Here is a 56,612-nt window from a genome sequence, read left to right on the forward strand (position 1 = left end):
CGCGCTTTTGGAAAAACGGCTCAGCGTAGATGCCCTTCGGGAAGCGCTTGAGCACCATGGGCCGGCCACCCGCACCGCGCAGCGCACCATCCGCGACGGCGAGGTAATAGCGCACCAGGTCGAGCTTAGTCAGCCCGGGCTCGGGGAAAACCACCTTGTCCGGACTCGAGATGCGCACCTCGGCGCCGCCAATGTCGAGGATCTCGGCCGGGGTCTTCGACGGGCTCATGCCGCCACGCTAGCAACGATTGGAGGCCCCAGCCAGACCTGCTGGAGGGAACAGCTGCACCACGAGGGATGGCCGGAGGGGAGCCCGACACTCCGTGCCTGCAGTTCAGAGCAGCAGGACTACGCCGACCGCCACCAGCCAGAGTGACCACACCACGTAGGTCACTGGCGTCAGCGTCGCGGCCAGCTTCCAGCCATGCGGTTCGAACGATCCCACGAATTCCAGCGAGCACAGTGCCAGCACTGCGCCGACGACGATCCCCATAATCCCGAGCAAGGCCGGAACGGCGGTGCTCTGGATCATGGCCACGCCGGCGAGCACCCTGGGCAGCCTCAGTCTCTGCCGGTCGCTGCTGACCGCTGGCCTCGTGGACAGGTTCCGATTGGTCGTCTTCCCGGTGATTACAGGCAGCACCGGCAAGGAACGGATCTACGACGGCTATCCGGACATCTCGCTCGAGATGGTAAATAGAAGGACCTTCGACGGTCGGCTCCAGCTGCTCGAGTACATCCCCACCGTCCTCAGCGGCCCGCCGGGCAGCGGTCCCACCTGAGCCAATCCGTGGAGTTCCCGCGTCAGTAGCTGGCGGGGGTTTCGCCGTCGGAGGCCTTAGTGAAAGCGGCGGCCAGCGCCTCGGAGCCGCGGGCGAGGATAGCGACGTCGGCGCCCACCAGGACAAAGGCGGCGCCGGCCGCCAGGTAGCTGCGGGCAGTATCGGGGTTGAACGCGTTCACCCCGGCAGGTTTCCCGGCCGCTTTTGCGGCGGCAAGGCAGTGTTCGACGGCGGCGCGCACCTTGGGGTGTTCCTGGTGTCCCAGCACGCCCATCGAAGCCGCGAGGTCGGACGGTCCCAGGAAGATGCCGTCCACGCCGTCCACGGCCAGGATATCCTCGACGGCTTCGACGGCCGCTGTCGATTCGATCTGGACGGTGACGCTGACGGTCTCTGACGCCCGGGTGAGGTAGTCCGGGACACGGTTCCAGCGCGAGGCCCGGGCGAGGGCGGATCCCACGCCGCGGACGCCGTGCGGCGGGTAGCGGGTGGCGGCCACCGCTGCTTCCGCCTCCTGCACCGAGTTCACCATGGGAATCAGCAGGTTCTGCACTCCCAGATCCAGGTACTGCTTGATCAGCACGGTGTCGTTGACCGGGGGCCGGACCAGGACCTGGACCGGGTAGCCGTTGACGGCCTGGAGCTGGGCGAGGATGGATTCGAGGCCGTTGGGGCTGTGTTCGGCGTCGATGAGGAGCCAGTCCAGGCCGGATCCGGCGCAGAGTTCTGCGATCAGCGGGCTGCCGGAGCAGACCCACATTCCTGCCAGGGGGCGGTCCGCCGCGGCGAGGGCGTCGCGGAAGGTGTTCGCGTAGACAGGATTTCCGGGTTCTACTCGAAGCGGCATGTGATGGCTCCCAAGGGTCCGTAGTCGGCGTGGACGGTGTCGCCTTTGTACACCCACAGCGGGCGGGTGAAGGAGCCGGCGAGGATGATGTCCCCGGCTTTCATTCCGTCGCCGTGGGCGGCGATCTTGTTGGCGAGCCAGTGCACGCCGTTGGCGGGGTGGTCCAGGACGCCGGCGGCAACACCGGTTTCCTCCACGGTCTGGTTTTTGTAGAGGATGGCCGAGACCCAGCGGAGGTCCACGGCGTCGGGTTTTACGGGGTTGCCGCCGATCACCATGGCGCCCATCGCGGCGTTGTCTGCGATGGTGTCCACGATGGTCCGGCCCTCCATTTCGATCCGGGAGTCCAGGATTTCCAGTGCCGGAACCACGTAGTCCGTGGCGTCCAGGACGTCGAAGATGGTGCAGCCGGGTCCGGACAGGTCCTTCTTCAGCACAAATGCCAGTTCAACTTCCACCCGGGGATGGGTGTACTGGTCCCACTCCACCGAGCAGCCGGTTCCGAGCACCATGTCATCGAAGATGGCGCCGTAGTCCGGCTCGGTGATGCCGGTGGCGGACTGCATGGCCTTGGAGGTGAGGCCGATCTTGCGGCCCACCAGCTTGCGGCCGGCGTCCTCGTTGCGCCGCCGCCACAGCTGCTGCACGGCATAGGAGTCCTCCACCGTCATCTCCGGGTAGCGGGCGGTGAGGCGGGGGACCGGGGTGCGGGTCCGGGCGGCCGCCAGGAGTTCGTCGGCGATGGCCTCAATCGTCTTCGCGTCCAGCATGGCTACAGCTGCGCCCCCAGCTTGAAGCCTGTCCGGTCCCCTTCGGGGGCCCCGTCTTTGCGGGTGTAGGAGAAGCCGTCGGCACCCACGGTGACCGCCATTTCGCTCTTTTCCTCACGCACGACGACGGGCTGCGGCTTACCGTCGAGGTCCAGGACCAGGGAGGCCTCGGTGTACCAGGACGGGACCACGGGGTTGCCCCACCAGTCGCGGCGCTGGTTGTCGTGGACGTCCCAGGTGACGACGGGGTTGTCGGGGTCGCCGGTGTAGTAGTCCTGGGTGTAGATCTCGATGCGGTGTCCGTCGGGATCCAGGATGTAGAGGTAGAAGGCGTTGGACACGCCGTGCCGGCCGGGGCCGCGTTCGATCCGGTCGCTGATGCGCAGGGCGCCCATCTTGTCGCAGATCTGGATGATGTTGTGCTTTTCGTGGGTGGCGAACGCGATGTGGTGCATGCGCGGGCCGTTGCCGCCGGTCAGGGCGGTGTCGTGCACGGTCTGCTTGCGGTGCATCCAGACCGCGTACGTGACGCCGTCGGAGTCCTGGATGTCCTCGGAGACGCGGAAGCCGAGGTCCTCAAGGTACTTGCGGCCGCGGGGCACGTCGGGGGTGACCTGGTTGAAGTGGTCCAGGCGGACCAGTTCGCCGGCGGAGTAGAGGTCGTAGCGCTGGGTGAGGCGTTCGACGTGTTCCACGTCGTAGAAGAACTCGTAGGGGAATCCCAGCGGGTCCTCCACGCGGACAGAGTCACCCACACCTTTCGTGAAGCCCTCCTTGCGGCGTTCGGTGCGGCAGCCCAGTTCCTGGTAATAGGCCTCTGCGGCGTCCACTTCGTCGGGGGACTTCACCCGGTAGGCAAAAGCGGCGACGGCGGCGATGGGTCCCTTGCGGAGCACGAGGTTGTGGTGGATGAACTCCTCCAGGGAGCGCAGGTAGATGTTGTTCTCATCTTCCTCGGTCACGTGCAGGCCCAGGACGTCCACGTAGAACGCGCGGGACCTGGCAAGGTCGGTGACCACGATCTCCATGTAGGCGCAGCGGACGATGTCCGGAGCCGGGACGGTGGGGGTGCGGACAAAGTCGGTCATGGGATTCTCTCTTCTTTGAAAGGGCTTGGCGGCTCAGGCGCCGAATTTGGGTGTGTGAACGGTGCCGAGGCTGATGTGCACGGCCTGCTGATCGGTGTAGAAATCGATGGAGCGGTAGCCGCCCTCGTGGCCCAGGCCCGAGGCTTTAACGCCGCCGAACGGGGTGCGGAGGTCGCGGACGTTGTGGCTGTTCAGCCAGACCATGCCGGCCTCGACGTTCTGCGAGAAGTTGTGGGCGCGGGTCAGGTTCTGGGTCCAGATGTAGGCCGCGAGACCGTAGCGGGTGTTGTTCGCCAGGGCGAGTGCTTCGTCGTCGTTCTCGAACGGGGTGATCGCGACGACGGGACCGAAGATTTCCTCCTGGAAGATCCGCGCGTCGGGGGCGACGTCGGCGAACACGGTGGGTGCGATGTAGTTGCCTTCGGGGAGGTGGTCGGGGCGGCCGCCTCCGGCGAGGAGCCGGCCTTCGGTCTTGCCGATCTCCACGTAGGAGGCCACCTTCGCATAGTGCTCCGGGTGGACCAGGGCACCCACTTCGGTCTTGGGATCGTGCGGGTCCCCGACCACAATGTTTTTGGCGCGGGCGGCGTACTTTTCGCAGAACTCGTCGTAGATGGCGCGTTCCACGAGGATGCGGGAACCGGCGGTGCAGCGTTCGCCGTTGAGGGAGAAGACCCCGAACAGGGCGGAATCGATCGCGGCATCCAGGTCGGCGTCGGCAAACACCACACAGGGGGATTTGCCGCCGAGTTCCATCGAGAGGCCCTTGAGGTTGGCGGCGGCGTTCCGGAAGATCGTCTGGCCCGTGGTGGTCTCGCCGGTGAACGAGATCAGCGGGACGTCCGGGTGCTTGACGAGGGCGTCGCCGGCTTCCTCGCCGAGGCCGTTGACCAGGTTGAACACACCGTCCGGGAGCCCGGCGTCCTTGAAGATCTGCGCCCAGAGCGACGCGGACAGGGGCGTGAACTCGGCGGGTTTGAGGACCACTGTGTTCCCGGTGGCCAGCGCGGGGGCGAGTTTCCAGGACTCCAGCATGAACGGCGTGTTCCACGGGGTGATGAGGCCGGCGACGCCGATCGGCTTGCGGTTCACGTAGTTGATCTGGGCACCGGGGACCTTCATGGCGTCGTCAAACTGGGCCACGATCAGGTCCGCGAAGAACCGGAAGTTCTCGGCCGCGCGCAGCGCCTGGCCCTTGGCCTGGGTGATCGGCAGGCCGGTGTCGAACGTTTCGAGTTCGGCGAGGCGCTCCTCCTGGGCCTCGACGGCGTCCGCGATTTTGTTCAGGAGCCGGGCGCGTTCGCGCGGCTTCATCTTCGGCCAGGGCCCGGTGGTGAATGCTTCGCGGGCGGCGGCGACGGCGAGGTCGATGTCCTCCTTCTGGCCGGCCGCAGCGGTGGCGTAGTTCTGGTTGGAGACCGGGTCCAGGACGTCGAAGGTCTTCCCGCCCACGGAGTCAACGAACTGGCCATTGATGTAGTGCTGGATGTGTGTGGGGAGGTCCTGCGGCACGTAGTGTTTCGTGGACTGTTCGGTGGTGAACGTCATTGTTGTTTTCCTTTGCTTCTAATGCAACGCGGGGTCACTTCTTGCCCATGCGGGGCCGTTTATCGGGCGTTTAGTGACCCCGCGTTGCTTTGGGCGAGGTACGCGTCCAAGGTGGCGGAGCGGTGCCGGCGGGCGGACTTCTCAATCTCTTCCGCGCCGGCTCCGCCCTCGATGAGCCGGAGCAGCGCCTCGTGCTCGTCCACCGATTCGTGGGCACGGCCCGGAACGAACCGGAACGTCGAAGACCGGAGCGAGGCGAGCCGGTTCCAGCCCCGGTGGACCAGGTCCAGGATGTGCGGGTTGGGGCACTGCTCAAAGAGGATGCTGTGGAAGTCCTGGTTCAGCGCCGTGAAGCGGACGGGGTCGAAATGCTGGAGGCATTCGCGCATGTCCTCGTTCACCGCCCGGGCACGTGCAATATCCGCCGGGCCAATCAGCGGCGCCGACAACGCGGTGGCTGCGCCCTCGACGATGCTCAGGGTCTGCATCGTGTAGAGGTACTCGGTGGGGTCGATCCCGGATACCCTAGCGCCGACGTTCCGCTCAAATGTCACCAGACCTTCGGCCTCGAGGCGGCGGATCGCTTCACGGACCGGGACCACGCTGACTCCCAGATCCTTGGCGATGGCGGCCAGGACCAGCCGGTAGCCGGGGGAGTAGGTACCGTCCACGATCCGTGCCTTGACGGCCGCGTAGGCCTGCTCTGATTTGCTGCCTGTCGCCATCAACGTCTCAGTCATTGGGCTTTGCCTGCTTCCCATGCCTCGTACTTCATCCGCCAGGTGGCGTTCAGCGGGTAGAGGCCGTCCACGCTGTGGCCCTGTGCCACCATTTCCGCGATGAAGGTTTCCTCGCGCTCTTGGATGATGGACTCGTCCGCGAGCTCATCGGCGAGGGCCGGCGGGATCACCAGGATGCCGTCGGCGTCGGCCACGATGATGTCCCCGGGCTGCACGGTGGTGCCGCCGCAGGCGATGGTGATGTCCGTGTCCCACGGGATGTGCCGGCGCCCCAGGACGGCGGGGTGCGGGTTGGCGTAGTAGGTGGGCATGTCCATCGCGGCCACCGCGGCGAAGTCCCGGACCCCGCCGTCGGTGATGATCGCCGCAGCACCCCGGACCTGGGCCCGCAGTGCCAGGATGTCACCGATCGTGCCGGTGCCCTTTTCCCCTCGGGCTTCCATCACCAGAATTTCACCCTCGTTGACGGAGTCGATGGCCTGCTTCTGGGCGTTGAAACCGCCGCCATGTGACTTGAACAGGTCCTCGCGATTGGGCACATACCGCAGGGTCCGGGCCAGGCCCACGATCCGCTTCTCCGGGCGGGTGGAGGTGAGTCCGTCGATGCTGACATTGTTCAGGCCGCGCTTGCGCAGCTGCGAGGACAGGGTGGCGGTGCAGACGCTTTCCAGCTTCGCTTTCAGCTCAGGGGTCAGAACATGCCCGACGGCGGCAGCCTCCACGGGTGCAAGGCCCGCCGCTGCCCGCGAACCGTACGCCTCCTCCCGCTGCCCGTCATCTGCCTTGGGCTGCGCACCAAAGTCAGCGAACGCCGTCGTGCCTTCCTCCACCCGGGTGACCAGACGCCCCGTGGAGAGACTGGTGGATGCGCTGGCTTCAACGGTGCTGACTTCAACCTCGACGACGTCGCCCGGCTTGGCCACCGAGGCGCCGGCGGGGGTGCCGGTCAGGATGATGTCGCCCTCCTCTAGCGTCGACAGCTGGGACAGGTCGGCGACGAGGCGGGCGAATGGAAAAAGCAGGTCCGCGGTCGTGTCGTCCTGGACGAGGTCGCCGTTGTGCCAGGTACGGATGCGGAGACCGGCGGGGTCCACGGCGTCCGCGGGGATCAACTCGGGGCCGATCGGCGTGAAGCCGTCGCCGCCCTTGGACCGGAGGTTGGAGCCCTTGTCCGCGTAGCGGAGATCGTAGACGCCGAGGTCGTTGCTGGCGGTCACCCACTCGACATGGCTCCAGGCGTCCTCCACGCCGACCCGGCGGGCGGGCTTGCCGATGATCAGGGCGACCTCGCCCTCGAAGCCGAGGAGTTCGCAGCCGGACGGACGCTCTACAGCGGAAGGGGCTTCTGCCGAACCGAACGTTAGGGAGGACGGCGGCTTCAGGAAGTAGGAGGGCTGCTCCGGCGTGCGGCCACGCTGGGCTGCCCGGCTGGGGTAATTGATGTGCACCGCGATGACCTTGCGGGCCGCGGCCAGGGTATGGTCGGTGACCTGTTCCAAGAATTACTCCTCATCGAGTATGAAATCGTATACGAAGCAATATTCCATATAACTCGTACTGCGTCAATGCGTGTGTCCGAGCAAAGGCTTTGCCGGTCGGCGTTTACCGTGCGGGCTTGGAGAGTGTCCCCGAGCACGTTTCCGGCGTCAGTCCTTCGTCCGTGGAAACGTGGGGTTGCATCCCAGGGACGATATCGGTGTTTTGCGCGCTCATGGCCAGCCACCGACCTTTCGATTGGCGGGCGCCGTGAAGCTGATGACTCCGCGCCTTGTTCCTGTTCGGTCCCTGTCGGGGTCAATCTGCCCGGTCATGGTCCACCGGGCGTGAACCACGGCCACATCAGTCCCGAGGAAGCGGACCCTGACGCGCTCCAGCACCATCACGGTGTCCGGGAACATGCGCCGGAACCCAATGGCATGGTTCTCACGGATCTGACGCCGGTTCGTCCACCAAAGACCGACAAAGTTAACGAAGTCGGCGTCGTCTACAAAGAGGGCCGCCAAGGCCTCCGGATCCGCCGCGTTCCAGGCAGCACCGAACTCCTCAGCGATCCCACGCGGGTTACTGGGCATTGGATAGGGCACTTTCAGGGCTCTTTGGGGATTCATCCTTTCAGGAGAGCCTTAGCGACCTACCTCGGTGCTGACTGGAAGTCGGCTAGCTGGAGGTCGAAGGCACTGCGGCGCGGCTGTCCTCATCAATATGCCCACAGGCCCGCGCGTACTGCTGGCCGATGACGGGCTGGAAGTCCGACGCCGGCGCCGCGACAAGTGCCACCGGCCAGTCGGGACGGGCTCCCGTGAGTGCCCAGGCGGCCTGTGCTGCGGCGCCGCGGGCCACGTATTCGTCGGGGCTTGGCACCACCACCGGCAGGTCAAACACCTGTGACGCGATCTTCTGTACCGCCGGGTTCTGCACGGCTCCGCCGATCAGCAGCAGCCGCCGCGCCGGGTAGCCCAAAGCCAGCAAGGCTGCCAGGCCGCCGGACAATCCGCACAGCATCCCTTCGATGGCCGCCCGGGCAATGTTGCTTCGGGTGGCGGACGCGATGCTGAGACCATGCAGGCTGGCCTTGGCGTGCGGCAGGTTGGGGGTGCGTTCGCCCTCAAAATACGGCACGAGCACCACACCATCTGCCCCGGGCGCAGCGTCCAATGCCAGCCTGGAGAGTTCATCAAAACCGACGTCCAGCAGCGTGGCCATGGAGCTCAGCACCCTGGCGGCGTTCAGCGTACGGCGATGGGCAGATAGTCGCCGCCCGCGTCTGCAAAGCCGGCAACTGTTCCGCTGGGATCGTAACCAACCTCGGATGCGACGGCGAAGACTGTTCCGCTGGTGCCGACGGAGACCACCACATCCCCGGGCTTGGCGCCCAGACCCAGGGCCGCGGCTGCGTTATCCCCGGCGCCGGCGCCGAGCAGGATTTCAGCCCGCCCGCCGCCACCACTTGGGCCAGCATCCGTACGAGGGCGAGCGCCGGCGTTGCTCCCCGCAAAACAGAGTGGATGAACACGGCCGGCGGCTTCGCCGGCAGCCAGCACGCGCGGCAGGATGACAGCGCCCCCGGCCGCGGGGGCAGCCGAAACAGGTGCAGGTCCAGCCGCTTCCGGCTCTTGACGGGCTTCGCGTGCGTCCCTGCCGAAGGCCAGCCGGAATAGCTCCACGTCATAGCTGCCGGAGGCGGGGCTCCAGTAGCCGGTCCCGCTGGCATCCGAGCGGTCCGTGGTGAGCGCCTCCAGGTCCGGGCCCAGCGGGCTGGCCCCGGCCGGACCGTATCCCCGCAGGCGCCAGCTCAGCCAGTCATGGGGGAGGGCGACGGCTGCCACCCTGGCAGCGGATTCGGGCTCGTTGTCCCTGACCCAGCGGACCTTGGTGACCGTGAAGGATGCCACCGGTACCAGCCCGGTACGCCGCGCGAACTCCCCGGCCCCTACCTCATCGATCAGTGCCGCTGCAGCTGCCGCGGAGCGCGTGTCATTCCACAGGAGCGCGGGCCGCACCACGTTGCCGTCGCGGTCCAGCAGCACCATGCCGTGCTGCTGGCCCGCGACGGACAACGCGTCCACGTCCGCCAGCCCGCCGGCGTCCTCGATGGCTTCGGCCAGGGCCCGCCACCAATGGTCAGGATGGACTTCCGTCCCGTCCGGGTGGCTCGCCCGGCCCTCGCGGACCAGGACACCGCTTTGAGCGTCCAGGACCGCAACCTTGCAACTTTGGGTGGAGGAGTCAACCCCGGCAACGAGGTTCAACGAAGCAGCCGCCACAGTATCAGCGCGCTCCGAGAAGGTGCTCGATGAAGAGCTGCTGCAGCCGCACGAATCCGAAGCCCTTGCCGCCAAAGTAGGCATCGGCGTCGAAATCCTCGTAGGAAGCGCCGTCCGATCGCAGCTGCTCGTAGCCTTCACCGGGGTTGAGGGTGGGCTCATTGATTTGGGCAACGCGGGAAGCCAACAGCGCTTCCTGCACTTCGGGGTCGGCACGGAAGGCCTTCGCGCGTTCCTTCAGCAGCAGGTAGGTCTGCATGTTCGCGGCGGCGGAGTCCCACACGCCGTCGATGTCCTCGGTGCGGCCGGGCTTGTAGTCGAAGTGGCGGGGGCCGCTGTAGGCCGGTCCGCCGTCGGGGCCGCCGTTTTCGAGCAGGTCCACCAGGGAGAACGCGTTCTGCAGGTCGCCGTGGCCGAACACCAGGTCCTGGTCGAACTTGATGCTGCGCTGGCCGTTGAGGTCGATGTGGAACAGCTTGCCCTGGTAAAGGGCCTGGGCAATCCCGTGGGTGAAGTTGAGACCGGCCATCTGCTCGTGGCCGGTCTCGGGGTTAACGCCCACAAGTTCCGGACGTTCCAGGGTCTCGATGAACGCAAGGGCGTGTCCCAGGGTGGGGAGCAGGATGTCGCCGCGGGGTTCGTTCGGCTTCGGTTCGATGGCGAAGCGGATGTTGTAGCCCTTGTCCGTGACGTAGTCGCCGAGCAGATTCACGGCCTCGCGGTAACGCTCCAGGGCGCCGCGGATGTCCTTGGCGGCGTCGTACTCGCTGCCCTCACGGCCGCCCCACATCACGAACGTTTCGGCGCCGAGTTCAGCTGCGAGGTCGATGTTGTCCAGCACTTTGCGCAAGGCGAAGCGGCGCACGCCCCGGTCATTGCTGGTGAAGCCGCCGTCCTTGAAAACCGGGTGGCTGAACAGATTCGTGGTGACCATGGGAACGATCATCCCCGTGGACTTGAGCGCACCGGTCAGCCGGTCGATCTCACGCTGGCGATCAGCTGCCGAGCAGCCAAAGGGAAAGAGATCGTTGTCGTGGAAGGTGATGCCGTAGGCACCCAGATCACTCAGCTTGTTGACGGTTTCGACGGTGTCCAGGGGCGGACGGGTGGCAGAACCGAACTGGTCCTGGGCCTCCCAGCCGACCGTCCAAAGGCCGAAGGAAAACTTGTCTTCGCGGGTGGGCTGAATCGTCATTGAATGCTCCGTTAGTAGGTATGAAGAGGAGTGCGTACCGCGTCCCTTTGATGAGTCGCAGCATTTTGTTCTGCGCACAAACATATTAGGAATTTCCGTGAGTCAACTACTAGGCACTCCGAGCTAGGCTGGGTTCTGAATGCCAACTCCCTCGAAATCTCTGGTTTTCCGCACCCGAAGCGGTTATGTTGTGAAGAACACCAAACCTGAAAACCAGACTCCGTGGAGGACGCAGAGCGTGACTGAACAACGTGTGCAGCAACGGAACTGGGCCGGAAACTTCGGCTACCGGGCGGAACGGATCGCGCACCCGCGCACCGTGGCGGAGCTGCAGGAACTGGTGGCCGGAGCCCGGACCATCCGCGCCCTGGGATCCCGCCATTCATTCAACGACATCGCCGACACTTCAGGCACGCGGGCGGCCCTGAACCTGCTGGATCCGGCCATCACTGTCGATGCTGAGAACCTGAACGTCACGGTGAGCGGAGGCACGCGGTACGGGACGCTCGCCGCGGAGCTGCAGCGGCAAGGTTTCGCCCTGCACAACCTGGCCTCGCTGCCCCATATTTCGGTGGCCGGTGCGGTGGCCACGGCCACGCACGGCTCCGGAGACGGCAACGGGAATCTGGCCACCGCCGTCGCCGGTTTGGAACTCGTGACCGCAGACGGCGGCATCCTCACCGCCCGCCGCGGCGAGACCACGGACTTTGACGGCATGGTGGTGGGACTGGGCGCCCTGGGAATCGTCAGCAGCGTGACCCTGGACATAGAGCCGGCCTTCCATGTTGCCCAGCACGTTTTTGAGGACCTGGATTGGGAGCGGGTTCTGGAGAATTTCGACGACGTCACCTCCTCCGCGTACAGCGTCAGCCTCTTCACTGACTGGAGCGGCAGTACCGTTGGGCAAGCATGGCTGAAGGGCCGGGTGTCGGATCCGGGAGTGGTGGCCGGCAGGCGGGACTTCTTCGGCGGCACCCCGGCCCTGTCGGCCCGGCATCCGCTCCCGGGCGTCTCCGGAAGTAACTGCACGGAACAACTCGGCGTGCCGGGGCCGTGGTCGGACCGGCTTGCCCACTTCAGGATGGAGTTCACGCCCAGCAAGGGCGACGAACTCCAGTCCGAGTACCTGGTGCCCCGGGAACACGCTGTGGATGCCATTCGCACGCTGCGCAAACTCTCCGGGGTCCTGACTCCCTTGCTCCTGGTCTCCGAGATCCGCACGATTGCTGCCGACCGGCTCTGGCTGAGCCCAAATTATGGTCGCGACGGCATCGGCCTGCACTTCACCTGGCGGCAGGACCAGCCAGCGGTGGAGGCGGTACTGCCACTGCTTGAGGCGGAGCTGGCGCCCTTTGCCGCACGGCCTCACTGGGGCAAGCTGTTCGACGGCGGTACTGCCGCCGTCGGGCCCCTGTACCCACGCTTCGATGACTTCAGGGCCCTGGCCGGCCGGCTGGATCCGGCCGGAAAGTTCCGCAACCGGTTCCTGGACTACGCGGTCTTCGGCTCCTGATATTGTCACGGATGATGTCCTCAGCAACCCGCCTCCCCGCAACGGCCAGCGATCCCGATCCGTCGCGGCGGAACAACCTTGCCCTGATCGCAACCCTGGTGCACCACCATGGTGTCCTCAGCCGAGCGGAGCTGACCAGACGGACGGGGCTGAACAGGTCCACGGTGGGGACGCTGGTGGGCCAGCTGGTGGCCCTCGGACTCGTCTATGAAGCGGCGCCGTCCGGCGAAGCCCAGGTTGGCCGTCCGAGCCCGGACGTAAGGCCTGATCCGTCCACGGCGGCATTGGCCGTGAACCCGGAAGTGGACGCCGTCACCATCGGACTGGTGAGCCTGGGCGGAAAAGTCCAGAAGAAGATCCGCTTCGCCACGGAGCGGATCCCCACCGCCAAGGAAGCAGTCAACATCGCTGCCGCAGTCATTGTAGGGATGCGGTCGGAGCTCGATGCGTCCTACCGGATCGTTGGCATCGGCTTGGCAGTGCCCGGCCTGGTCAACCGTGCCGACGGGGTGGTCCGCCACGCCCCCCATTTGGGTTGGCGCGACGAACCCGTGGCCCGGATGTTGGGCGAGGCCACCGGCTACCCGTGCCTGGCGGACAACGATGCCTCCCTGGGTGCGGAAGCCGAGCTCATTTTCGGGGCCGGCGCCGGCCGCGGCAACCTGGTCTACCTCAACGGCGGCGCCAGCGGCATCGGCGGCGGCGTCATTGCCGATGGAGCGTTGCTGCGCGGGTCCGCCGGATATGCGGGCGAGCTGGGACACACCTTCGTGCGCACCGCCGGCCAGATCTGCCACTGCGGCGCCTCCGGCTGCCTCGAAACCGAGGTGTCCCAGTCCCGGCTCTTCGACCTGGCAGGGCTCGGCGGCGGCGACGCCAGCCAGCTCGAAGCGGCCCTCCGCTCGAAAGCCAGTGCGGAGCTGGCCGCGGAAGTGGCCCGCCAACTGGGCTATCTGGGCATCACCCTGCGCAACGCGGTCAACACGTTCAACCCGGACGCGATCGTCCTCGATGGGTTCCTGGGCATTCTGCACGCACTCTCGCCTGACACGCTGGACGGCCTGATCCGGACCCAGGCCCTGGACGAGGCGGCGGGCCGGGCCAGGATCTACCGTGCCGCGCTGGGCTCCGATCTTATGATGATCGGGGCTGCCGAACTGGCGTTTACCCGATTACTCGCGGACCCGGCAGGCATCACTGCCCTGCCCGCACCTCCTGCGAAGGTGCGCTGAGCGGCCTGAGGACGGCACCTCCCCGTGGGCGGGCGTGCCCGGGGCAGTGCTCACGGCGCACGCTGCTTCCAGCAGGGATCGCGGCCATAGAATGTTGGACACCACCTTGTCTTCCACCGAAGGGTCCCTCGCATGGGCAACACGATTGACCGACGCCAGCCACGCCTGGAGGACGTGGCAGCGCGGGCAAAAGTGTCCCACCAGACGGTCTCGCGGGTCATCAACAACCACCCCAATGTCAGCAGCGCCACCAGGGAGAAAGTGGAAGCGGCGATTGCGGAACTCGGCTACCGGCGCAACACCGCCGCCAGGAGCCTGGTCACCCGGCGTTCGCAAACCATAGGTGTGCTCGCGGCCGAAATGGGGCAGTACGGCCCGGCCAACACCCTTCTCGGAGTCCAGCAGGCTGCCCGGGAGGCCGGTTACTTTGTGAGCATCGAGGCCATCAAGGAGGCCGGAGCGGATGCCATCTCGGACGCCGTCCGCCATCTCACGGACCAGGGCGCGGACGGGATCATCGTCATTGTGCCCCACGACGGTACCGTTCAGGCGCTGGAGGGCCTCACCCTGGACGTTCCCGTGATCCTTGTGGGTGCCGCCGGTGGGGGCCTCTTCAGCGGAGCGTTGGTGGACCAGAAGCTCGGGGCGCGCCTGGCGGTCTCGCACTTGATCGACCTGGGGCACCGGCGGATCGGGCATGTTTCCGGGCCCCAGGACTGGGTTGACGGCAGGTCACGTGCCGAGGGGTGGGGTGAGCGGCTCCGCGAGGCCGGCCTGGCTGATGACCTGTTGATCGAAGGGGACTGGAGCGCCGGCAGCGGGTACCGGATCGGCCGGCAGCTTGCCGCTGAGCGCACGGCAACGGCCCTGTTTGTGGGCAACGACCAGATGGCCCTGGGCCTGCTGCGCGCCTTCAGCGAAGCGGGGGTCCGCGTGCCCGACGACGTCTCCGTGGTGGGCTTCGATGACCAGCCTGAGTCGGGCTACTTCACGCCGCCGCTGACCACCGTGCGCCAGGACTTCGAGGAACTTGGCAGGCGCTGCCTGGGCGTTATGCTGAACGCCCTTGAGGGCGGCGCGGGCGCAGGCACCATCATGGTGGAGCCGGAGCTGGTTGTCCGCAGCAGCACGTCCGCTCCCGCCTGATTCCTTCCTGAGCGTCCCAGTCGCGGTCCACACTTGACGTGCCAATTGTTAGCGCTCACAATTGAATCAATCCGCGCTCACCGGACCAGCTATTTGGAGGACTTCATGGACGTCACAGTGGACGGCACAGACAACTACGTCATCGGCGTGGACTACGGAACGCTCTCGGGACGGGCCGTTGTGGTCCGGGTCCGTGACGGCAAGGAACTGGGCAGCGGTGTCTTCGGCTATCCGCACGCCGTGGTCACGGATTCCCTGCCGGCGGATGTAACGGGCGTTGCGGGCGACGGCGCCGCCCGGCTTCCCACGGAATGGGCACTTCAGGTGCCCAATGACTACCGCGACGTCCTCCGCCACGCCGTCCCCGCAGCGATCGTAGACGCCGGGATCAACCCGGCAGCCGTCGTCGGAATTGCCACTGACTTCACGGCCTGCACCATGGTGCCGGTCAAGGCCGACGGCACCCCGCTTAACGAACTGCCCGGCTTTGCCAGCCGCCCGCACGCCTACGTGAAGCTGTGGCGGCACCACGCCGCGCAGCCGCAGGCGGACCGGATCAACGCCCTGGCCGCCGAGCGCGGCGAAGCCTGGCTGCCGCGCTACGGGGGACTGATTTCCTCCGAGTGGGAATTCGCCAAGGGCCTGCAGCTGCTGGAGGAGGACCCGGAAGCCTACGCCGCCATGGACCACTGGGTGGAGGCGGCCGACTGGATCGTCTGGCAGCTTTGCGGCCAATACGTTCGTAACGCCTGCACCGCCGGCTACAAGGGCATCTACCAGGACGGCGGGTATCCCTCCGAGGACTTCCTCGCCGCGCTGAACCCGGAATTCAAGGACTTCGTCAGCACCAAACTTGAGCACACCATCGGCCGGCTCGGCGACGCCGCGGGCTACTTGACCACCGAGGCCGCCGCCTGGACCGGACTGCCGGAAGGCATCGCCGTGGCCGTCGGCAACGTGGACGCCCACGCCACAGCCCCCGCCGCAAAGGCAGTGGAGCCGGGGCAGCTGGTGGCCATCATGGGCACGTCCACCTGCCACGTTATGAACGGTTCAGATCTTCGCGAAGTGCCGGGCATGTGCGGCGTAGTGGACGGCGGGATCGTGGACGGCCTGTGGGGCTACGAAGCCGGACAATCCGGCGTAGGCGACATCTTCGGCTGGTTCACCAAGAACGGTGTCCCGCCGGAATACCACCAGGCGGCGGCCGCGGCAGGCCTGGGCATCCACGAATACCTCACCGAACTCGCCGCACACCAGGCCGTCGGAGAGCACGGTCTCATCGCCCTGGACTGGCACTCGGGGAACCGTTCGGTGCTGGTGGACCACGAGCTCTCCGGCGTGGTGGTGGGCCAGACCCTCGCCACCAAGCCCGAGGACACCTACCGCGCGCTGCTGGAGGCCACGGCCTTCGGCACCCGCACCATCGTGGATGCCTTCCGCGACTCCGGTGTGCCCGTCAAGGAGTTCATCGTGGCCGGCGGCCTGCTGAAGAACAAGCTGCTCATGCAGATCTACGCCGACATCACCGGCCTGCAGCTTTCGACCATTGGCTCAACCCAGGGTCCGGCGCTGGGATCGGCCATCCATGCCGCCGTTGCGGCCGGGAAGTACGCCAATATCCGCGAAGCCGCGGCCGCCATGGGCTCGGAACCCGGCGACGTCTACACACCGATCCCGGAGAACGTGGCGGCCTATGAGGAACTGTTCCAGGAATACCGGACACTGTACGACTACTTCGGCCGGGGAGCCAATGACGTGATGCACCGGCTCAAGGCCATCCAGCGCAACGCCACCAAAGCACTCGTTGCGGCTGGAGCCTCCGCATGAGCGCCGCGCTTTCAGACACCCTGGAAACGATCGCCCGGATCCGTGCCGACGTCTGCGCCCTGCATGCCGAGCTCACCCGCTATGGGCTGGTGGTATGGACGGCAGGCAATGTCTCCGCGCGCGTTCCAGGCCATGACCTGATGGTCATTAAGCCGTCGGGCGTTTCCTACGATGACCTCACACCCGAGCAGATGGTGGTCACCGACCTGTATGGGGTACCCGTGGCGGGTGACGCCGCCGGTGAGTGGGGCAACCCGGGGCTGTCGCCGTCGTCGGACACGGCCGCGCACGCCTATGTCTACCGGCAAATGCCCGACGTCGGCGGCGTGGTGCACACGCACTCCACCTACGCCACGGCCTGGGCAGCGCGGGGCGAAGCGATCCCGTGCGTGCTGACCATGATGGGCGACGAGTTCGGCGGCACCATTCCGGTCGGACCGTTCGCACTGATCGGTGACGACTCGATCGGACAGGGCATCGTGGAGACTCTGAAGGACTCCAACTCGCCCGCGGTGCTGATGCAGAACCACGGCCCGTTCACCATCGGCAAGGATGCCAGGGACGCGGTGAAGGCTGCGGTGATGTGCGAGGAAGTGGCGCGGACAGTGCACATTTCCCGGCAGCTCGGCGAGCCGCTGCCGATCGACCAGGCCAAGATCGAATCCCTCTACGCGCGCTACCAGAACGTCTACGGCCGCTAGCTGGCCCGGACCCCGCACTTCACCGGACTTTCACAGGAGAAAACCATGAACAACGCCAACAGCACGTCCCTCGGCCACTACGAGGTCTGGTTCCTCACCGGCAGCCAGCACCTCTACGGCGACGATGTCCTCAAGCAGGTCGCCGCCCAGTCGCAGGAGATTGCCGCAGCGCTGAACGCCTCCTCCGACGTTCCCGTCAAGGTGGTCTGGAAGCCGGTCCTCACTGATTCGGACGCCATCCGCCGCACCGCGCTGGAAGCGAACTCGGACGATTCAGTGATCGGTGTGACGGCGTGGATGCACACGTTCTCCCCGGCCAAGATGTGGATCCAGGGCCTGGACCTGCTGCGCAAGCCGCTTCTGCACCTGCACACGCAGGCAAATGTTGAGCTGCCCTGGGCGGACATCGACTTCGACTTCATGAACCTGAACCAGGCCGCCCACGGCGACCGCGAGTTCGGCTACATCCAGTCCCGCCTCGGCATTCCCCGCAAGACCGTGGTGGGCCACGTGTCCAACCCGGAAGTCTCGCGCCAGGTGGGCGTGTGGCAGCGGGCGTCGGCCGGCTGGGCCGCGGTCCGGACCCTCAAGCTGACCCGCTTCGGTGACAACATGCGCAACGTCGCCGTCACCGAAGGCGACAAGATCGAAGCGGAGCTGCGCTTCGGCGTCTCCGTGAACACGTGGTCCGTCAACGAGCTCGCCGACGCCGTGCACGGCGCCGCAGAGTCCGACGTCGACGTCCTGGTTGCGGAATACGAGAGCCTCTACGAGGTGGTCCCGGAACTCCGCGCCGGGGGAGCGCGGCACGAGTCGCTGCGATACAGCGCCCGGATCGAACTGGGGCTGCGCAGCTTCCTTGAGGCCAACGGCTCCGCCGCGTTCACCACCTCCTTCGAAGACCTGGGCGAACTTCGCCAGCTGCCCGGCATGGCCGTGCAGCGGCTCATGGCCGACGGCTACGGCTTCGGCGCCGAAGGCGACTGGAAGACGGCCATTCTGGTCCGCGCCGCCAAGGTAATGGGCGCGGGCCTGCCCGGCGGCGCCTCCCTGATGGAGGACTACACGTACCACCTCGAGCCCGGCGCCGAGAAGATCCTGGGCGCGCACATGCTCGAGGTCTGCCCGTCGCTGACGGCCACAAAACCGCGCGTCGAGATCCACCCGCTCGGTATCGGCGGCAAGGAAGACCCGGTCCGGATGGTGTTCGACACCGACGCCGGCCCCGGTGTCGTGTTGGCGCTCTCGGACATGCGCGACCGATTCCGGCTCGTGGCGAACGCCGTCGACGTCGTGGACCTGGACGAGCCGCTGCCCAACCTGCCGGTGGCCCGGGCTCTCTGGTCGCCGAAACCCGACTTCGCCACGTCGGCCGCCGCGTGGCTCACCGCAGGCGCCGCGCACCATACGGTACTGTCCACGCAGGTGGGGCTGGACGTGTTCGAGGACTTCGCCGAAATTGCCAAGACCGAACTCCTCACCATCGATGAAGGCACCACCATCAAGCAGTTCAAGAAGGAACTCAACTGGAACGCCGCCTACTACAAGCTGGCCGGCGGCCTGTGAACGGCGTCGAACTTCAGCTCGTCTCGCGGGACTACACCGCCTCCATTGTGCAGCGCGGCGGTGCCCTCAGGCGGCTGGCCTTCCAGGGCCGGGACCTGGTGGTGCCGTTCGACGCAGATGCGCCCATCCCGGACTACCGGGGGATCATCGCTGCGCCGTGGCCCAACCGGATCGCCGATGGCACCTACCGGTTTGCCGGCGTCGAGCACCAACTGCCCATCAACGAACCGGAGCGGGGCACGGCACTGCACGGGTTCGCCTTCGACCTTTTGTGGACCGTTGAACGCAGCGCTGCCGACGCAATGAGCCTGTCCTGCGAGATCCCCGGGGCCCCAGGGTATCCGTTCCACCTTCGGCTCCACGTGGACTACAAGCTGGACGACGCCGGGCTGCACACCACCGTCACGGCAAGCAACGCCGGCGACGAGGCGGCCCCTTACGGGGTTTGTCCGCACCCGTATCTGTTGGCGGGACCCGCACCGTTGGATGAGTGGACGGTCGGGATCCCCGCGGGGTCTTTCCTCGAGGTCACGCCGGACAGGCTGCTTCCGGTCGCCACCCGGACGGTGGAGGGGCATCAGTTCGACTTCCGGGCGCCGCGGGCAATCGGCGGCACGCAGATCGACCACGCCTTCACCGACCTTGAGTTCGACGACGGCGGCCGCGCCCAGCTGATCGCCAGGGACCCCGGCGGAAGCGGAGTGGGCATGGCCTGGGACCGGGCATGCCCCTGGCTGCAGGTACATACCGCAGACAAGCCCGCCCCCGCAGCGAACAGGCTGGGCCTGGCGGTTGAGCCGATGACGTGTCCACCGGACGCCTTCAACAGCGGCCAGGACCTCGCACAGCTGGAGCCGGGCAGCAGCCACCAGGCCGGCTGGAGCATCTTCGCCGCCTGATGCCGCCTGATGCAGCGTGGTGGTGGCGTTGACACGCACAGAAGCGGCCGGTCCCGGCAGTCTGCCGGGGCCGGCCGCTTCAGTGGACAAGCAGGTCAGTGCACAATCAAGCCAGTGCACAATCAAGCCAGTGCACGCGCACGTCAGTGCGCCAGCAGCGTCTCGAGCGGTTCTCCGGCCGCGATCCGTGCCAGCAGCTCCGGCTCGGCCGCATCGGAGGCGAGCGCCTGCTCCAGGACAGCTGCCGTCTCCCGCGGGGACAACACAATCTCGCCGTTATCGTCGCCCAGCACCCAGTCGCCGGGGGCCACGTCAACGCCCCCGCATGTCACGGGAACGTTGACCGCAGACCGACGTGCGTGCCGGCTTGGCGTCGCCGAAGAACTCCGCATAGACGCGGTTGTACTCCTACAGCTGCCCCGGGTCGGTGAGGTAGGTGTTCACCTTGACTACCTGGGCCGGCCCGGATCCAGCGGCCTCCAGCACCGTGGTGAGGTTTCGGATTGTCTGGCGGACCTGTTCCTCGAACGTTTCGGGCTGGTGGTCCAGTTCCGTGATGGCGGGGATTTGGCCGGCCGTGAATACGAACCCGTTGGCCACCACTGCCTGGGAGAAGGGGCCGACGGCGGCCGCCCCGCCGGGGATCTCAGCGATCCGCCGAATGGTCCCCGCGGGGGAGGCTGCCGTCACTTCGCCGCCGCCTCGACGGGGGACTCGTCGACGGCGTCGATGTTGCCGTAGCGGGTCTCCGTCAGAATCACGAGCGCCCCGAGCGACACCAGGGAGGCTCCCATGATGTACCAGGCGATGGACGAGCTCTGGTGCGTGACGCCCAGGAGCCAGGTGGCGATGAACGGTGTCGCGGCGCTGCCCAGGAGTCCTGAGAGCATGTACGCCACCGACACGGGGAGAGTGCCACGGCAGCCGATTCAGCTTCGAGCGCTTGCAGAATGCTGCCGCCCTCTCCAAGGCTGGTTGCCATTCCCTGCGGCTTGGCAGGACTGCTGAGCATGGCCCGCTGTGGCCCGGATCCGGGGTACCGCGCCACGGTGACATCCAGCACCGCGCCCGCGAGCTGCGGCGTCGCCAGCGCCTCGCTCTGGGCAGCAAAATCGAGGACGACGACGACCGTTCCGTCGGGTGCGCGGAGCCAGGTCCGCTGCTGCTGGAGCCGCCCGTCGTCGCTGCGGTGGGCGCCGAGCACCAGCCACGGCCCATGCAGTGCCTCGGTGCCCTGAACGTCGGCGGCAGGCGTGGCCCAGCCGACGGCCACCCGGAGATCCGCAAGCTCTTTGCCGCTCAAGGTGTCCCGCTTGCTCCAAGCCTTGGTCACTGCCCACCAGCGGCCCGCCCGCAGCAGCAGGTGATCTGCCCAATCGGTCCGTGCGTGCACATCCGATCCCATTGTCCGTACCTGTTCAGCCAAACCCGGGAGCTGGGCGTCGACGAGCCGTGCTGCCACTCCGTCCCACCAGGCATACGGCTGGGTGCGGGCAGTTGCCAAGCTTGTCCGCACCAGATCAGTCAGCCACCGGGCAAAGTCGTCCATCCCGGCATCCATCAGAGCTATTCGGTCGGCCAGCCGCTTGGCCTGGGCCGCCGGATGCACCGGCTGGTCAGGCTGGCGCCGCTCCCTTACGGTGGCCCGTTCCGCCCGCTGGGCCGCCCATTCCTGGGCGAAATCAGCGGTCTTCGCCCCGGCGTCGGCCGCTTCGCCGCGAGACCACAGAAGCAGCAGCGCCAGCGCGTGCTTGCAGGGAAACTTCCGGCTGGGGCAGGAACATCTGTAGGCAGGCGCGGCAGTATCCACGCTCACCTGGGGGGGAATCTTGCCGCTGCCTTGGCACTTGCCCCAGACCAGGACATCGTTGCTGCCTGTATCGGACCATGGACCCTGACGTGCCAGCTTACGGGCGGCTGCCAGGGAGGATGCGTCGGGAGCGGCGTTGATAACCCGCTCCTCGCTCCAACGCCCCATGAAGCACATTGTGCCCGATGCCACAGGAAGCGTAAGCGAGGCGGCGCGGCGTGGCGGCGGTGCGGGGGGCGGCAACCCGCGTTCCGGCCGGATCCGAAGCAAGATTGCCGGAATCTTGACCCAAACCGGCATGCTGGTGCACCCATTGCCGTTTAGGGTGGGCCCAATGGTTCAGGCGGCCGGATCAAAATCACCAGCGTTCGGAGCGCACTAAGTGGCCCAGAAAACGAAATCCTGCCTTCACCTTGGAGCGAAAAAGTGGACGACAAACCAGGCACCGCCGCGGGACACGAGGAAGATCACAATTGTCCGACGAGCCGAAGGCCAGGCCCCCTCTCTATGGCAATTACCAGGATCTGTGGCCCTAAACCGTCGGCTCAGCGCCGCTTGCGTTTGGACCGTTGGTCCTCCCGCCGCTCGGAACTGTCACGCTCTGCGGAACGCTGCGATTTCCCTGCCACCACCACCCTCTGGTGCCACTCGCGCTGGTAGGCCCGGCGGGCGGCGGCATCTGTGCGCCGGGCCAGGGCGGCGAGTTCGCGCTGGAGTTTGCCGTAGCTCAGCCAGCGGCGCTCATCGAGTGTCCCGTCCGCCAAAGCCGCCTGCACGGCGCAGCCGGGCTCCTGCTGGTGGGCGCAGTTGGAGAACCGGCACAGGCCGGCGAGTTCCTCTACGTCCCCGAACATCTCGCCTAGGCCTTCATCGGCGTCGAACAGGCCGAATCCCCGGACGCCCGGAGTGTCCATGAGGACGGCTCCGTTAGGCAGCGGCACGAGTTCGCGCGACGTGGTGGTGTGCTTGCCTTTGAAGTCGCCGGAGCGGACCTCGCGAGTGTGCTGGACCGCGCGTCCCGCCAGCGCGTTGATGAGCGTGGACTTGCCGGCGCCCGACGGGCCGAGGAGGACCAGCGTGCCGTGCGGCGGCAAGTGCTCCAGCAGCGCATCGATCCCGTCGCCGTTCTCGGCTGACGTGGTGACCACGTCCACGCCCGCCGCCTGCAGGATGACCTTCCCGACGACGTCGTCCGCTATGTCCGCAAGGTCGGCTTTGGTGATGATCACCAGCGGAACCGCGCCGGAATCCCAGGCTGCAACGAGCGTGCGTTCGAGGCGGTTGTGCGTGAGCGGCCGGTCCACCGGGACCACCACACCCACCACATCCATGTTCGCGGCCAGCACCTGCGCCTCCGATGAATCTTCAAAGGCGCGCTTCCGGCTGAGCTCAGACCGGCGCGGGAGGATCCCGGTGATCTGGCGGCCACCCGCGCGGTTGGGCCCGATCCAGACCCAGTCGCCGGTGACCGGAACGCCGGCGTCGAGCGGGTACGGCAGGTGGAGAAGTTCGCCGCCAACGGCTGTGAGCACGAGGTTGCGGTCCAGGCGCACCACCCGTCCGCGCTCGCTGTGTTGGTTCGCTGGGTGGCGGGTCCGGTGTTGGGGTTGGTGGGCGTCAAAATAACCGGCGACGGCCGGGGAGTAGCCGTACGTTGTGGGCCCTTCGGGGCCGGGGATCGAGTCGGAGGTTGAAGGGGAGTAGCTGTCCAGGCTGGTGCCTGAGGAATTATTCAAGGTGAGTCCTCGGGAGAGGTCTCCAGACTCCGGAATCAGCGCAGCCCTGCAGCCATTAGGCCTGTCCGTTGGTGTGTTGCGCGCTTACGCCGGGCCGATGCTGGAGACGGTGGTGATTGGATTGATGCGTGTGGGGCGCTCTGGGCGCGGGACCGTAGCAGTCATCAAAACCACCTCCGTTTCTCTCCAGATGTCCGGATGCTGTCACGGACTCTCGGCTCTGAGTTTAGCTGCCCGGGGTTGGGTTGAATAGGGAAGCTTCCGCTTCGTCCGGCCGCACCGGTTCCCATCAGCCGGTGGGGCCGGTCAGTTGATAGTTCAGCAGCACGATGCCGGACGGAAAGGAGCGGCACTCCCGGAGCGCAAGCTTTTTCCATTCGCTGATCCTGCCGAAGAAGGGCACTCCGCCGCCGAGGATGACCGGCACGACGGCGACGCCCAGTTCGTCCAGCAGGCCCAACTCGATGAATTCAGTGATGAGCTGACCGCCGCCGAACACGCAAATGTCCTTCTCCTCAGGGATGGCGGGCTTTATCCGGGCGACAAGATCGCGCAAATCTCCGGAGTGCAGGTGCGTGTTCCGTCCCGTGGCCAGAGTTTCATCGTGGGAGAGGACATACGTTGGAACCGCGGAGCCCCGGCCGCCCATTGCCGCCATTTCCCGGTATGTATTGGCACCCACGACATAGGCTCCGGTTCTGCGCTCAGTTGCCTCGCATCCGTAGTCCTCGTTCTTGGCCATGGCATCGTTCAGCCATGACAGGTCCCCGCTCTCTGAACGGATGTAGCCGTCGAGGCTGACCGCCATGCCGCCAAACATAGTGCCCATAGTCGCGACGCTATCCAGCGCCGATGTCACGGTCAAGACCACCACTTCGCTAGCCGAAAACGCCGGCTGGCGCACCTCCGGTGGCGGCCTATTTGTGGATTCCGATGCCGCGGGTTTTGCCGCCCACCGCGAATATGAACACATCGAGCGGATCGGGGCTGCACAGATCATTTCGCGGCTGGAGCGCAGGACCATCCAAACGTTCGAGGTTACGGCGGACGCCTAGGTTTATCAGCCCCGGGCTGCAGCCACTACGCGCTCGCCGTTGAAGTATTCGAGGTGCCAGCCCTCGGTGGCATGGTAGAGGGCAAGGTTCAGCACCGCGTTGTCGATCCTGTGCAATGTGCGGCCGATGGCGCGGTTAAGGCTCACCCGGAGGAGTGTGCCGTGTGCGACCACAAGGACGCGGCGGGCGGGGAATTCTTCGGCTAGTGCTTCCAGTGCACCCAACCCGCGCGCAGCCGCGTCTTCCTCGCTTTCGGCGCCGCGGTAGCCACCGGGTATGCGCAGGGCCTCCAGCTCGGGGCCGGCCTGCAACCCCTCTGCCGGTCCGAAGCTGCGTTCGGCGAGCGCCGGAATGTGCCGCGTAACGCTCAGCCCCAGCCCGTCCGCAATCACGCTGGCGGTTTCCGCGGCACGGCTAAGCGGCGAGGACACGATCGCATCCCACTCGTAGTCTGACAGGACGTCGACGGCGTCGCGCGCCTGGCCGCGGCCGACGTCGTTCAGCGGAATGTCGGTGGCTCCCTGGAGCCGACGCTGCGCATTCCAGTCTGTCTGGCCATGGCGGATCAGGGCGAAGGTCGTAAGGGTCATGCTGTCTATTCTGCCCTGACGGCGGGCTCGGTCCGGGCGGCCGCGAAGATTAGGGCAACCTTTCTAGGCCCAAGGGTCCGGTCCGGCGTTGCGGTCGATGAAGTCCAGGACAGCCGGATGGGCGGGATCAATAAGATGCCCGCCCGGGACCAGAACCGTATGGGTAAAGGGCAACGCACCCGACAACCTTGCGTTCACGGACCGGCAGGCCTCGGGGGAGTCCTCGGCGGAGACGATCAGGGCGGGCCGGCGGATCCCGGCGAGTTGCTCCTCGTTCAGTTCCAATGCATCGTCGCTGAGATCTAGGCCGTGGCCGTTGATTTCGGCCAGGACAGCGTGGCTCGTGCCGGCAAACATCTGTTTGAGCCCGGGGGGAAACGACTCCCACGTCGCGTCCCCCAGGGCTTCCCGGATCACAATCTCGGCGGCAAGCCCGGGCTGACCGTCCGTGCGCTCAAGCACACGGCGGCGCAGGCCGCGGGCCCAGGCGTCGGCATCCGGAGCGATGGTGAACAACGCCGGTTCCAATAGGACCAGCGCTTTGACTTTGTCCGGGAAACGGCGGGCAAGTTCGACGGCGATCAGGCCGCCTGTGCTGCGGCCGATCACGATTGCCGGCCCGGCATGGAGCGCCGCCAGGACTGCCGCTGCGTCGTCGACATGATCCACCAGGTCCAAGGTCGCGAACGGCCGCGGCGGGGCACTGCGGTGGAAACCCCTGCGGTCGTAGATGATGCAGCGGCCATGCCGGGCGAGTTCGGTTGCGGCGTCCGCCCACATCACAGCCGAACTGGGTGTTCCGTGCACGCCTAGTATTGGCGTCCCTTGGCCGCTCTCTTCGTAGTAGAGATCAACACCGTTGACGCTGAGGTGGGGCATGTCGTCAGCCTGGAGTTCGCGCGCTCACCGCAGGACACCACCCGGGCTCAGGGGCCCGGCCAGTGTTCTCGGTCGAATCCATAGGGGTTGGGAGCAGCGTTCCGCTCAGCCGCTGCGGCGGGGCCGTTCCGTTCGTCGTCGTGATGAGGTGGCGGGGCGTGCGGGTCCGAAGCCTGCTTCAAGGGCACGCGGGGCGCGGTCTCTACGGGTGCATCTTCGGCCAAGGGGAACCTCACAGACACAGAAGGTTGGCCCGCTGCTTGAACCGATAGAGGCATCCTAACCCCAAGGGAGCGTTCTGTCGCTGGTAAATGCTCGTAGCCCGGCAGCTGCTTCCGTGTCAGGATCAGGTATGCCACACCGCCTGATGCTGCTTGATACTGCGTCACTGTACTTTCGCGCCTTTTATGGCTTGCCGGACACGATCCGCCGTGCTGACGGAACGCCGGTCAACGCGGTTCGCGGTCTCCTGGACATGATCGCCCGCCTCACCACGGATTACGGGGCAACGCATCTGATTGCCTGCTGGGACGACGACTGGCGTCCGCAGTGGCGCGTGGACCTCATCCCGACCTACAAGTCGCACCGGGTTGCCGAACTTGTGTCGGATGCCCCCGACGTCGAGGTCGTCCCGGACGCGCTCGAGGCGCAGCTTCCGATGATCCGCCGCGTGCTCGAACTCGCCGGCATCGCCATCGTGGGGGCCGCGGAACACGAGGCCGACGACGTCGTCGGTACTTATGCCAGCCATGCAGACCTTCCCGTCGATGTGGTCACCGGAGATCGTGACCTTTTCCAAACAGTCAACGATGACCGTCAGGTGCGGGTGATCTACACCGCGCGGGGCATGAGGAACCTCGAAGTCGTGACCGACGCCGTCGTCGTCGGGAAGTACCGCGTGCTGCCCCAACAGTATGCCGATTACGCCACCCTGCGCGGCGACGCCTCCGACGGGCTGCCAGGCGTGGCCGGCATCGGCGAGAAGACCGCTGCTTCGCTCCTTGGCGAGTACGGCACACTGGAGAACCTGCTCGCTGCAGCCGCTGACGGTGGCGGACTATCCGCCTCGGTTCGGTCAAAGCTGGCCGCGGCCGCCGACTACCTCACGGTCGCGCCAACGGTTGTGAAAATCGTGCGCGACCTCCCGCTTCCCACCCTCGAGGAAGCCGGAGCACAGCTGCACCCCGTCGGCGGGGAATCGCGCGCCGAGCTGGAGCGTCTCGCCGTCGAATGGAACCTTGGAGGCTCGGTCAAACGGCTGCTCGACGCGCTTGACCGGCAGTAGCGGTGATTGCTGCAAGGCCCAGCTAGACCGTTTGCGGGATTCTCCACTCCGGCCATGGCTCGTCGAGCGGTGCCTGTTGCCAGCTCCACTCCGGCACGGGATCGACAGGGCGCAGATCTGAAGCAGGCGGTTCGGCGGGCAGGATGTCTTCGGGCACGTCAGGACCAAGTTCCTGATGTCCTAGTCTGCTCATGATGTGGGGTGGCCAGTAGGGTGGTTCCCAGTCCTGTTGTTCGCTGGCGTACTGACGGCCTGTCGGTGAGATCCAGCCGGGTGGCTTGCCGGCGCTCGCCCCGGTGGGTGTCCAGGCGGTTGTGTGTTTCAGACTGTGGTGTTTGTGGCATGGCTGGCCGAGGTTGCTGAGGCCGGTGGTGCCGCCGTCGGCCCAGGCGAGGAGGTGGTCGGCCTCATTGTCCAGAGACTGGTTGGTGCAGCCGGGGAACGGGCATTTGCCGTCCCGCAGGCGGAGCCATTGCCGCATGCTGACGGGGATGCGGTAGCTGGTACGCCCGATCTCCAGCGGTGCCCCGTCGCGGGGGTCTGTAAGGACCCGGTGGAACGATGTGGAACTTTCGGCCATGAGCCGGCTGGCCATCGACGTCGGGATGGGCCCATATCCGTCGAGCATGGCGGGCTCGTCGGTGAGGCCCATCAGGGCGAACACCGGCACAGTCACCAGAACCTGCGCCGACGGTGACGGCACGTGCTCCGCAGTGCCGCCAAGGAGCCACCCGGCGGCCACGTCGGCGCGGATTTGGCTCAGGTTCCGGTCCTCATGGGGTCCTTGGAGGGCGCGGGCCGCCGTGGTGGTGCGGTCCCAGATCCCGGCCGCCTGGTCCGCGGGGAGGTACGCGCTCAGCCAGGCCATGCCGTCCCGGTCCGGGGCGAACTCCAGCCGGCGATCCAGGGCGCTTTTGGTGTGGCGTTTTTCGATGCTGTCCGGATGGTGGCGTTCGCGCCAGGTCCGGGCTTTGTGCCGGAACCTGGACGGAACGAGTTCCCCCGCGGGACAGCATTGTGCCGGGTTGGGTGCGTCCGGGTCCAGGAAGTGGGCTTCCAGGGCGGCGGCGCCAGCCGGGTTCAGGCTGGCGGTTTCGTCGACCATGGCCCGGGCGTGCTGCCACGAAATGTTCCCGTCCTGCAGGGCGGCCAACGTCAGCGGGAGGGTGGTTGTCAGTTCGTGGGCCTCGGACAGAAGCGCACCGGCCGTCCGTTCGCTGACCGTCAGGACGCACGCCACCTCAGCGACTACCGCCATCTCCTGAGCGATGCGGCCCTGCGGCAGCGCGTTCGGGGAGGCCATCGCCCGTGTGGTGTCTGTGAATCCGGCGGCGGCGTGGACCACCAGGGCAGCCGTCGCAGCTTGCAGTCGTGCGGCCACCGCGAGCGTGTCCAGCCAGCCGTCAGACTGCTGCCGCAGCGGATCCGGATCCCCTGGACCGGTGAAGCCTGCGCCAGGGATCACCTCAGCAAGCGCAGCGACAGAAGCCTTGATGGCCTCCAAAGCCTCCACCGCTGTTGTCCTTTTCATACTCACATCATCTTGCGAGCCACTGACATTTAAGGTCCCCTCTAGCCAGTAACGAGAAATACTTTGGGAAAGTTTTTCGCGTGGGGCCTCAAGTGTCCGTTCGCGCAGGGGTGTGGGGGAGTGGCCGCAAGGGTCCGTTCGCGCAGCGTGCGGGCCTGGAACGGTGCCGCGCTCTGACGCGTTGGCAGCTCAGTCAGCCGCAGAGAGGAACCGGCCGTTCCTGATCCGCGACGGGCCAAAGACGACGGTCAGCGGGGCAATCGTCCGCGGCCGGTGATCCCGCGACAGGGGACGGCCGACGGCGACATGGGGCACCCAGTGCGGGTACCGGTAGCCCAGCGCCGGGGAGCTGAGGATGAAGTCGTCCATATTGTCCACGAGGAGCCGGTCCAGGAGATCATGCAGGCCCTGCACCAGAAACACCTGGTAGTCGTGCACGCGATCGGGCACATCCACTTCGAGCCCGGAAATGCCGCCGCCACCCAGCACGATCACTTGTTCCGAGGTGCCCGCAAACCCGTCCAGAACGGGCAGGCCCTGCAACCAGCCCGTCGTGCGCCGGGCGGCTTCACCGGCCGAGGTGATCCCCTTGGTCCAGTCCGCGACGTCCTGCGCAAAATCCGCCAGGATGCCGATATGCAGCAGCGTCAGGTGCAGCCCCTGCGGCCTGCGCAGGGCATTGACATAGCTGGCCAGCGCCTCGTAGTCGGACGGGCCCGCACCAACCGTGAGGACGGGAACCTCCACTGTGATGCGCGGAACCGGCTGCATGGGACCCCCTCACAGTGGCACGGACTCTTGGGCTCTGGCTGCCATTATCCTCCGCTGCGGCCACCCCGTCCCGGCGCGTGCTCTTGCCCTTGCGCCCGCCAGGGTGTCGAATCAGAGAAACATGATTCGGCCCGGTGCATGGCAAAGACGCCAGGAGGTTCCCATGTCAGTGAAAGCCGCAAAGGACGCAGCACGGACACCGGGGCGGGGAGGGCCGGAGGTGCGCCGGGCTGATGCTCCGCACGGCATCGCGGCAACAGATCCGGAACAGGTGCGCAACGTGGCGCTCGTGGGGCATTCGGGAGCCGGGAAGACCCTGCTGATCGAAGCAATGCTGGCCGTCCACGGCATGATTTCACGCAAAGGCTCCATCGCGGAGGGCACCACCGTCAGCGATTCTGACCCTTCGGCAGTGCGGCAGCAACGGTCGGTCACGCTGTCCCTGGTTCCGCTGCTCGTCGACGGGACCAAGGTGAACCTCCTGGATACTCCGGGATATCCGGACTTTATCGGCGAACTTCGGGCGGGGCTCCGGGCTGCGGACGCCGCCCTCTTTGTTGTCTCCGCCGTTGACGGCATCGACGCCACCACTACGGCGCTCTGGGGCGAATGCGAAAGCCTCGGGATGCCGCGGGCTGTGGTCATCACACGCCTGGACCACCCTCGGGCAGATTACGACGGCGTCCTGGCCGCCTGCCAGCAGGCGTTCGGCGACGCGGTGCTGCCGTTGTACGTCCCGGTCAGGTCCGGCGGCGAAACCAGCGGGCTGCTGGGACTGCTGACGGGCACAGTCTCTGACGACTCCGCCGGGGAGGCGGCGGCAGGTTCCCGGGACGTTGACGCCGGCGAGCGCGCGGCGTCGGAAGCCGCCCGGGGCCGGCTCATCGAAGGGATCATCGCCGAGAGCGAGGACGAGACCCTGATGGACCGCTATCTGGGTGGTGAGGACATCGATACCGATGTCCTCACCGCGGACCTGGAAACCGCCGTCGCCCGCGGTTCCTTTTTCCCGGTGGTGCCGGCCTCGGCTGTCACCGGACTCGGCACGGCGGAACTGCTGGAAGTCCTGACCCGGGGCTTCCCGTCGCCGGTGGAGGGCCGCCTCCCGGAGGTGACTGACCTGGCGGGCGCTCCAGCGGCGGCCTTGGCCTGTGACCCGGACGGGCCGCTGGCCGCTGAGGTGGTCCGCACCACCATTGATCCGTTCCTGGGGAGGGTCTGCCTGACGCGTGTATTTTCAGGTACTTTGCGTGCTGACACTCCAGTGCACGTCGGCGGGCACGGGCTCGCGGACCGCGGCCATCAGGACCATGACACCGACGAGCGCGTCACCCACCTGTATTCTCCGCTGGGCCCCAACCTGCGTCCGGTGGCGCACTGCGTGGCCGGTGACATCTGTGCGGTGGCGAAACTGGGAAGCGCCGAAACCGGGGACACCATTTCGGCGAAGGACCAGCCGCTCCTGCTGGCTACCTGGGAGATGCCGGAGCCGCTGATGCCGGTGGCCGTCGAGGCGGACTCGCGCAGTGACGAAGACGCGCTGGCGCGGAGCCTGGCGAAGGTGGCCGCCGGCGATCCCACGCTGCGTGTTGAGCGGAACGCGGAAACACACCAGCTGATCCTCTGGTGCATGGGGGAGGCCCATGCCGACGTGGTGCTGGACAGGCTGCGCGACCAGGGCGTGAAGCTGCACACCGTTGACGTAGTGACGCCACTGCGGGAAACGTTCGCCGCCCCGGCAACGGGCCACGGCCGGCACGTCAAACAGTCCGGCGGCCACGGGCAGTATGCCGTCTGCGACATCGACGTGGAGCCGCTGGACCGTGGCGGCGGGTTCGAATTCGTCGACAAAACGGTGGGCGGGGTGATCCCAGGAACGTTCATCTCCTCCGTGGAGAAAGGGGTGCGTGCGCAGATGCAGAAAGGGCTGGCTGCCGGGTTCCCCGTGGTGGACCTCCGCGTCACGCTGGTGGGCGGCAAGGCCCACAGCGTTGACTCTTCCGACGCCGCCTTCCAGGCGGCGGGGGCCCTGGCGCTCCGGGAGGCTGCCGCGGCCGGTCGCATCCAGCTGCTCGAGCCGGTTTCCGCGGTCAGCATCACCGTGTCCGAGGCGCACGTGGGGGCCGTGATGAGTGACCTCTCAGCACGCCGCGGACGGCTCACCGGCACGGCCACCTCCGGTAGTGAGCTGACCGAAATCAGCGCGGAAGTCCCGGACCAGGAACTGCTGAAGTACGCTGTGGAGCTGCGGGCGCTGACTGCCGGGACCGGCCGGTTCCGGCGCCGGTACCTCCGGCATGACCCGGTGCCCAGCGGCTCATCAACGCCACGTTTATGAACGCCACGTCATGAACGGATCGTCATGAACGCCGCCGCGCGGAAGATCCAGCGCATCTACCTCACCCTGACGCTGGGCAACACCCTTGCGGCCTCCTTCATCTGGGGCATCAATACGCTCTTTCTGTTGGATGCCGGGCTGAGCAACCTGGAAGCATTCGCGGCCAATGCCTTTTTCACGGCCGGCATGGTCCTGTTCGAAGTGCCTACCGGGGTCATCGCGGACGGTTGGGGACGCCGGGTCTCATTCCTTCTCGGAACTGTGACCCTGGCTGCCTCCACCTACCTGTACTACCTGCTCTGGCAGTTGTCCGCTCCCTTCTGGGCCTGGGCAGTGGTGTCGGTCCTGCTGGGCCTGGGCTTCACGTTCTTCTCCGGGGCCGTGGAGGCTTGGCTGGTGGATGCGTTGCGTTTCTCCGGCTACGACGGTGAGTTGGAGGCAGTGTTCGGGCGGGCATTGATGGTCTCCGGCATCGCGATGCTCGTCGGTTCGACGGCCGGCGGCGTGATTGCCCAGGCCACCGACCTCGGCGTGCCGTTCCTGTTGCGCGTTGGAGTGCTCCTGGCGATGTTCGGGGCGGCCTTTTGGCTGATGCGCGATGTGGGCTTCACTCCGGAACGTTCTCCCCATCCGCTCAAGGCGAGCCGGGACGTGCTGTCCGCCTCCATCGACAACGGCCTGAAAAACCCGCCCGTACGGTACATCATGCTCGCAGCGCCTTTCAGCGCCGGCGTCGGGATCTATGTTTTCTATGCCCTGCAGCCCTACCTGCTGGAGCTCTTCGGTGACCCGCGCGCCTACTCCGTCGCCGGCCTCGCGGCGGGCATTGTGGCCGGGGCCCAGGTGGTGGGCGGCTGGCTGGCGCCCATGGTCCGGCGCCTGGTCCACAAACGCACCACGGTCCTGGTAGCGAGCAGCAGCATGGGCGCCTTGATCCTAGTGGCTCTCGGTATCACGCGTGTGTTTTGGGTGGCGTTGCTGCTGCTGGTGTTGTGGGCACTGATCTCAGCGGCGGGCACTCCGGTGCGGCAGGCCTATTTGAACGACATGATTGCTTCAAAGCAGCGGGCAACGGTGCTCAGCTTCGATTCACTCATGGGATCCAGCGGTGGAATTGTGGTGCAGCCGCTGATGGGCCGGGCAGCGGACGTGTACGGCTACCCCCTTTCGCTTGCCATCAGCGGTGTGATCGAACTGTTCGCCGTGCCGTTCCTGCTGGCGAGCCGGCGGCGGCGCTCGCCGGCCGACACAGCAACCACCGAAGCCGGCACACCGGCCTGAAGCCATGGCCTCGGCACAAAAAAGTTGAGCCTTGAGAGTCCCAACCCGGCGGAGTATCGTGGCGCAAACCCACCCTGCGCAACACCCCGACTTGGGAGAGATCATGCCTAGTGTGCGACGTCAATTAGCTGCTGTAACGGCTGTTCTGGCCTTGAGCGTGACGGGTGGGGCGGTGACCAGCCCCGCGTTCGCAGATCCCCGCGCGACCGATAAAACACCGATGGCGACCGGGTACGGCGGGGCGGTGAGCACCGTTGACCCGGAGGCGTCCGCTGCGGCTATCGAGGTCCTGCGCGACGGCGGCAATGCGGCGGATGCCGCCGTGGCCGCGGCCGCGACCCTGGGTGTGACCGAGCCATACAGCGCCGGCGTCGGCGGAGGCGGATACTTCGTGTTCTACGACGCGAAGACCGGCAAAGTGGGAACCATCGATGGTCGGGAAACGGCTCCGGCAACGATGCCGACCACTGCGTTCGTGAATCCGGCCACCGGCGTCGTATACACGTTCGCAGAGCTCGTCTCGAGCGGCGTCTCCGTGGGCGTCCCCGGAACGCCGGCGACGTGGGAACGGGCGCTGGAGCGTTGGGGGACGCTGGACCTTGACGAGGCCCTCGAACCTGCCATCAAGGTGGCCAACCGCGGCTTCGTGGTGGACGAGACCTTCCGCCAGCAGACACTCGACAACAAAGTCCGGTTCTCGGCCTTCCCCGCCACGGCGAGTCTCTTCCTGCCCGGCGGTGACGCTCCCGCCGTCGGCAGTATTTTCCACAGCAAGGACCTCGCCAAGACGTACCGGCTCCTCGCGAAGGAGGGAACGGATGCCTTCTACGGCGGACAGCTCGCGACGGAGATCGCGGCAACTGTCAAGGACCCGCCGAAAGACCCCGCCTGGGTGCCTCCTGTGACTGTCCCGCCCACCAGCATTCCAGCCCTTCCGGGCTACCTGACGACGGCGGATCTCGCCGCATACCGGACGCTGGACCAGGAACCCACACATGTGGAGTACCGCGGCTACGACGTTTACGGCATGGCGCCCTCCAGCAGCGGTGGCACAACTGTGGGCGAAGCGCTGAACATCCTGGAACCGTTTGACTTGTCGCCCACGGCTAAACCAGCTGCCCTGCACCACTACCTCGAAGCCAGCGCGCTCGCCTTCGCAGACCGCGGCAAGTACCTCGGGGACCCGGCATTTGTCGACGTCCCCACCGAAGCCCTCACCGACCCGGTGTTTGGCAAGGAGCGGGCGTGCGCCATCGATCCGGGGACGGCGGCAATCAAGCCGGTACCGGCAGGGGACGTGTCAGACTACAACGGCGTGTGCCCGGTTGCACCTGCGGCAGCCGCAGACGAGAAGGACACCGAAAACATCTCCACGACCAACCTGACTGTCGCCGACAAGTGGGGGAACGTGGTGGAATACACTCTCACCATCGAGCAGACTGGCGGGTCCGGCATCGTGGTGCCCGGCCGTGGGTTCCTGCTCAACAACGAGCTCACCGACTTCTCCTATACGTCGACCAATCCGGAGGACCCGAACCGGATCGAGCCGGGGAAGCGTCCGCGCTCGTCGATGTCTCCCACCATCATGCTCAAGGACGAAAAGCCGTTCCTGGCGCTCGGTTCGCCCGGCGGATCGACCATTATCACCACGGCGCTGCAGACCATCCTCAACAGGGTGGACTTGGGTATGAGCATTTTGGACTCGCTCGCGGCCCCGCGTGCGTCCCAGCGCAACACAGCCAATGTCACGGCCGAGCCGGAGTTCATCAAGCAGTACGGAGACGCCTTGGCACCATACAAACACAAACTGGTACCCGCAGGTGACGCCTTCACGTCGGCTGCAGAGATCGGCGCCGCGACAGCCATCGAGTTTGGACCCGGCAAGAGCATGACGGCGGTTGCCGAGCCCCTGCGGCGCGGTGGCGGTTCCGCGATGGTGGTCAAACCGTCGCGGTGAGACGGGGTGCCGCGGTGAGCCGGATGGCCGGGGTGGGCCGGGTTACTGCCCCATCCCGGGCCGGACGGGGACAAACTCGATGCTGGTCTGCACCTTTTTCTGCGGGCCACGGGAAAAACCTTTGGCATCAAGGTGGTTCTGGGCGCGGTACACCGCCAAGGCGTCGTCGTAGATCTCGTTGAGCCGGCGGCCGGAGAATTCCTCTTGGGAGCCGTCGCTGAACGTGACTGTCACGGCGGCACTGGCTGGAAAGTGCCTCTTCATGCGGATGAAGCCTTCGGAGTCCTGCTGGAGGTTGATCAAGGGAAGTCCTGCTTTCGTGGTCGATGACCTCCAGTCTGACCTATCCCACCGCACGTGCGCTGACGGCGGTGGGGGATTGCGGCGACAATGGACGGGTGACATCGCCAACCGACTCCGCCGCCGTCCCTGCTGGCCCCTCTGGTGCCGGCACCTTTGATCTGGCGGTCATCGGCACCGGTCTTGCCTTCGCCGAATCGCTCGCCGAGTTGTCGTCTGTGCTGCGCGCCGGCGGTGCGGCGGGTACGGCAGTGGTGCAGGCGCCGCCCGGCACCGGCAAAACAACGCTTGTCCCGCCGCTGCTCGCCAACCTTGCCGCGCCTGCAGGAATGGCCAAGCGCGTGGTCGTCACCCAGCCGCGGCGGGTCGCTGCGCGTGCCGCCGCCCGGCGACTGGCCTCATTGGACGGCAGCCAGATCGGCGACCGCGTGGGGTACACCGTCCGCGGTGAACGCCAGGCCGGATCCGCCACCCTGGTGGAGTTTGTCACGCCGGGCATCCTGCTGCGGCGCCTGCTCGATGATCCCGGCCTGGAAAGCACGGGCGCGGTCATCCTGGACGAGGTCCATGAACGCGGCCTCGAAACCGACCTGCTGCTGGGGATGCTCGCCGAAGTTCGGCAGCTCCGCGGCGACCTCACGCTGGTGGCCATGTCCGCCACCCTGGACGCGCCCCGCTTCGCCGCCCTGATCGGGGGTGCAGCCGCGAATGCAGGGACAGGACAGGCAGGGACAGCGGTCGACGACGGCGGGCCAGCTCCCGTCGTCGACTGCCCCTCAGCGCTGTACCCCCTGGCAGTGGAGTGGGTACCCGCCGCCGTGGCGCGGCTGGATGACCGTGGGGTCACACGCGCGTTCCTGGACCACGTGGCCGATACAGCCGCGCAGGCCCATACCGCGGCGGTGGGGCAGGACGCGGGCACCGATGCGCTGGTTTTTGTCCCGGGAGCCTGGGAGGTCTCCTATGTGGCGGCCCGCCTCCGCGGCCGGGCTGCCCCCGGAACCGACGTGCTGGAGCTCCACGGCCAGGTCAGCCCAGCCGAACAGGACCAGGCAGTTTCGGTGCGCCGGCCGGGCGGCCCGGCACGGATCATCGTGTCCACGGATCTGGCCGAGTCATCCCTGACCGTCCCTGGAGTGCGCCTTGTCATTGATTCCGGGCTGACCCGCGAGCCGCGCCGTGATGCCAGCCGCGGCATGTCCGGGCTGGTCACTGTTTCCTGCTCCCGGGCATCAGCCGAACAGCGGGCCGGCCGGGCCGCGCGGCAGGGTCCGGGCCGGGTGGTCCGGTGCTACGACCAGCGGACCTATGGCGCCGCGCCGGCGCACGTGACGCCGGAGATCGCGGTCGCGGACCTGACCGGTGCTGCGCTGGTCCTGGCCTGCTGGGGATCGCCGGGCGGCGCCGGGCTGGCGCTTCCGGATGCACCTCCGGCAGCTGCCATGGGCGAGGCTGTTGAAGTCCTCCGCGAACTCGGAGCCGTGGCGCGTGACGGACATGCCACCGCGGTGGGGCGGGCGCTGGCCAGGGTCCCGGCCGATCCGCGGCTGGCCCGCGCACTGCTCGACGGTGCCGCGGCCGTAGGTCACCGCGCCGCAGCGGAAGCGGTGGCGCTCGTAGCCGGGGACCAGCGGGCCCCGGGGGCCGACCTCACCCGGCTCCTGTCCGGCCTGCGCGCCGGAAAGGACCCCGCCGCCAGGCGCTGGGCGGAGGACGTCCGCCGGCTGGAGGGCATTGCGCGGACTGAAGGCGCCGCCATCGGCACGTCCGGCATCGCCTCCCTCGTCAGCACCGCGCCGGTGACCGCTGCGGAGGCGGTGGGCGTCGTCGTCGCGCTGGCGTTCCCGGACCGCGTGGCCCGGCGCGTCCCGGGCGATGGCCCGGCCCGGTACCTGCTGTCGTCCGGCACTCGTGCGGGATTGCCGGCGGGCAGTCCGCTCACCGGGCATGAGTGGCTGGCCGTGGCGGAAGTTTCACGCGCCGCCGGCCGGGACGCAGCCGGTACCGGCGCGGTGATCCGGTCCGCCGCGCCGCTGAGCGCCGACACCGCCGAGGCGGCCGCCGGGCACCTCTTGACCGACACGGTGGAAGCGCAGTTCAGCCAGGGCCGGGTGAAGGCCAGGCGGGAACGCCGGCTGGGTGCCATCAGCCTGTCCTCCACCCCCATCCGCCCCTCCGCCGAGGAAGGCCGTGCCGCCGTGGCCCGTGCCCTCGCGAAGGAGGGGCTGGGAACCATCGGATGGTCGACGGCGGCCGATGTGTTGCGCCGCCGCCTCGCCTTGCTGCGCCGCGAACTTGGCGAGCCGTGGCCCGACGTTTCCGAACCGGCCCTGCTGGCCCGGCTGGACTCCTGGCTGGGACCCGAGCTCGAGGCACTGGCCGGCGGCGCCGCCACCAGCAGCATCGACCTCACCAACCCCCTACGGAGGCTGCTGCCCTGGCCGGAGGCGGTCCGTCTGGCGGAGCTGGCACCGGAGGCACTGAAAGTACCCAGCGGATCGATGGTGCGGATCGACTACCCCGAGGTGTCGGACAAAGCGGCGTCAGGCGGTGCCGGGTCAGGCTCGGCCGCGGCGGACCAGGCAGGACCCGGGCAGGAAGCGCCTCGGCAGCCACGCGCGGACGACGGCGGCCGGCCGGTTGTCGCGGTCAAGCTGCAGGAGTGCTTTGGCTGGGCTGAGACCCCACGGCTGGTGGACGGCAGGGTTCCTGTCCTCTTCCACCTGCTGTCGCCCGCGCGGCGGCCGCTCGCCGTGACGGACGACCTGGCATCGTTCTGGTCCGGGCCGTACGCGCAGGTGCGGGCCGAGATGCGCGGCCGCTACCCCAGGCATCCCTGGCCGGAGGATCCCTGGACGGCACTGCCGACGGCCCGGACCAAAGCCCGCATGTAGCGCCGGACCGCCGGCGGCCCTTCTTTCGCTGGTTGCACCGGTGAGATGTCCGATACCTCGCCGAAACGTTACGTCGACCCGCTGAAACATGGCACAGTTAGGCTCGTTCCTACTTGGACAACGTGGTCCAGACCACCACACGAAGGGACACACATAATGTTGCTTTTGAGTAGCCTGAACTTCCTCTTTGACGCCGGCCGCGGAGAGGGTAGCCGCCCGCACAATGGCGGGATCGGGAAGGCCGATTTCCCCACCGGCCGGCTGACCTCCACCGCCTGGGAAGGCTGGTGGCACGAGGACGCTGCGTAACCGGTCGGGACACGTGGCCGTTACGGCTGGCCGGATGGGTTAGCCGCGGCTCCGCATGAACCCGGCCACCTTGGGCGCCAGCGACGCTCCGATCTCTGCAGCGTCGCGTTTCTTTCCTGCGACGGCGAAGGAGTGGTCACCGCCGTCGATCCAGTCCAGGACAGCGGACGGACCGATCCGGGAGACCACACCCTCCAGCAGATCCGGCGTCGCAAAGGTGTCGCGCGTGCCCTGCAGGAACAACATGGGGAGCGTGAGCCCGAAGAGGTGCTCGTCGCGGAGCTTTTCGGGCTTGCCGGGCGGGTGGAGGGGATAGCCGAGGTAGACAAGGCCGGCAGTGTCCATTCCCTCGGCAACTGCCATGGACGCCATCCGGCCGCCAAACGATTTGCCGGCAGCCCACACCGGTCCCGTATCACCGTGCTCGGTTCCTCGCCGCATTGCTTCATGCATGGCGGCGCGCCAGGCGGCGATGGCTGCCGGCGGCCGGTCCGGGAATTTTCGGCCAGCCTCGCGGTAGGGGAAGTTGAAGCGCAAGGTGGCAACGCCGTCGTCGTTCAGTCCACGGGTGAAACCGCTCATGAACGGGTGCTCCATACCGGCGCCTGCCCCGTGCGCCAGCACCAGTGTGGCGAAGGGGCTGTCCGGGCGGGCGTAAACGCCGGAGACCTCAACGTCGCCGACGGGAAAGGTGACAGGGGATTCAGCTACGGCCATAGGTCCATGATGCCGGATCACCGGCAGCCCTGGGCGCCGGGGTGCTGACGCCACGCGTGGCGCAGGGTAGGTTGTCCCCATGGCGAGCGAACAGACCACCCTCACTGTCCCGGGACCGCACGGCGAGCGCGAGATGCGTGTTTCCAGCCCCAGCAGGGTGCTCTGGCCGGAGCTGGGTCTGACCAAGCTGGACCTCGCACGCTACATGGTGGATGTGGGGGAGGCGTTCATTGCCGCGAACGGTGACCGGCCGGTGGCGCTGCAGAGGTTCTCGGAAAACGTCGAGGGGGACCAGTTCTTCTCCAAGAACCCGCCCAAGGGAACCCCGGACTTCATCCGGTCGGTGAAGGTGGTCTTTCCGAGCGCGCGCTCGCACCCCATGCTGGTCCTTGACGAACCCGCCGCGGCAGTATGGGCGGTCCAGATGAATACGGTGGTGTTCCATCCGTGGCCGTCACATGCGGAAAACACCGATAACCCGGACCAGCTGCGCATCGACCTTGACCCGCAGCCGGGCACAGACTTCGACGACGCCGTCCCGGCTGCACTGGCGCTGAAGGACGTGTTGGCGGAGGCCGGGTTGGACACGTTCATCAAGACATCGGGGAACCGCGGCCTGCACGTCTACGCGCCCATCGAGCCCACCCACGAATTCCTGGACGTCCGCCACGCAGTGATCGCTGCGGCCCGCGAGCTGGAGCGGCGGATGCCGGACAAGGTCACCACGGCCTGGTGGAAAGAGGAACGCGGGGTGAAGGTGTTCCTGGACTTCAACCAGGCGAACCGGGACCGGACCATCGCCGGCGCGTACAGCCCCCGCGCGCTGGCCCATGCGCCGGTCTCCTGCCCCATCAGCTGGGACGAACTGGGCAGCGCGGATCCCAAGGACTTCACCATCCTGACGGTCCCCGAGCGGCTCAGGACCATCGGCGATCCCTGGGCAGACATGAAGTCGCATCCGGGCACCATTGACGTGCTGTTGGAGTGGTGGGAGCGGGACCTCAAGACCGGGCTCGGCGAACTGCCGTTCCCGCCGGACTACCCGAAGATGCCCGGTGAGCCCCCGCGGGTGCAGCCGAGCCGGGCCCGCAAACAGGACTGAGTCCGTTCGAGCCGGCTACTCGAACCGGGACGGGTCGCCGGTGCCGCGACGCACCACCTCGGCCACTCCGCTGGAATAGTCGATCACCGTGGTGGGCTCTGCCCCGCAGTCGCCGGAATCGATGACCGCGTCCACCTCGTGCTCAAGCCGTTCCTTGATTTCCCAGCCCTGGGTCAGCGGGTCTTCCTCGTCCGGGAGCAGCAGGGTGCTGGAGAGGAGGGGCTCGCCGAGTTCGGCCAGCAGCGCCTGGACCACCCGGTTGTCCGGGATGCGCACGCCCACGGTCTTTTTCTTCGGGTGCAGCAGCCGGCGCGGCACTTCCTTGGTGGCCGGCAGGATAAACGTGTAGCTGCCGGGCGTGACGGCCTTAATGGCGCGGAAGACGTCGTTGCCGATGTTCACGAACTGTCCCAGCTGGGCGAAATCCTTGCACACCAGCGTGAAGTGGTGCTTGTCGTCGAGCTTGCGGATATTCCGGATCCGGTCCAGGGCATCCTTGTTGCCCAGCTGGGCCCCGAGGGCGTAGCAGGAGTCCGTGGGGTAGGCGATCAGCCCGCCGTCGAGCACGATCTTCACGGCCTGCGTGATCGCGCGGGGCTGGGGATCCTGGGGATGAACATCAAAGTATCTGGCCATGCTCCTGAGCCTACGACAATTGGCGCCCTGGCCAGTAGACAGGCACGGCGCCGTGCGTGCAACGCCGAGGGAGGATAGGTTCAGGGCCTATGGGTTCAGTCAGCAGGGTGAGTCCCGTGCGGGGCGAACGAAAGGTGGCAGCATGCCGGTGTGGCTTCAGGCGTTGATGTGGGGAACCGTGGCCGGTGCCGCCCTGGTGCTGGGGGCCGCCGCGTCGTGGAAATGGGCCATTCCGTCCAAACTAGTCTCCTCGATCATGTCCTTTGGGGCGGGCGTGCTGATTTCGGCACTGGCGTTCGAGCTCGTCTCCGAGGCGGTTGATGGAGGGGGCCTGTGGCCCACCGTGACCGGATTCCTGGCCGGCTCCGTGGTCTACGTGGGAGCGAACATGCTCCTCACACGGGCCGGCGCAAAACACCGCAAACGCTCAGGCAGCCAGCAACCGTCGGAGCAGGACAGCCCGGGCAGCGGCACGGCCATCGCCTTCGGCGCCCTCCTGGACGGGATCCCGGAGTCGATAGTGCTCGGCGTCGGACTCGTCACCGCGGGATCGGTCAGTCCGGCCATGCTTGCGGCTGTCTTCATTTCCAACGTTCCCGAGGGTCTTTCCGGAACTGCCGGGATGAAAAAGGCAGGACGCAGTACCGGCTACATTTTTGGGGTGTGGGGAGGCATAGCCGTCATGTGCGGGTTCGCCTCCCTGCTCGGGTATGTGGCGCTGGAGAACGCTCCGGACGCCGTCATCGCCTTCATTACCGCGATCGCGGCGGGCGGGATCCTGGCGATGCTCGCCGACACCATGATCCCCGAGGCGTTCGAAGAGCACCACAACCTCACCGGACTGACCGCCTCCGTCGGGTTCCTGACGGCCTTCACAGTCCACCAGCTCGGGGGGTGAAGTCCCGCCGCCGTCAACGGTCAGCCCACGTGCACCCACGGCCGCTTGGTGACATTCGGTTCGGCCTCGCGGAGGATCTCGCGTGTCACGGGGGCGATCTCGCCTTCGCCCAGCACCAGGAATTTCAGGAGGTTCACGGCAGGATTTCCTTCGGTCCAGCGGAAGTAGACGTGCGGCATCAGCCCGGTCACATCGCGGATGTGCAGGAGCACCGAGGCGATGGTGTTGGGCACCACCGGTCCATGGACTTCCAGGACGGCGAACCCGTGCCGCACCACGCCGCGGACTTCCAAGGCCGTCTCGAAGTCGGAGGAGTCATCCACTGTCACTTCCAGGAACAGGGGCCGGTAATCAGAGGGGAAATGGCTTGCTTCGGTGGCGGACGCCAGTTTCTGCCGGTATGCGTCCGCCGACTGGCGAAGCGGTTCGTGGGCGATGATCCCGATGGGCCCGCTCAGATTCTCCGCCATGAACTCCAGGGCCTGGGTGTCCAGCCGGACGTGCGTGGCGTGCAGTTCGAAGGATCGCAGCACCCTCGAGAGCAGCGAGATGCTGATGATCCCCAGGATGAAGAAGCAGGCAATCCGGATGCCTTCGGGACGTTCAAAGATATTGGTGACCGTTGTGTAGACAAACAGCACCGTGATGATGCCGAAGCCGATGGTCCGCTTACGCTGCTGAAGCCGGCGGGCCGAGAGTGTCACAGCCACTGCAGCCGAGGTCATCAGCACCAGGACGCCGGTGGCGTACGCCCCGCCCTGGGCATCGACGTCGGCCTCAAACAGCCAGGTGATCAGGAACCCGATCAGCGTGAAGACAAGCACGAGCGGCCGGACTGCCTTCGCCCACGCAGGGGCCATGCCGTACCGCGGCAGGTACCGGGGGACAAGGTTCAGCAAGCCGGCCATCGCGGACGCACCGGCGAACCACAGGATGGCGATGGTGCTCACGTCATACACCGTGCCGAAGCCCGGCCCGAGGTATTCGTGGGCCAGGAACGCCAGCGCCCTGCCGTTGGCTTCGCCGCCCGGCAGGAACTCAGCCTCGGGGATCAGGACAACCGTGGTGAAGCTGCTGGTCACTAGGAAGGAACTCATGATCAGGGCGGCGGTGGTCAGCATCCGCCGGGTCCCCTGGATCCGTCCGGCCGGGTTCTCCTGGGTGTCGGCCGCGCCGCCGCGGACCTGCGGCATCACCGCCACACCGGTTTCAAAGCCGGACAGCCCCAGCGCCAGCTTGGGGAAGACGAGCAACGCGATGGCCACCGCCATCAGCGGATTCCCGTGGGAGGCATTAAGAGTCTGCCACCAGTCACCGACGGCCACCGGATGGGCGGCTGCCTCCGCGAGCGACCTCGCGATGACCACCACGTTGAGCCCCAGGTACAGGACCACCAGCACAACGGCGACGCCGATGGCCTCCTTGAACCCGCGCAGGAAAACGGCAGCGAGCAGGGCAAGCAGGGCCAGCGTTACGGCCACCTCCTGGCCGTGCAGGGCGTCCGGTGCAAACGGATTCTCGATCAGGTGTGCCGTGGCATCGGCGGCGGACAGCGTCATGGTGATCATGAAGTCCGTGGCCGCGAAACCCAGCAGCACCAGCACCAGGAGTTTGCCCCGCCACTTGGGGAGCAGCCGCTCCAGCATGGCAATGGACCCTTCGCCGCGGTGGCTCTCGCCGGCAACCCGGCGGTAGACCGGCAGCGCGCCGAACAGCGTCACGGCCACCAGGACCAGCGTGGCCAGAGGAGAGATGGCACCGGCCGCGAGCGCCGCGATGGCCGGCTGATAGCCCAGCGTGGAGAAGTAGTCCACGCCGGTCAGGCACATCACCTGCCACCAGTGGTGCTTCTTTTGTTCGTCCGCGAGCCCGCCCGGCCCCTGATGGGTGCCCTTGGCATCCTCCAATCCATGCATCAGCCAACTGCCAAGGGCCTCCTTCCGCGTCGCACGGAGTGCCGAGGGATCGGCAGGGGGTCTGCTCATGGTGGTCATGGAAGCCTTTCAGCCTGCGGCACAGCACCGCGGGCACAGCAGAATCTAGTACTGCCCACTCGCCTTGGAGCCGGATTCGGGCGGATCTTGACGCATCCTTAACGTCCGTATGACCAAAGCCCTAACCCCGGGAAAGGCCCGCACGGGACGTCGGGATCCGGGTGGGAGAATGGCGGCATGGCACGGGAACGGATAGTCATTGGCCTCAACGGCAGCGATGACGCAGAACTGCTCATCCGGCGCGCCGCCAGGATTCTCGAAAGGACCGACGGCGGTGAGCTGGTGGCCGTCCACGTCCGCACCACAGGGGGTGCCGCGTGCGAGTCTCCCCAGGTTTTGGAGGCACAGCGGCGGCTGGTCAATGACCTGGGCGGGACCTACCACACCGTCTCCGCGACGGATCCGGCCCGGGCCCTGCTCGATTACGCCCGCAAGTCCAGTGCCACCCACATTGTTGTGGGGCAGTCCCGCCGCGGACCGCTTGCCAGTGTGCTGGCAGGGTTGTTCGCCGGCGGCACCGTGGAAGCCCGGGTGGTCCGCGGTGCGGGCGACGTTGATGTCCAGGTAGTTCCCCGCGTCCCGCCCCAGCGGAACGCACCACGCCGGCGGCCTGACCTGGGCCGCACCAGGGTTGCTATTGGCTTTGCGCTCGCAGCAGCCCTGCCCGCCCTGCTGCAGCTGCTGCTCGCAGCCTTCGACCACAGCGTTGCCACCGCCGTCCTAATCCAGCTTGCCGGCGCCGTTGCGGTGGCGCTGGTGGGCGGGTTGTGGCCTGCCGTGGTCGGCGCGCTGTGGAGCAGCGTGCTGGTGAACTACTTTTCCACGCCGCCCCTGGAGGACCTGGCGATCAGTGATCCCCAGGACCTCCTGTCCCTGGCCGTTTTTGTGGGGGTGTCAGTGGCAGTCGCCGGGGTGGTGGACGGGTCTGCCCGCCGGTCCAAGGAGGCTGCCCGCGCACAGGCGGAGGCGGCGACGCTGGGCGACCTCGCCCTGGGCGCCTCCCGTTCGGAGGACACCCTGGACGGGATCCTGGCGGAGGCCCTGGACGTTTTTGGTGCCACCGGTGCCGGTGTGTACAGCAGCCGGGAGGGCACAGCGCAAGGTTCCGTTCCGACGTCGGGACCCTCCGGAGTCCGCGGCGCGGACGGCAGGATCTGGTCGCTCGTGGCCGCTGCGGGGGATACCTCCGGGTGGGAGCATGGCGTCACCGGACTGCCGGGCAGCACCGCAGAACCGGTCGACGCCGACACCCGGCTGGTGCTGTTCGGCCGGGAGGTGCCGGCAGTGGAAAGCCGGTTGCTGGGTGCGTTTGCGGTCCACGTGAAAGCCCAGCTGGAACGCCGCCAGCTGGCCGTCAGCCGGCGCGAGGTGCTGCGGCTGGCCGAAGGGAACTCCATGCGCACGGCGATCCTGCGGGCGGTGTCCCACGACCTGCGGACGCCCCTGGCGGGGATCAAGCTCGCCGCCGGTGGCTTGCTGCAGCGGACCGTCACCTATACGCCCGCGGAAGAACGGGAGCTGCTGGAAACCATTGACGAATGCACGGACCGGCTGGACCAGCTGGTGGGAAACCTCCTGGACATGTCAAGGATCACCGCCGATTCCGTCCGGCCGCTGCTGGGACCCGTGCGGTGGAGCGAGGTTGTTGCCCCGGCCCTGCGCGGGCTCCCGGACGGTACAGTCCGGGTGGAGCTGCCCGCCAACATGCCCACTGTGGAAGCCGATCCGGTGCTGCTGGACCGAGTGATCGCGAACATTGTGGAAAACGCCGTCAAATACGCGCCGGGTTCGGGGATCACCATCACCGGCACTTCCGACGGCATGGGTGCAGCCACGCTGGATGGCTATCCGTCCGGCGAACTGCGGATCATCGATCACGGCGCCGGTGTGCCCGCCGGGAAGGTGCTTGAGATGTTCCAGCCGTTCCAGCGGCTCCACGACCGGCCACAGGCCACCGGAGTGGGACTGGGCCTGGCCGTCGCCGACGGGTTCGTCAGGGCCATGGGCGGCACGCTGACTGCACAGGAAACTCCCGGCGGCGGGCTGACCATGGTGATCAGGCTGGCCCTTTCCACCGGCTCGCCGGGCGCGCGTCACGCGGCCGGCCAGCCGCGTCAGGAGGCCACGTGAATTCGGACCAGGCTGATTCTTCGTGCACGCAGGGCGGCCGCCGGACCAGTGTGCTGGTTGTCGACGACGATCCCCACCTGCTGAAGGCACTCCGGATCACACTCCAGGCCCACGGCTACGCCGTGGAGTCAGCGTCCGACGGCGACACAGCCCTGCGTGCCGCTTCCCACCGTCCGCCGGACGTGATGATCCTGGACCTCGGACTGCCGGACCTGGATGGCGCGGAAGTCCTGCGGGAACTCCGTCGGTGGAGCAACCTGCCCGTACTGGTGCTGTCCGCACGCCACGGCTCATCGGACAAAGTCGACGCCCTGGATGCAGGTGCGGACGACTACATTACCAAGCCGTTCGGACTCGACGAGCTGTTGGCCCGCCTGCGTGCGCTCCTGCGCCGCGTTCCGGATCCGGCGTCGGCACCCACGGTGGCCGCTTCCTCGTTCACTGTGGACTTGGCCCAACGGCAGGTCACGAGGGACGGGGACGTTGTCCGGCTGACGCCGACCGAATGGAACATCTTGGAACTGCTGGTCCGGAACCCTGCCCGGCTGGTGACCCAGCAGCAGTTGCTGCTGGACGTCTGGGGACCGGCCTACCAGACGGAAGCCAACTACCTGCGTGTGTACATGGCCCAGTTGCGGCGGAAGCTGGAGGCCGATCCCGGGAAACCCCGCCACCTCCTCACGGAACCTGGTGTGGGATACCGCTTTATGCCCTGAAAACTGCGGGGCAATCAGGTTCCGTGAACCCTATGAACGCGGCGGGAAGTGCGGCAGGATGTTGACTGTTTCGAATCCGAATCAGTTCTGTACTTCAAGGAGACCCGGCCATGCCAACGACGCTCAACCCCTACCTTGGCTTCCGCGAGAACGCCCGCGAGGCGATGACCTTCTACCAGTCTGTCTTCGGCGGCGACCTGGCCCTCAGCACGTTCGGGGAGTTCCACGCCAGCGAAGATCCGGCTGAAGCCGACAAAATCATGCACGGCATGCTGACGGCCAGCAACGGCCTGGTCCTGATGGGGGCGGACACGCCGAACGGCATGGACCTCGCGACCGGCAGCTCCATTTCGGTTTCGCTCAGCGGCGACGACGAAGCCGAACTGCGCGGCTATTGGGAGAAGCTGTCCGCCGACGGCGGCACGGTCACCGTTCCCTTGGAACCGGCGCCCTGGGGCGACATCTTCGGCATGTGCACGGACCGGTTCGGGACTGCCTGGCTCGTCAACGTCAACAACCCCCAGGCCGCTCCCGCCTCATAGGCTCCACTCATTAGAACGGGACATAGAACGACGGAACAGCGGCGGGTTATCCCGCCGCTGTTCCGTTATCCTGACTATTTGCAGTGCTTTTCGGCTGCCCGAAGGTCACAGGCTCAGATCCATTTGGGGGCTGCGGGCGTTTCGTCCAGGGGTGTTCCGTTGTGTGTTGCGGTGACGCCGCGGGTGCCGCGTCCGGTGGCCCATTGGGTGATGCCGGGCAGGGTTCCGGTGATGAGCGTCGGGTTCTGGGCGGTGGTGTCGCCGAATGTCAGGTCCGGTCCGGTGACGTTGATGAGCAGGCCGGTGTCGGTGCCGCGGGTGTGCCACGCGGTGGTGATGTCTGTTAGGAGCCGTTCGAGCACGGGCGCGGGGATGTCGGAGAACGCCGCTCCGTTGTCCAGGTCGATGGCGTGGGTCCAGACTTCGCGGGTGCGCATCCACACGGTTTCCGTGGCGGGCACAACGCGGCCCTGAGCGGTTTTGACCTGGTGGTGCCAGGCCTGTGCCGGGAGGTCGCGCCATTCGACGTTCAGGTGCACCGCGGAGTGGTCGAACAGGTACCGCAGCGCGATCGGCGGCAGGGTCGCCCCGAAGCTGATTTCGTGGTCCCGGGCTTCGGGCGACGCGTACATGGGTGTTTCGGTCCCTGTTGCGGCCCATTCGATGAGGCGGGCGATGGCGCGGGCATTGTAGCCGATGTGCGCGGTGACGTGCCGGCGGTTCCACCCCGGCAGCAGCGAGGGGCCGTCGAGGTCCTCGTCGGAGAGCTCGTTGAGTTTCCGGGCGAAGAACGCGGTCCCCCGTCGGGCCTGGAGCAGCGCCTCGAGCAGCTCCGGGTCCGTCGTCTGGTCCTGGCGGGCGGTCATCAGGCTTCCTTGACCACGCGGTTGGTCAGCTGGCCCAGGCCCTCGATGGTGGTGACCAGGAGTTGGCCTTCCTGCAGGTAGCGCTTGGGGTCCTGGGCGTGGCCCACCCCGCCCGGGGTGCCGGTCGCGATCACATCTCCCGGGTTCAGGGTGATGATCGTGGAGATGTAGGAGACCAGGAATTCGGGCGTGAAGACCAGGTCGGAGGTGGGGGTCTGCTGCTGGATTTCCCCGTCCACGGCGCTGGTCATCAGCGGGCCTGCGCTGAATTCGTCCTGCGTGACCAGGGCGGGTCCGAACGGGGTGGACTTCTCCCACGTCTTGCCCTGGAGCCACTGGACGGTCCGGAACTGGTAGTCCCGCATGGACACGTCGTTGAGCACGGCGTAGCCGGCGATGTGATCCTTGGCGTCGGCCTCGGCGATGCGTCGGCCTGTCTTGCCGATCACGACCGCAAGCTCGGCTTCCCAGTCCACCGCGTCGGACTCCTGCGGCAGGGCCAGGTCGTCATTTGGCCCGATCAGGGACTCGGCGTACTTGGCGAACAGGGTGGGGTACTCGGGGACTTCCCGGCCCATTTCCTTGATGTGGTTGCGGTAGTTGTGGCCCACGCAGATGATCTTGCCCGGGGCGGGGATGACGGCGGCGAGGTCGGCGCCCTCAGACGGGTGGGTGGCGCCGTTGGCGGCTTTGGCGATGGCCTCCCAGGCGGGGTCCTTCAGGAGGGCCCCGACGTCGGTGAATCCGTCGATCTCGGTGAGGGTGGTCCCGTCCTGGCGGACCGCGACGGTGTTGGTGCTGATGCCGTTGCTGGTCTGGGTGCGGAGGGTGAGGAGTCTCATGCGTTCTTGCGTCCTTCGGTGTAGGTGCGGCTGAAGTTCAGGCGTTCAAAGATGGGGGCGTCGCTGAATCGGAACAGATCAAACTCTGCAGCCTCGTCGGCGGTCAGGGACCATTCGGTCCAGGACGGGACGACGAACAGGTCGCCCTTGGCCAGAGACTTGGCCTCGCCGTTCAGGACCGCGGTGCCGGTGCCTTCGAAGACCTGCCAGACGCTGGAGCCGACTTCGCGCAAGGGCTCGGTGGTGGCGCCGGGCCGGAGGCGGTGGAATTCGGCCCGGATGGTGGACATGACGTCCCCGCCGGTGGTCGGGTTCGAGTACCGGACCGCGGCGTGGCCCTGGGACACGGTGGCCGGATGGCCCTCGTCCTCGAGGAGTAGCTGTTCTGCCAGGGCGGCGTCGGTGTGTTCCCACCGGTACGCCGCGATGGGGGAGTTGGCCGTGTCCTGGAGACCCGAGAGCGGGCGGAGGCCGGGGTGGGCCCAGAGCCGCTCGGACCGGGAAATCTCCGGGGTCGCTTCGTCGGTGACGCGTTCGGTGCCGAACTCGAAGAACCCGGCGTCCGCGTAATGCACAAACGGGATATCCAGCCCATCGATCCAGGCCATCGGGGAGTCGGTGTCGTTGTGGTGGCCGTGGAAATTCCAGCCCGGCGTGAGAAGGAAATCACCGCGGCGCATCGCCACCGGATCCCCGTTCACCACCGTCCACACGCCTTCGCCCTCGACCACGAACCGGAACGCGTTCTGGGAATGGCGGTGCTCCGGGGCGGTCTCGCGGGCCCCTAGGTACTGGATCGCAGCCCACAACGTCGGGGTCGCGTACGGGGTCCCGGCAAGGCCAGGGTTCGCCAACGCAATCGCCCGGCGTTCCCCGCCACGCCCAACAGGGACCAGATCCCCCGCCCGCGCAGCCAACGGATACAGATCATCCCACCGCCACACATGCGGCACAGCCTTCGGCGACGGGACCATCGGCATCAGATCCCCGATCTCCGTCCATAACGGGACCAGGTTCTCACTCTCAAAACCCTGATAAAGCTTCACCAGCTGCGCAGCCTCCTCCGGCGTCGGCTCCGGAACAATCTGGCCGGCGGCAACAGAAGCATGCGTAAGATTCTCGGCGCTGACGGACATGGGGGCCTCCTTGATGGTGCGATGAGCGTTTGGGCGTACGAACGACTCTAGGGAGCGGAGTATGTGACCTCCAACATATTCTGCCTAGCAGAATCACCGGGCAAGGGCCCGGTCTGTTGGATCAGTCCCTGTTGAAAGGGTTGGCGGCAATGTCGATTTCGAGCTGGCGCCGGGTCTCCATCATGACGCCAACCAATCCTGCGTCAAAGAGTCGCCGGAACCTTGCAACCGGGGTGGCTACGCTCAATGCCCCGACGACGTCGCCGGCGCGGTTGTGCAGGGCCATCCCCAGGGCGCTGATGCCTTCCTCGGTACCTTCGAAGTTGGCGGCGAATCCGTTGCCGCGGATGGTTTGAAGTTCCCGCAAGAAGGCCGGGTACTCGGCGTCGGGGATGTTGTCGCCGCCGATCTCCGCGTTGCTGCTGCGGAACAGTTGGTCGACCATGGCGGGTTCAAGTTCCGCCAGCATCGCCTTGCCGCCCGAGGCCTTGTGGGCCGGCAGGACTGTTCCTTGGCGGTCGCCAACGCGCAGGGCACTGGTGCTCTCGACGGTGTCCAGGAACCTGACCTTCGTGCCCACGCGGATCATCAGGTTGACCGTTTCGTTGACCCGCGAACACAACATCTCCATATGCGGCCTGGCCACTTCCCGCAGCAGGCGTGACCAACTCACGCGGGCGGGGCCTGCACCCATGGCCGGCCCGGGAACATAACGCCGGGACTCGTCCTGGACCGCGAAGCCCCGGTATACCAGCATGGCCAGGAGCCGATGGGCGGTGGAAGGAGCCACGCCCAGTTCGTTGGCGGCATCCTTGAGCCTCAGGCTGCCCCCGTCACGCAGGAGTTGAAGTAACAGCAGGGCGTTGTCCACCGTCTCGATGGGGTAGGTAGGTTTTCGCTGGACCGGTAAGTTCTGCATGGCAGAATTATATAGCGAGGCCGTATGAGGTGGCCGACAGTGGTGGGATGAATCACACACCTACCGCCGCGGCGCCGGGAATCACAGGCGGCGCCGGCCTTTTCTCCTCTGGCGCATCGCGGTTCTCGAAGCAGTCCGCCATGGCTGTGCTGGTCTGCTGGCTCCTGGTGGTCTTTGACGGCTACGACCTCATTGTTTACGGCACGGTGCAGTCGTCCCTTATCAATGACACCGGCTGGGGGCTGACGAAGGCCACAGCTGGGACCGTCGGCTCGATGGCGTTCGTTGGCATGATGATAGGCGCCATCTTCGCGGGTCGGATGTCGGACACGTGGGGACGCCGCCGGACCATCATCGGCTGCGCCATTCTTTTCTCCGTCTTCACCATCCTGTGCGCGTTTTCCCCCAACGCCGTCGTCTTCGGTGCCCTCCGACTGTTGGCGGGCATCGGCCTGGGTGGCCTCGTCCCCTCAGCCAACGCGCTCGTGGCAGAACTGGTCCCCACAAAGTGGCGTTCAACGGTGGCCACGCTCATGATGTCTGGCGTACCGATCGGCGGCTCCATCGCCGCGCTGGTAGGGATCCCGCTGATTCCCGCCTTCGGCTGGCCGGCGATGTTCCTGGTCGCCGTGTTGGCCTTGATAGTGGTCATTCCGCTGGGACTCCGCTACCTCCCTGAAACCCTGGCAACGTCCGCGTCCTCCGACGCTGCAGTAGCCCGGGAACCCGCCGGTTTCGGGTCACTGCTCCGGGCGCCGTTCCTCGGCATGAGCCTGCTCTACGCATTCGCCACCTTGGTAACCCTGTTCGCCTGGTACGGCCTCGGCACGTGGCTGCCCAACCTGATGCAGCTGGCCGGTTACAACCTCGGCTCAGCATTGACTTTCGCCCTCGCCCTGAACGTGGGTGCCGTAGCGGGATCCGTCATCACCGCCTGGGCCGGGACCCGGTTCGGCCCGATCCCGACGGCGATCGCCGCCGCCGGCGTCGCTGCCGCCGCGCTGCTCGTGCTGGTCACCGGCCCGCCCGTCGCCGTCGTCTACCTCATGCTGGTCCTGGCCGGCGTGGGAACCCACGGCACGCAGTGCCTCGTCATTGCTGCAGTGGCCAGCCACTACCCTGCGCACCTGCGCGGAACGGCCCTTGGCTGGGCCCTCGGCGTCGGCCGCATAGGCGCCGTCGCGGCACCGCAGGTGGGCGGGCTGCTGCTGGCTGCCGGGCTGGGCGTCAACTCCAACTTCCTGGCTTTCGCCGGTGCGGCAGCCGTGGCAGCCGTCCTGCTGGCAGCCATTTCCGCCAAGATCAATTCCACTACCAAAATCTCTGAAGGAGACAGCAATGTCTGACCTGAAATCGTCCACCGAAGTCCTCGTTATCGGCGGCGGAATGGCCGGCCTGGCCGGGGCCCTCGCGCTGCGGGAGAACGGCGCCGAAGTGACTCTCGTGGAGCGTGCTCCTGAGTTCGGCGAAGTGGGCGCGGGCCTGCAGATGGCCCCCAACGCCTCACGCGTACTGAAGCGTTGGGGCCTGCTGGAGAAGGCCCTCGAAATCGGCGTCCGCCCCAAGCACCTCGTGTTTCGCGACGCAGTGACCGGCGAGGAGCTCACCAGGCAGACGCTCGGCGGCGAATTCGAGGAACGCTATGGCGCTCCCTACGTCGTGATCCACCGCAGCGACCTGCACCGGGTCCTGCTCGACGGCTGTGAGGCGGCGGGCGTCAAACTCGTCAACGACGTCATGGTGGAGAGTGTGGAAACCGTGAACGGCCGCGGCATTGCGCACACCGCCGCCGGCGTTGACTATGAGGCGGACGCCATCATCGGCGCCGATGGACTTAAGTCCACCCTGCGCCCCCTCGTTGCCAACGACGAGCCGGTTTCCTCGGCCTACGTGGCGTACCGCGGTACCGTGCCGATCACCGAAAACACGCCCAAAGCCGACCTTGAAGACGTCATCGTCTACCTTGGACCGGACTGCCACCTGGTGCAGTACCCGCTGCGCAAGGGTGAGCTGCTGAACACCGTCGCGGTGTTCAAGTCCCCCTCCTTCGAACGCGGCGAAGAGCAGTATGGCGGTGTGGATGAACTCGAAGCGGCTTACAAGGACTGCATTCCGGCAGTGCAGGAGGCACTGAAGAATCTTGGCACCGCCATGCGCTGGCCCATGTACGACCGTGACCCGATCGAAAACTGGGTGGCCGGCCGAATGGTCCTGATGGGTGACGCCGCGCACCCCATGCTCCAGTACCTGGCCCAGGGCGCCTGCCAGGCCCTCGAAGACGCGGCCGTGCTGCAGGACGTCACCAACGGCACCGTCTTCACCGCGGACGGCGTCAACCCCGCAGCCTGGGATGGTGCCATCAAGGAATTCAACACCATCCGTGCCGGCCGCACGGCCCGGGTCCAGCGGAATGCCCGTGTCTGGGGCGAGTCGTGGCACGTCTCCGGCCTGGCCCGCACGCTCCGGAATCTGCTGTTCAAGAGCCGGACGGACAACAACTTCCAGTACAACGACTGGCTCTACGGCCATGACCAGCACGGAAGCCCCGCCCGCCCTGAAGCCGCCCCGGCCAAGGCGTTCTCTGCCTAGGACACACTCCTTATCCGCGAGTCCTTGAGGAGGGGCTGGGCGCAGTGCAACCATTGATGCGTGCAGCCCCTCAATCGCTTAAGGGCCGTTCCGGGCCTGCCGGCCTGACCGGGAGCGGCAGTGCGGAACGTCACCCTGTACCTGGACGTCGACGGCGTCGTTTGCCCGTTCGGAGCGACGGGCACGACGCCATGGGGTTCCGGCTGGATACTTGCGAACGCCGGCGTGCTTGAGGTGGCATATGCGGGCCAGCTGGTTGACGGGCTGAACCGGCTTTCCCGGTTGCCTGGAGTCCGGTGCGTGTGGCTCACGAGCTGGGAGGAGATGGCCGCGGAATACTTATGCCCTGCCATCGGACTTGCAGGTGGCCACTGGCCCTGCCTGACAGCGGATGGTGCCGGAACGGGGGAGGGCTGGTGGAAGCTTGCCGCTCTCCAGGAGGACCTGGCGGCCAACGCCCCGGATGGCATCGTGTGGATTGACGATCAGCTCCGCTATGAACAGGAAGCACTGGCGTGGGCCGGATTCCTGGGCCGACGCATCCTCACGGTGTCGCCCGATCCGCGCCGGGGAATCTCTCCCGCCGAGCTGGCCGCCGTCGGTGGGTTTGTCACGGAGCAGCTGTTTTTGACCTGATGCCATGGACGCGTACGATCGATAGGAATTTACGCCGGTTCCGTTAACTCCACAGGTCATTTCACATGAACTGTAGGTGAAGTATGCGTTGCAGGGCACGGCGGGTAGTGGAACTGCTGAACGTCGACTCAGCAGATTGGGCAACAGGTGGATATCACCTTTATGGTGGCGCTGGTCATCGGACTGGCATTATTTTTTGACTTCACAAATGGATTCCACGACACCGCCAATGCGATGGCTACGCCCATCGCCACCGGTGCCATCAAGCCGAAGACCGCGGTGACTCTCGCGGCAATCCTGAACCTGGTAGGTGCCTTCCTCTCGACGGAAGTGGCCAAAACAGTCTCCGGCGGCATCATCCGGGAAGGCTCGGACGGTGTCCAGATCACGCCGGACATTATTTTCGCCGGGCTTATGGGTGCCATTTTCTGGAACATGATCACGTGGCTCAAGGGACTGCCGTCCAGCTCATCGCATGCGCTCTTCGGCGGGCTGATCGGCGCGGCCATCGCCGGTATCGGGTTCAATTCCGTGAACCTGGAAACGCTGCTGCAGAAGGTCATCCTGCCCGCCATTTTCGCCCCGCTGATTGCCGGCCTGGTGGCGTACCTTTGCACGCGGCTCGCGTATGCCCTGACGTCGCGGCACGATCCGGAAACCGGCAGCAAGCTGACGCAGAAGCGGGGCGGGTTCCGCACCGGCAGATCTTCACGTCCAGCCTCGTGGCGCTGGCCCACGGAACCAACGATGCACAGAAGACCATGGGCATCATCACCCTGGTGCTGATTTCCGCCGGCACCCAGTCCCCGGGTTCGGGCCCGCAGTTCTGGGTCATCACGGCATGCGCCCTAGCCATCGCGGTCGGCACCTATGCCGGTGGCTGGCGCATCATCCGGACCATGGGCTCCGGGTTGACTGAGGTCAAGCCCGCACAGGGGTTTGCGGCCGAGACCAGCACCGCCTCAGCCATCCTTGCGTCCTCCCACCTGGGTTTCGCTCTTTCCACCACGCAGGTGGCGTCCGGCTCCGTCATCGGGTCAGGCATGGGCCGTAAGGGCACCACGGTGCGGTGGAACATGGTGGGCAAGATCGCCCTGGGGTGGCTGTTCACGCTTCCCGCGGCCGGCATTGTGGGCGCGCTGACCGCGCTGCTCGTGAAGACGGGGGTGGTGATTGCCGCCGTCGCCGGCACCGCCGCGGTGCTGTTTATGTTCTTCTACTCCCGCAAGTCCTCGGTGGGCCACCACAATGCCGTGGAAGTCGAAGAAGCGGGCCAGACCGTCCGCTTCGCCAAGAAGAAAGCCCTCGCCCGGGCCCGCGCCAAGGCGAACCAGCACAAGGACGCTCAGCTATGAAGTGGTTGGAACTCTTGACTGTGGCCGGCACCACCCTGGTGTCCGCGGTAACGGTTGTGGTCCTGTATTCGCTGGGCGTGCGGCTGACGGCCATCGCCGGCGACGCCCAGCAGGCCTCACCCCGCGCCAAACGCTACTTCGCCTCCGCCTGCTTCGGCCTCTGCGGCCTGGCTGTGATGTTCGGGCTGTACCTGATCATTCCGTACTTCAGCAAGTAGCCCTTCAGCCCGTCCACACCGCAGCGCTACTCTGGTTCCATGTCCAGGATCCAGTATTTTGTCGCGGCCTCCATCGACGGGTTCATCGCCACCACGAAGGATGACCTCGCCTGGCTTCTTGAGTTCGACGGCTTCGAGGGCGGCAAGGAAAGCTACGAAACCTTCATGGCCGGCGTCGGCTGCATTGTTATGGGCGGCGAGACGTACGCCTGGCTGATGGAGCACGAACCCGGCAACTGGCCGTACCCTTCCACACCCTGTTATGTGTTTACCCGGCACGAGCACGTTGCCCCGGCCGGCACGGACATCACGTTCGTCCGCGGACCCGTCCAGGAGTTCATCCAGGACTTCAGGGACCACGCCGGCGGCTTGAACGTCTGGGTGGTGGGCGGCGGCAACCTCGCTGCGCAGTTCGCCAACGCGGGACTGCTGGATGACCTCATCCTTTCTGTCATCCCCGTGGTCCTGGGCGACGGCAAACGGCTGCTGCCATTGGAGGGCCCGACGTCGCCACTTGAGTTGACGGCGTCCCGCACCTTGGGACGGGGCATAGTGGAGCTCCGCTACACCCTCACCTCCCCGGTTCCGGCGCGCTAGGGAGCTGAACGGACTGAGGCGCTTAGGCCTCCGCGGGCTCGTTGTCCCGCAGCATGTTGGTGAGGCGTGCGGTGGAGAGGCGGCGGCCTTGTTCGTCGGTCATCACGATTTCATGCGTTGTCAGTGTCCGGCCCAGGTGGATCGCGGTGCACGTACCTGTCACGGTGCCCGCGGCGATTGCACGGTGGTGGGTGGCGCTCACTTCGATGCCCAGGGCGTGCCTGCCTGCGCCTGCGTGCATCCCGGCGGCAAAGGATCCCAAGGTTTCGGCCAGCACCACATGGGCGCCGCCGTGCAGGATGCCTGCCACCTGGGTGTTCCCTTCCACCGGCATGGTGGCCACCGTTCGTTCCGGGCTCATC

At 66.7% G+C, this 56,612-nt stretch carries 54 protein-coding genes and 2 pseudogenes (1 of these 56 running past the window's edge); 26 read left to right on the forward strand and 30 right to left on the reverse strand.

Annotated features, from left to right (window positions below; all coding sequences use genetic code 11):
* Together ligD (NG698_RS01795) and NG698_RS01800 are read right to left on the reverse strand one after the other, a co-directional pair.
* Positions 1–229 (reverse strand): non-homologous end-joining DNA ligase LigD (gene ligD, locus NG698_RS01795; RefSeq protein ID WP_445260431.1); only part of this gene is annotated, 229 nt, incomplete at its 3' end.
* A 105-nt stretch (positions 230–334) separates the two neighbouring features.
* A complete protein-coding gene (locus tag NG698_RS01800) occupies positions 335–532 on the reverse strand; it encodes a hypothetical protein (protein ID WP_252607904.1) in 198 nt (65 codons plus the stop codon).
* Between the two features lie 7 nt (positions 533–539).
* On the opposite strand from NG698_RS01800, the pseudogene NG698_RS01805 reads away from it, so the two are divergent.
* Positions 540–782, forward strand: a pseudogene (locus NG698_RS01805) (dihydrofolate reductase family protein); the annotation flags it as partial.
* Between the two features lie 22 nt (positions 783–804).
* Here the strand turns inward: NG698_RS01805 and NG698_RS01810 are convergent.
* From NG698_RS01810 to xylA, 10 genes are all read right to left on the reverse strand, one after another.
* On the reverse strand, positions 805–1,629 hold the full coding sequence (locus tag NG698_RS01810) for an aldolase/citrate lyase family protein (protein ID WP_252598711.1): 825 nt from the start codon (positions 1,627–1,629) through the stop codon (positions 805–807).
* Positions 1,614–2,399, reverse strand: coding sequence for a 2-oxo-hept-4-ene-1,7-dioate hydratase (gene hpaH, locus NG698_RS01815; protein ID WP_252598712.1), 786 nt, complete (start codon positions 2,397–2,399; stop codon positions 1,614–1,616). Before hpaH ends, NG698_RS01810 begins: the two co-directional genes overlap by 16 nt.
* 2 nt (positions 2,400–2,401) lie before the next feature.
* On the reverse strand, positions 2,402–3,487 hold the full coding sequence (gene hpaD / locus NG698_RS01820; protein ID WP_252598713.1) for a 3,4-dihydroxyphenylacetate 2,3-dioxygenase: 1,086 nt from the start codon (positions 3,485–3,487) through the stop codon (positions 2,402–2,404).
* Between the two features lie 33 nt (positions 3,488–3,520).
* A complete protein-coding gene (hpaE, locus tag NG698_RS01825) occupies positions 3,521–5,035 on the reverse strand; it encodes a 5-carboxymethyl-2-hydroxymuconate semialdehyde dehydrogenase (protein WP_252607905.1) in 1,515 nt (504 codons plus the stop codon).
* 59 nt (positions 5,036–5,094) lie between these two features.
* On the reverse strand, positions 5,095–5,775 hold the full coding sequence (locus tag NG698_RS01830; RefSeq protein ID WP_252607906.1) for a GntR family transcriptional regulator: 681 nt from the start codon (positions 5,773–5,775) through the stop codon (positions 5,095–5,097).
* Positions 5,772–7,274, reverse strand: coding sequence for a fumarylacetoacetate hydrolase family protein (locus NG698_RS01835; protein WP_252607907.1), 1,503 nt, complete (start codon positions 7,272–7,274; stop codon positions 5,772–5,774). The genes NG698_RS01830 and NG698_RS01835 overlap by 4 nt, the downstream gene beginning before the upstream one ends.
* 210 nt (positions 7,275–7,484) lie before the next feature.
* Positions 7,485–7,847: an SgcJ/EcaC family oxidoreductase gene (locus NG698_RS01840; protein ID WP_252607908.1), complete on the reverse strand. Its 363-nt coding sequence runs from the start codon at positions 7,845–7,847 to the stop codon at positions 7,485–7,487.
* A gap of 85 nt (positions 7,848–7,932) precedes the next feature.
* The gene (locus tag NG698_RS22075; protein ID WP_509908521.1) at positions 7,933–8,586 is read right to left on the reverse strand and encodes an FGGY-family carbohydrate kinase; all 654 of its coding nucleotides are present in this window, start codon (positions 8,584–8,586) and stop codon (positions 7,933–7,935) included.
* Positions 8,502–9,539, reverse strand: a complete 1,038-nt coding sequence (locus tag NG698_RS22080; RefSeq protein WP_509908520.1) for an FGGY family carbohydrate kinase — start codon at positions 9,537–9,539, stop codon at positions 8,502–8,504. Before NG698_RS22080 ends, NG698_RS22075 begins: the two co-directional genes overlap by 85 nt.
* 4 nt (positions 9,540–9,543) lie before the next feature.
* Positions 9,544–10,734: a xylose isomerase gene (xylA, locus tag NG698_RS01850; RefSeq protein WP_252607909.1), complete on the reverse strand. Its 1,191-nt coding sequence runs from the start codon at positions 10,732–10,734 to the stop codon at positions 9,544–9,546.
* Between the two features lie 238 nt (positions 10,735–10,972).
* Between xylA and NG698_RS01855 the strand changes: the two genes are divergently transcribed.
* The 7 genes from NG698_RS01855 (at position 10,973) to NG698_RS01885 (ending at position 19,621) form a co-directional block, all read left to right on the forward strand.
* Complete coding sequence (locus tag NG698_RS01855) at positions 10,973–12,247, forward strand: FAD-binding protein (RefSeq protein WP_252607910.1); 1,275 nt, start codon at positions 10,973–10,975, stop codon at positions 12,245–12,247.
* Between the two features lie 11 nt (positions 12,248–12,258).
* Positions 12,259–13,479, forward strand: a complete 1,221-nt coding sequence (locus NG698_RS01860; RefSeq protein WP_252607911.1) for an ROK family transcriptional regulator — start codon at positions 12,259–12,261, stop codon at positions 13,477–13,479.
* A 132-nt stretch (positions 13,480–13,611) separates the two neighbouring features.
* Complete coding sequence (locus NG698_RS01865) at positions 13,612–14,625, forward strand: LacI family DNA-binding transcriptional regulator (protein ID WP_252598721.1); 1,014 nt, start codon at positions 13,612–13,614, stop codon at positions 14,623–14,625.
* Between the two features lie 105 nt (positions 14,626–14,730).
* Positions 14,731–16,455 (forward strand): ribulokinase, encoded by a 1,725-nt coding sequence (araB, locus tag NG698_RS01870; protein WP_252607912.1) that lies wholly within the window; start codon positions 14,731–14,733, stop codon positions 16,453–16,455.
* Entirely contained in the window at positions 16,452–17,156 is a 705-nt protein-coding gene (locus NG698_RS01875) for an L-ribulose-5-phosphate 4-epimerase (protein WP_252598723.1), read from the forward strand. The genes araB and NG698_RS01875 overlap by 4 nt, the downstream gene beginning before the upstream one ends.
* 45 nt (positions 17,157–17,201) lie before the next feature.
* The gene (gene araA, locus NG698_RS01880) at positions 17,202–18,722 is read left to right on the forward strand and encodes an L-arabinose isomerase (protein ID WP_252607913.1); all 1,521 of its coding nucleotides are present in this window, start codon (positions 17,202–17,204) and stop codon (positions 18,720–18,722) included.
* Positions 18,719–19,621 (forward strand): aldose 1-epimerase family protein, encoded by a 903-nt coding sequence (locus NG698_RS01885; RefSeq protein ID WP_252607914.1) that lies wholly within the window; start codon positions 18,719–18,721, stop codon positions 19,619–19,621. Before araA ends, NG698_RS01885 begins: the two co-directional genes overlap by 4 nt.
* 143 nt (positions 19,622–19,764) lie before the next feature.
* Here NG698_RS01885 and NG698_RS01890 read toward each other — a convergent pair whose 3' ends face one another.
* The 5 genes from NG698_RS01890 to NG698_RS01910 form a co-directional block, all read right to left on the reverse strand.
* Positions 19,765–20,013 carry an RraA family protein gene (locus NG698_RS01890; protein WP_252598726.1) on the reverse strand — a complete coding sequence of 83 codons (249 nt, stop codon included), beginning with the start codon at positions 20,011–20,013 and terminating at the stop codon, positions 19,765–19,767.
* A 16-nt stretch (positions 20,014–20,029) separates the two neighbouring features.
* On the reverse strand, positions 20,030–20,311 hold the full coding sequence (locus tag NG698_RS21775) for a RidA family protein (RefSeq protein WP_252598727.1): 282 nt from the start codon (positions 20,309–20,311) through the stop codon (positions 20,030–20,032).
* A gap of 67 nt (positions 20,312–20,378) precedes the next feature.
* Positions 20,379–21,599 carry an SWIM zinc finger family protein gene (locus tag NG698_RS01900; protein WP_252607915.1) on the reverse strand — a complete coding sequence of 407 codons (1,221 nt, stop codon included), beginning with the start codon at positions 21,597–21,599 and terminating at the stop codon, positions 20,379–20,381.
* Between the two features lie 377 nt (positions 21,600–21,976).
* Entirely contained in the window at positions 21,977–23,167 is a 1,191-nt protein-coding gene (gene rsgA, locus NG698_RS01905; RefSeq protein WP_252607916.1) for a ribosome small subunit-dependent GTPase A, read from the reverse strand.
* Positions 23,168–23,456: 289 nt separating this feature from the next.
* On the reverse strand, positions 23,457–23,996 hold the full coding sequence (locus tag NG698_RS01910) for a dihydrofolate reductase family protein (protein WP_252607917.1): 540 nt from the start codon (positions 23,994–23,996) through the stop codon (positions 23,457–23,459).
* On the opposite strand from NG698_RS01910, the gene NG698_RS01915 reads away from it, so the two are divergent.
* The gene (locus NG698_RS01915) at positions 23,989–24,222 is read left to right on the forward strand and encodes a hypothetical protein (RefSeq protein WP_252598730.1); all 234 of its coding nucleotides are present in this window, start codon (positions 23,989–23,991) and stop codon (positions 24,220–24,222) included. The two genes, NG698_RS01910 and NG698_RS01915, sit on opposite strands and share 8 nt — an antisense overlap.
* A gap of 5 nt (positions 24,223–24,227) precedes the next feature.
* On the opposite strand, the gene NG698_RS01920 is transcribed toward NG698_RS01915, so the two are convergent.
* Complete coding sequence (locus NG698_RS01920) at positions 24,228–24,812, reverse strand: histidine phosphatase family protein (protein ID WP_252607918.1); 585 nt, start codon at positions 24,810–24,812, stop codon at positions 24,228–24,230.
* Positions 24,813–24,875: 63 nt separating this feature from the next.
* Positions 24,876–25,691: an alpha/beta fold hydrolase gene (locus NG698_RS01925; RefSeq protein WP_252607919.1), complete on the reverse strand. Its 816-nt coding sequence runs from the start codon at positions 25,689–25,691 to the stop codon at positions 24,876–24,878.
* A gap of 352 nt (positions 25,692–26,043) precedes the next feature.
* On the opposite strand from NG698_RS01925, the gene NG698_RS01930 reads away from it, so the two are divergent.
* Positions 26,044–26,976, forward strand: coding sequence for a 5'-3' exonuclease (locus NG698_RS01930; RefSeq protein ID WP_252607920.1), 933 nt, complete (start codon positions 26,044–26,046; stop codon positions 26,974–26,976).
* A gap of 22 nt (positions 26,977–26,998) precedes the next feature.
* Here the strand turns inward: NG698_RS01930 and NG698_RS01935 are convergent, their stop codons facing one another.
* Together NG698_RS01935 and NG698_RS01940 are read right to left on the reverse strand one after the other, a co-directional pair.
* Positions 26,999–28,507 carry an HNH endonuclease signature motif containing protein gene (locus NG698_RS01935; RefSeq protein WP_252607921.1) on the reverse strand — a complete coding sequence of 503 codons (1,509 nt, stop codon included), beginning with the start codon at positions 28,505–28,507 and terminating at the stop codon, positions 26,999–27,001.
* 189 nt (positions 28,508–28,696) lie between these two features.
* Complete coding sequence (locus NG698_RS01940; RefSeq protein WP_252607922.1) at positions 28,697–29,278, reverse strand: hypothetical protein; 582 nt, start codon at positions 29,276–29,278, stop codon at positions 28,697–28,699.
* A gap of 163 nt (positions 29,279–29,441) precedes the next feature.
* Between NG698_RS01940 and NG698_RS01945 the strand changes: the two genes are divergently transcribed.
* The 3 genes from NG698_RS01945 to NG698_RS01955 all read left to right on the forward strand — a co-directional run bounded on the left by NG698_RS01945 (position 29,442) and on the right by NG698_RS01955 (position 34,854).
* Complete coding sequence (locus NG698_RS01945; protein WP_252607923.1) at positions 29,442–31,616, forward strand: elongation factor G-like protein EF-G2; 2,175 nt, start codon at positions 29,442–29,444, stop codon at positions 31,614–31,616.
* Between the two features lie 24 nt (positions 31,617–31,640).
* Entirely contained in the window at positions 31,641–32,897 is a 1,257-nt protein-coding gene (locus NG698_RS01950) for an MFS transporter (RefSeq protein ID WP_252598737.1), read from the forward strand.
* Positions 32,898–33,000: 103 nt separating this feature from the next.
* Complete coding sequence (locus tag NG698_RS01955; protein WP_252607924.1) at positions 33,001–34,854, forward strand: gamma-glutamyltransferase family protein; 1,854 nt, start codon at positions 33,001–33,003, stop codon at positions 34,852–34,854.
* A gap of 42 nt (positions 34,855–34,896) precedes the next feature.
* On the opposite strand, the gene NG698_RS01960 is transcribed toward NG698_RS01955, so the two are convergent.
* Positions 34,897–35,157, reverse strand: a complete 261-nt coding sequence (locus NG698_RS01960) for a hypothetical protein (protein ID WP_252598739.1) — start codon at positions 35,155–35,157, stop codon at positions 34,897–34,899.
* 95 nt (positions 35,158–35,252) lie between these two features.
* Here NG698_RS01960 and hrpB point away from each other — a divergent pair, with 95 nt between their 5' ends.
* Positions 35,253–38,048: an ATP-dependent helicase HrpB gene (gene hrpB / locus NG698_RS01965; protein ID WP_374210071.1), complete on the forward strand. Its 2,796-nt coding sequence runs from the start codon at positions 35,253–35,255 to the stop codon at positions 38,046–38,048.
* 165 nt (positions 38,049–38,213) lie between these two features.
* Positions 38,214–38,357, forward strand: a complete 144-nt coding sequence (locus tag NG698_RS01970) for a hypothetical protein (protein ID WP_252608023.1) — start codon at positions 38,214–38,216, stop codon at positions 38,355–38,357.
* Positions 38,358–38,396: 39 nt separating this feature from the next.
* Here the strand turns inward: NG698_RS01970 and NG698_RS01975 are convergent, their stop codons facing one another.
* A complete protein-coding gene (locus tag NG698_RS01975; RefSeq protein ID WP_252607926.1) occupies positions 38,397–39,074 on the reverse strand; it encodes an alpha/beta hydrolase family protein in 678 nt (225 codons plus the stop codon).
* Positions 39,075–39,153: 79 nt separating this feature from the next.
* On the opposite strand from NG698_RS01975, the gene ligD (NG698_RS01980) reads away from it, so the two are divergent.
* Positions 39,154–40,176 (forward strand): non-homologous end-joining DNA ligase, encoded by a 1,023-nt coding sequence (gene ligD, locus NG698_RS01980; protein WP_252598742.1) that lies wholly within the window; start codon positions 39,154–39,156, stop codon positions 40,174–40,176.
* Positions 40,177–40,191: 15 nt separating this feature from the next.
* On the opposite strand, the gene NG698_RS01985 is transcribed toward ligD (NG698_RS01980), so the two are convergent.
* Positions 40,192–40,812: an L-threonylcarbamoyladenylate synthase gene (locus NG698_RS01985; protein ID WP_058932553.1), complete on the reverse strand. Its 621-nt coding sequence runs from the start codon at positions 40,810–40,812 to the stop codon at positions 40,192–40,194.
* Between the two features lie 142 nt (positions 40,813–40,954).
* On the opposite strand from NG698_RS01985, the gene NG698_RS01990 reads away from it, so the two are divergent.
* Positions 40,955–41,710, forward strand: a complete 756-nt coding sequence (locus tag NG698_RS01990; protein ID WP_252598744.1) for a ZIP family metal transporter — start codon at positions 40,955–40,957, stop codon at positions 41,708–41,710.
* Positions 41,711–41,730: 20 nt separating this feature from the next.
* Here the strand turns inward: NG698_RS01990 and NG698_RS01995 are convergent, their stop codons facing one another.
* Entirely contained in the window at positions 41,731–43,704 is a 1,974-nt protein-coding gene (locus NG698_RS01995) for an APC family permease (RefSeq protein WP_252607927.1), read from the reverse strand.
* A 177-nt stretch (positions 43,705–43,881) separates the two neighbouring features.
* Between NG698_RS01995 and NG698_RS02000 the strand changes: the two genes are divergently transcribed.
* From NG698_RS02000 to NG698_RS02010, 3 genes are all read left to right on the forward strand, one after another.
* Positions 43,882–45,834 (forward strand): DUF4118 domain-containing protein, encoded by a 1,953-nt coding sequence (locus NG698_RS02000; RefSeq protein WP_252607928.1) that lies wholly within the window; start codon positions 43,882–43,884, stop codon positions 45,832–45,834.
* On the forward strand, positions 45,831–46,550 hold the full coding sequence (locus NG698_RS02005) for a response regulator (protein ID WP_252607929.1): 720 nt from the start codon (positions 45,831–45,833) through the stop codon (positions 46,548–46,550). Before NG698_RS02000 ends, NG698_RS02005 begins: the two co-directional genes overlap by 4 nt.
* Positions 46,551–46,660: 110 nt before the next feature.
* On the forward strand, positions 46,661–47,092 hold the full coding sequence (locus tag NG698_RS02010) for a VOC family protein (protein ID WP_058932548.1): 432 nt from the start codon (positions 46,661–46,663) through the stop codon (positions 47,090–47,092).
* A 113-nt stretch (positions 47,093–47,205) separates the two neighbouring features.
* Here NG698_RS02010 and NG698_RS02015 read toward each other — a convergent pair whose 3' ends face one another.
* The 4 genes from NG698_RS02015 to NG698_RS02030 form a co-directional block, all read right to left on the reverse strand.
* On the reverse strand, positions 47,206–47,958 hold the full coding sequence (locus NG698_RS02015; protein WP_252598748.1) for a maleylpyruvate isomerase family mycothiol-dependent enzyme: 753 nt from the start codon (positions 47,956–47,958) through the stop codon (positions 47,206–47,208).
* Complete coding sequence (locus NG698_RS02020) at positions 47,958–48,800, reverse strand: fumarylacetoacetate hydrolase family protein (RefSeq protein WP_252607930.1); 843 nt, start codon at positions 48,798–48,800, stop codon at positions 47,958–47,960. The genes NG698_RS02015 and NG698_RS02020 overlap by 1 nt, the downstream gene beginning before the upstream one ends.
* On the reverse strand, positions 48,797–49,936 hold the full coding sequence (locus NG698_RS02025; protein ID WP_252607931.1) for a cupin domain-containing protein: 1,140 nt from the start codon (positions 49,934–49,936) through the stop codon (positions 48,797–48,799). Before NG698_RS02025 ends, NG698_RS02020 begins: the two co-directional genes overlap by 4 nt.
* Positions 49,937–50,057: 121 nt before the next feature.
* A complete protein-coding gene (locus tag NG698_RS02030; RefSeq protein WP_252607932.1) occupies positions 50,058–50,855 on the reverse strand; it encodes an IclR family transcriptional regulator in 798 nt (265 codons plus the stop codon).
* Positions 50,856–50,902: 47 nt separating this feature from the next.
* On the opposite strand from NG698_RS02030, the gene NG698_RS02035 reads away from it, so the two are divergent.
* From NG698_RS02035 to NG698_RS02060, 6 genes and pseudogenes are all read left to right on the forward strand, one after another.
* Entirely contained in the window at positions 50,903–52,201 is a 1,299-nt protein-coding gene (locus NG698_RS02035) for an MFS transporter (RefSeq protein WP_252607933.1), read from the forward strand.
* Positions 52,194–53,444, forward strand: coding sequence for an FAD-dependent oxidoreductase (locus NG698_RS02040; protein ID WP_252598753.1), 1,251 nt, complete (start codon positions 52,194–52,196; stop codon positions 53,442–53,444). Before NG698_RS02035 ends, NG698_RS02040 begins: the two co-directional genes overlap by 8 nt.
* Positions 53,445–53,564: 120 nt before the next feature.
* Positions 53,565–54,080, forward strand: coding sequence for an HAD domain-containing protein (locus NG698_RS02045; RefSeq protein ID WP_252598754.1), 516 nt, complete (start codon positions 53,565–53,567; stop codon positions 54,078–54,080).
* Positions 54,081–54,227: 147 nt separating this feature from the next.
* Positions 54,228–55,435 (forward strand): annotated as a pseudogene (locus tag NG698_RS02050) (inorganic phosphate transporter).
* Complete coding sequence (locus NG698_RS02055; protein ID WP_252598755.1) at positions 55,432–55,653, forward strand: hypothetical protein; 222 nt, start codon at positions 55,432–55,434, stop codon at positions 55,651–55,653. Before NG698_RS02050 ends, NG698_RS02055 begins: the two are co-directional and overlap by 4 nt.
* 39 nt (positions 55,654–55,692) lie before the next feature.
* Positions 55,693–56,250, forward strand: coding sequence for a dihydrofolate reductase family protein (locus NG698_RS02060; RefSeq protein ID WP_252598756.1), 558 nt, complete (start codon positions 55,693–55,695; stop codon positions 56,248–56,250).
* 22 nt (positions 56,251–56,272) lie between these two features.
* Here NG698_RS02060 and NG698_RS02065 read toward each other — a convergent pair whose 3' ends face one another.
* Positions 56,273–56,612 carry the 3' portion of a hotdog fold thioesterase gene (locus NG698_RS02065; RefSeq protein WP_099093412.1) on the reverse strand. The gene runs 134 nt beyond the window's last position, so 340 of the gene's 474 nt are visible here — the last part of the coding sequence; its start codon lies off the right edge, out of view; its stop codon occupies positions 56,273–56,275.

It is taken from the genome of Pseudarthrobacter raffinosi, from assembly GCF_023913735.1.
In the GTDB taxonomy this organism is placed as follows: domain Bacteria; phylum Actinomycetota; class Actinomycetes; order Actinomycetales; family Micrococcaceae; genus Arthrobacter; species Arthrobacter raffinosi.

Excerpts from the sequence above, each read along its gene's own strand:
- NG698_RS01800 (WP_252607904.1), bottom strand. The coding sequence starts at position 532 with ATGATCCAGAGCACCGCCGTTCCGGCCTTGCTCGGGATTATGGGGATC.
- NG698_RS01810 (WP_252598711.1), bottom strand. The coding sequence starts at position 1,629 with ATGCCGCTTCGAGTAGAACCCGGAAATCCTGTCTACGCGAACACCTTC.
- hpaH (WP_252598712.1), bottom strand. The coding sequence starts at position 2,399 with ATGCTGGACGCGAAGACGATTGAGGCCATCGCCGACGAACTCCTGGCG.
- hpaD (WP_252598713.1), bottom strand. The coding sequence starts at position 3,487 with ATGACCGACTTTGTCCGCACCCCCACCGTCCCGGCTCCGGACATCGTC.
- hpaE (WP_252607905.1), bottom strand. The coding sequence starts at position 5,035 with ATGACGTTCACCACCGAACAGTCCACGAAACACTACGTGCCGCAGGAC.
- NG698_RS01830 (WP_252607906.1), bottom strand. The coding sequence starts at position 5,775 with ATGACTGAGACGTTGATGGCGACAGGCAGCAAATCAGAGCAGGCCTAC.
- NG698_RS01840 (WP_252607908.1), bottom strand. The coding sequence starts at position 7,847 with ATGCCCAGTAACCCGCGTGGGATCGCTGAGGAGTTCGGTGCTGCCTGG.
- xylA (WP_252607909.1), bottom strand. The coding sequence starts at position 10,734 with ATGACGATTCAGCCCACCCGCGAAGACAAGTTTTCCTTCGGCCTTTGG.
- NG698_RS01860 (WP_252607911.1), top strand. The coding sequence starts at position 12,259 with ATGATGTCCTCAGCAACCCGCCTCCCCGCAACGGCCAGCGATCCCGAT.
- NG698_RS01865 (WP_252598721.1), top strand. The coding sequence starts at position 13,612 with ATGGGCAACACGATTGACCGACGCCAGCCACGCCTGGAGGACGTGGCA.
- araB (WP_252607912.1), top strand. The coding sequence starts at position 14,731 with ATGGACGTCACAGTGGACGGCACAGACAACTACGTCATCGGCGTGGAC.
- NG698_RS01875 (WP_252598723.1), top strand. The coding sequence starts at position 16,452 with ATGAGCGCCGCGCTTTCAGACACCCTGGAAACGATCGCCCGGATCCGT.
- araA (WP_252607913.1), top strand. The coding sequence starts at position 17,202 with ATGAACAACGCCAACAGCACGTCCCTCGGCCACTACGAGGTCTGGTTC.
- NG698_RS01890 (WP_252598726.1), bottom strand. The coding sequence starts at position 20,013 with ATGCGGAGTTCTTCGGCGACGCCAAGCCGGCACGCACGTCGGTCTGCG.
- NG698_RS01900 (WP_252607915.1), bottom strand. The coding sequence starts at position 21,599 with ATGGGGCGTTGGAGCGAGGAGCGGGTTATCAACGCCGCTCCCGACGCA.
- NG698_RS01910 (WP_252607917.1), bottom strand. The coding sequence starts at position 23,996 with ATGGGCACTATGTTTGGCGGCATGGCGGTCAGCCTCGACGGCTACATC.
- NG698_RS01920 (WP_252607918.1), bottom strand. The coding sequence starts at position 24,812 with ATGACCCTTACGACCTTCGCCCTGATCCGCCATGGCCAGACAGACTGG.
- NG698_RS01925 (WP_252607919.1), bottom strand. The coding sequence starts at position 25,691 with ATGCCCCACCTCAGCGTCAACGGTGTTGATCTCTACTACGAAGAGAGC.
- NG698_RS01930 (WP_252607920.1), top strand. The coding sequence starts at position 26,044 with ATGCCACACCGCCTGATGCTGCTTGATACTGCGTCACTGTACTTTCGC.
- NG698_RS01935 (WP_252607921.1), bottom strand. The coding sequence starts at position 28,507 with ATGAAAAGGACAACAGCGGTGGAGGCTTTGGAGGCCATCAAGGCTTCT.
- NG698_RS01940 (WP_252607922.1), bottom strand. The coding sequence starts at position 29,278 with ATGCAGCCGGTTCCGCGCATCACAGTGGAGGTTCCCGTCCTCACGGTT.
- NG698_RS01945 (WP_252607923.1), top strand. The coding sequence starts at position 29,442 with ATGTCAGTGAAAGCCGCAAAGGACGCAGCACGGACACCGGGGCGGGGA.
- NG698_RS01950 (WP_252598737.1), top strand. The coding sequence starts at position 31,641 with ATGAACGCCGCCGCGCGGAAGATCCAGCGCATCTACCTCACCCTGACG.
- NG698_RS01955 (WP_252607924.1), top strand. The coding sequence starts at position 33,001 with ATGCCTAGTGTGCGACGTCAATTAGCTGCTGTAACGGCTGTTCTGGCC.
- NG698_RS01975 (WP_252607926.1), bottom strand. The coding sequence starts at position 39,074 with ATGGCCGTAGCTGAATCCCCTGTCACCTTTCCCGTCGGCGACGTTGAG.
- ligD (WP_252598742.1), top strand. The coding sequence starts at position 39,154 with ATGGCGAGCGAACAGACCACCCTCACTGTCCCGGGACCGCACGGCGAG.
- NG698_RS01985 (WP_058932553.1), bottom strand. The coding sequence starts at position 40,812 with ATGGCCAGATACTTTGATGTTCATCCCCAGGATCCCCAGCCCCGCGCG.
- NG698_RS01990 (WP_252598744.1), top strand. The coding sequence starts at position 40,955 with ATGCCGGTGTGGCTTCAGGCGTTGATGTGGGGAACCGTGGCCGGTGCC.
- NG698_RS01995 (WP_252607927.1), bottom strand. The coding sequence starts at position 43,704 with ATGACCACCATGAGCAGACCCCCTGCCGATCCCTCGGCACTCCGTGCG.
- NG698_RS02000 (WP_252607928.1), top strand. The coding sequence starts at position 43,882 with ATGGCACGGGAACGGATAGTCATTGGCCTCAACGGCAGCGATGACGCA.
- NG698_RS02010 (WP_058932548.1), top strand. The coding sequence starts at position 46,661 with ATGCCAACGACGCTCAACCCCTACCTTGGCTTCCGCGAGAACGCCCGC.
- NG698_RS02015 (WP_252598748.1), bottom strand. The coding sequence starts at position 47,958 with ATGACCGCCCGCCAGGACCAGACGACGGACCCGGAGCTGCTCGAGGCG.
- NG698_RS02020 (WP_252607930.1), bottom strand. The coding sequence starts at position 48,800 with ATGAGACTCCTCACCCTCCGCACCCAGACCAGCAACGGCATCAGCACC.
- NG698_RS02025 (WP_252607931.1), bottom strand. The coding sequence starts at position 49,936 with ATGTCCGTCAGCGCCGAGAATCTTACGCATGCTTCTGTTGCCGCCGGC.
- NG698_RS02030 (WP_252607932.1), bottom strand. The coding sequence starts at position 50,855 with ATGCAGAACTTACCGGTCCAGCGAAAACCTACCTACCCCATCGAGACG.
- NG698_RS02035 (WP_252607933.1), top strand. The coding sequence starts at position 50,903 with ATGAATCACACACCTACCGCCGCGGCGCCGGGAATCACAGGCGGCGCC.
- NG698_RS02040 (WP_252598753.1), top strand. The coding sequence starts at position 52,194 with ATGTCTGACCTGAAATCGTCCACCGAAGTCCTCGTTATCGGCGGCGGA.
- NG698_RS02055 (WP_252598755.1), top strand. The coding sequence starts at position 55,432 with ATGAAGTGGTTGGAACTCTTGACTGTGGCCGGCACCACCCTGGTGTCC.
- NG698_RS02060 (WP_252598756.1), top strand. The coding sequence starts at position 55,693 with ATGTCCAGGATCCAGTATTTTGTCGCGGCCTCCATCGACGGGTTCATC.